Annotated in this window: 53 protein-coding genes, 1 tRNA gene, 1 other RNA gene and 4 pseudogenes (2 of these 59 cut by a window edge); 17 read left to right on the top strand and 42 right to left on the bottom strand. The window is 59.5% G+C overall.

The annotated features are described in order from the left end of the window. Positions 1–1,335: the 5' portion of an EAL domain-containing protein gene (locus tag E4P82_RS01450; RefSeq protein ID WP_169247231.1), read on the bottom strand. It extends 936 nt beyond the left edge of the window; 1,335 of the gene's 2,271 nt are visible here — the first part of the coding sequence; it begins with the start codon at positions 1,333–1,335; its stop codon lies off the left edge, out of view. A gap of 251 nt (positions 1,336–1,586) precedes the next feature. On the opposite strand from E4P82_RS01450, the gene E4P82_RS01445 reads away from it, so the two are divergent. Next, complete coding sequence (locus E4P82_RS01445) at positions 1,587–2,777, top strand: hypothetical protein (RefSeq protein WP_169247230.1); 1,191 nt, start codon at positions 1,587–1,589, stop codon at positions 2,775–2,777. Beyond that, on the top strand, positions 2,746–2,901 hold the full coding sequence (locus tag E4P82_RS01440; protein WP_169247229.1) for a hypothetical protein: 156 nt from the start codon (positions 2,746–2,748) through the stop codon (positions 2,899–2,901). The genes E4P82_RS01445 and E4P82_RS01440 overlap by 32 nt, the downstream gene beginning before the upstream one ends. Before the next feature lie 51 nt (positions 2,902–2,952). Here E4P82_RS01440 and E4P82_RS01435 read toward each other — a convergent pair whose 3' ends face one another. From E4P82_RS01435 to E4P82_RS01365, 15 genes are all read right to left on the bottom strand, one after another. Then, positions 2,953–3,426, bottom strand: a complete 474-nt coding sequence (locus E4P82_RS01435; protein ID WP_169247228.1) for a hypothetical protein — start codon at positions 3,424–3,426, stop codon at positions 2,953–2,955. Next, on the bottom strand, positions 3,416–3,895 hold the full coding sequence (locus E4P82_RS01430; RefSeq protein WP_169247227.1) for a chemotaxis protein CheW: 480 nt from the start codon (positions 3,893–3,895) through the stop codon (positions 3,416–3,418). Before E4P82_RS01430 ends, E4P82_RS01435 begins: the two co-directional genes overlap by 11 nt. Further along, the gene (locus E4P82_RS01425; RefSeq protein WP_169247226.1) at positions 3,892–7,890 is read right to left on the bottom strand and encodes a hybrid sensor histidine kinase/response regulator; all 3,999 of its coding nucleotides are present in this window, start codon (positions 7,888–7,890) and stop codon (positions 3,892–3,894) included. The genes E4P82_RS01430 and E4P82_RS01425 overlap by 4 nt, the downstream gene beginning before the upstream one ends. 74 nt (positions 7,891–7,964) lie before the next feature. Beyond that, on the bottom strand, positions 7,965–9,758 hold the full coding sequence (locus E4P82_RS01420; RefSeq protein WP_169247225.1) for a methyl-accepting chemotaxis protein: 1,794 nt from the start codon (positions 9,756–9,758) through the stop codon (positions 7,965–7,967). A gap of 140 nt (positions 9,759–9,898) precedes the next feature. After that, a complete protein-coding gene (locus E4P82_RS01415; protein WP_169247224.1) occupies positions 9,899–11,170 on the bottom strand; it encodes an ABC transporter substrate-binding protein in 1,272 nt (423 codons plus the stop codon). A gap of 84 nt (positions 11,171–11,254) precedes the next feature. Then, on the bottom strand, positions 11,255–11,800 hold the full coding sequence (locus E4P82_RS01410) for a chemotaxis protein CheW (protein WP_312913778.1): 546 nt from the start codon (positions 11,798–11,800) through the stop codon (positions 11,255–11,257). 26 nt (positions 11,801–11,826) lie between these two features. After that, positions 11,827–12,171, bottom strand: a complete 345-nt coding sequence (locus E4P82_RS01405; protein WP_312913775.1) for a response regulator — start codon at positions 12,169–12,171, stop codon at positions 11,827–11,829. Between the two features lie 231 nt (positions 12,172–12,402). Then, positions 12,403–13,062 carry a response regulator transcription factor gene (locus E4P82_RS21655; RefSeq protein ID WP_246327288.1) on the bottom strand — a complete coding sequence of 220 codons (660 nt, stop codon included), beginning with the start codon at positions 13,060–13,062 and terminating at the stop codon, positions 12,403–12,405. Positions 13,063–13,809: 747 nt separating this feature from the next. After that, positions 13,810–14,610: an ABC transporter permease gene (locus E4P82_RS01395; RefSeq protein ID WP_312913772.1), complete on the bottom strand. Its 801-nt coding sequence runs from the start codon at positions 14,608–14,610 to the stop codon at positions 13,810–13,812. Continuing rightward, positions 14,607–15,359 (bottom strand): ABC transporter ATP-binding protein, encoded by a 753-nt coding sequence (locus E4P82_RS01390; protein WP_169247222.1) that lies wholly within the window; start codon positions 15,357–15,359, stop codon positions 14,607–14,609. Before E4P82_RS01390 ends, E4P82_RS01395 begins: the two co-directional genes overlap by 4 nt. Continuing rightward, entirely contained in the window at positions 15,352–15,708 is a 357-nt protein-coding gene (locus E4P82_RS01385; protein WP_169247221.1) for a Rieske (2Fe-2S) protein, read from the bottom strand. Before E4P82_RS01385 ends, E4P82_RS01390 begins: the two co-directional genes overlap by 8 nt. A 6-nt stretch (positions 15,709–15,714) precedes the next feature. Then, a complete protein-coding gene (locus E4P82_RS01380) occupies positions 15,715–16,935 on the bottom strand; it encodes a UbiH/UbiF/VisC/COQ6 family ubiquinone biosynthesis hydroxylase (RefSeq protein WP_169247220.1) in 1,221 nt (406 codons plus the stop codon). Further along, positions 16,932–18,188 (bottom strand): 2-octaprenyl-6-methoxyphenyl hydroxylase, encoded by a 1,257-nt coding sequence (gene ubiH, locus E4P82_RS01375; RefSeq protein ID WP_169247219.1) that lies wholly within the window; start codon positions 18,186–18,188, stop codon positions 16,932–16,934. Before ubiH ends, E4P82_RS01380 begins: the two co-directional genes overlap by 4 nt. Beyond that, positions 18,185–19,579 carry a Xaa-Pro aminopeptidase gene (gene pepP / locus E4P82_RS01370; protein WP_420887050.1) on the bottom strand — a complete coding sequence of 465 codons (1,395 nt, stop codon included), beginning with the start codon at positions 19,577–19,579 and terminating at the stop codon, positions 18,185–18,187. The genes ubiH and pepP overlap by 4 nt, the downstream gene beginning before the upstream one ends. Beyond that, positions 19,576–20,121, bottom strand: a complete 546-nt coding sequence (locus E4P82_RS01365) for a UPF0149 family protein (protein WP_169247217.1) — start codon at positions 20,119–20,121, stop codon at positions 19,576–19,578. The genes pepP and E4P82_RS01365 overlap by 4 nt, the downstream gene beginning before the upstream one ends. A 119-nt stretch (positions 20,122–20,240) precedes the next feature. Here E4P82_RS01365 and E4P82_RS01360 point away from each other — a divergent pair, with 119 nt between their 5' ends. The 5 genes and pseudogenes from E4P82_RS01360 to E4P82_RS01340 form a co-directional block, all read left to right on the top strand. After that, positions 20,241–20,519, top strand: coding sequence for a TIGR02449 family protein (locus E4P82_RS01360; protein WP_169247216.1), 279 nt, complete (start codon positions 20,241–20,243; stop codon positions 20,517–20,519). Beyond that, positions 20,516–20,833 (top strand): cell division protein ZapA, encoded by a 318-nt coding sequence (locus tag E4P82_RS01355; RefSeq protein WP_246327287.1) that lies wholly within the window; start codon positions 20,516–20,518, stop codon positions 20,831–20,833. The genes E4P82_RS01360 and E4P82_RS01355 overlap by 4 nt, the downstream gene beginning before the upstream one ends. A gap of 32 nt (positions 20,834–20,865) precedes the next feature. Beyond that, positions 20,866–21,055: non-coding RNA, 6S RNA (gene ssrS / locus E4P82_RS01350), on the top strand. A gap of 22 nt (positions 21,056–21,077) precedes the next feature. After that, positions 21,078–21,722 carry a 5-formyltetrahydrofolate cyclo-ligase gene (locus E4P82_RS01345; RefSeq protein ID WP_246327286.1) on the top strand — a complete coding sequence of 215 codons (645 nt, stop codon included), beginning with the start codon at positions 21,078–21,080 and terminating at the stop codon, positions 21,720–21,722. Further along, positions 21,719–22,112, top strand: a pseudogene (locus tag E4P82_RS01340) (EVE domain-containing protein); the annotation flags it as partial. The gene E4P82_RS01345 and the pseudogene E4P82_RS01340, both read left to right, overlap by 4 nt. 80 nt (positions 22,113–22,192) lie before the next feature. On the opposite strand, the gene ilvA reads toward E4P82_RS01340, so the two are convergent. Further along, positions 22,193–23,734, bottom strand: coding sequence for a threonine ammonia-lyase, biosynthetic (gene ilvA / locus E4P82_RS01335; RefSeq protein ID WP_169247237.1), 1,542 nt, complete (start codon positions 23,732–23,734; stop codon positions 22,193–22,195). Positions 23,735–23,748: 14 nt separating this feature from the next. On the opposite strand from ilvA, the gene rpiA reads away from it, so the two are divergent. After that, positions 23,749–24,408 (top strand): ribose-5-phosphate isomerase RpiA, encoded by a 660-nt coding sequence (gene rpiA / locus E4P82_RS01330; protein ID WP_169247215.1) that lies wholly within the window; start codon positions 23,749–23,751, stop codon positions 24,406–24,408. Positions 24,409–24,491: 83 nt separating this feature from the next. Here the strand turns inward: rpiA and E4P82_RS01325 are convergent, their stop codons facing one another. From E4P82_RS01325 to E4P82_RS01300, 6 genes and pseudogenes are all read right to left on the bottom strand, one after another. Then, positions 24,492–25,586 carry a porin gene (locus tag E4P82_RS01325; protein ID WP_169247214.1) on the bottom strand — a complete coding sequence of 365 codons (1,095 nt, stop codon included), beginning with the start codon at positions 25,584–25,586 and terminating at the stop codon, positions 24,492–24,494. Positions 25,587–25,882: 296 nt separating this feature from the next. Next, positions 25,883–27,037 (bottom strand): porin, encoded by a 1,155-nt coding sequence (locus E4P82_RS01320; protein WP_211202989.1) that lies wholly within the window; start codon positions 27,035–27,037, stop codon positions 25,883–25,885. Between the two features lie 235 nt (positions 27,038–27,272). Beyond that, positions 27,273–27,346 (bottom strand) — tRNA-Gln (locus E4P82_RS01315). 9 nt (positions 27,347–27,355) lie between these two features. Next, positions 27,356–27,748 (bottom strand): 30S ribosomal protein S9, encoded by a 393-nt coding sequence (gene rpsI / locus E4P82_RS01310; protein ID WP_169247213.1) that lies wholly within the window; start codon positions 27,746–27,748, stop codon positions 27,356–27,358. A 36-nt stretch (positions 27,749–27,784) separates the two neighbouring features. Next, positions 27,785–28,219, bottom strand: coding sequence for a 50S ribosomal protein L13 (gene rplM, locus E4P82_RS01305; RefSeq protein ID WP_169247212.1), 435 nt, complete (start codon positions 28,217–28,219; stop codon positions 27,785–27,787). Positions 28,220–28,336: 117 nt separating this feature from the next. Next, positions 28,337–28,646 (bottom strand): annotated as a pseudogene (locus E4P82_RS01300) ((2Fe-2S) ferredoxin domain-containing protein). A gap of 38 nt (positions 28,647–28,684) precedes the next feature. On the opposite strand from E4P82_RS01300, the gene coq7 reads away from it, so the two are divergent. Then, on the top strand, positions 28,685–29,329 hold the full coding sequence (gene coq7 / locus E4P82_RS01295) for a 2-polyprenyl-3-methyl-6-methoxy-1,4-benzoquinone monooxygenase (protein WP_169247211.1): 645 nt from the start codon (positions 28,685–28,687) through the stop codon (positions 29,327–29,329). A gap of 20 nt (positions 29,330–29,349) precedes the next feature. On the opposite strand, the pseudogene speD reads toward coq7, so the two are convergent. The 5 genes and pseudogenes from speD to E4P82_RS01270 form a co-directional block, all read right to left on the bottom strand. Continuing rightward, positions 29,350–30,167, bottom strand: a pseudogene (gene speD, locus E4P82_RS01290) (adenosylmethionine decarboxylase). Between the two features lie 127 nt (positions 30,168–30,294). Further along, positions 30,295–30,711 (bottom strand): OsmC family protein, encoded by a 417-nt coding sequence (locus E4P82_RS01285; protein ID WP_169247210.1) that lies wholly within the window; start codon positions 30,709–30,711, stop codon positions 30,295–30,297. Positions 30,712–31,017: 306 nt separating this feature from the next. Further along, on the bottom strand, positions 31,018–31,305 hold the full coding sequence (locus E4P82_RS01280; protein WP_169247209.1) for a hypothetical protein: 288 nt from the start codon (positions 31,303–31,305) through the stop codon (positions 31,018–31,020). Next, positions 31,299–31,964, bottom strand: a complete 666-nt coding sequence (locus tag E4P82_RS01275; protein WP_169247208.1) for a hypothetical protein — start codon at positions 31,962–31,964, stop codon at positions 31,299–31,301. The genes E4P82_RS01280 and E4P82_RS01275 overlap by 7 nt, the downstream gene beginning before the upstream one ends. A 335-nt stretch (positions 31,965–32,299) precedes the next feature. Then, entirely contained in the window at positions 32,300–34,426 is a 2,127-nt protein-coding gene (locus E4P82_RS01270) for a polysaccharide deacetylase family protein (RefSeq protein WP_169247207.1), read from the bottom strand. Between the two features lie 209 nt (positions 34,427–34,635). On the opposite strand from E4P82_RS01270, the gene pyk reads away from it, so the two are divergent. After that, on the top strand, positions 34,636–35,451 hold the full coding sequence (gene pyk / locus E4P82_RS21650; protein WP_246327284.1) for a pyruvate kinase: 816 nt from the start codon (positions 34,636–34,638) through the stop codon (positions 35,449–35,451). Positions 35,452–35,473: 22 nt separating this feature from the next. Beyond that, positions 35,474–36,109, top strand: coding sequence for a pyruvate kinase (locus tag E4P82_RS21645; RefSeq protein ID WP_312913754.1), 636 nt, complete (start codon positions 35,474–35,476; stop codon positions 36,107–36,109). 12 nt (positions 36,110–36,121) lie between these two features. Here E4P82_RS21645 and hypE read toward each other — a convergent pair whose 3' ends face one another. The 3 genes from hypE to E4P82_RS01250 are packed head-to-tail and all read right to left on the bottom strand — an operon-like array spanning position 36,122 to position 38,542. Beyond that, a complete protein-coding gene (gene hypE, locus E4P82_RS01260) occupies positions 36,122–37,171 on the bottom strand; it encodes a hydrogenase expression/formation protein HypE (RefSeq protein ID WP_169247206.1) in 1,050 nt (349 codons plus the stop codon). Beyond that, on the bottom strand, positions 37,168–38,319 hold the full coding sequence (gene hypD, locus E4P82_RS01255) for a hydrogenase formation protein HypD (protein ID WP_169247205.1): 1,152 nt from the start codon (positions 38,317–38,319) through the stop codon (positions 37,168–37,170). Before hypD ends, hypE begins: the two co-directional genes overlap by 4 nt. Next, entirely contained in the window at positions 38,303–38,542 is a 240-nt protein-coding gene (locus E4P82_RS01250) for a HypC/HybG/HupF family hydrogenase formation chaperone (protein WP_169247204.1), read from the bottom strand. The genes hypD and E4P82_RS01250 overlap by 17 nt, the downstream gene beginning before the upstream one ends. A 203-nt stretch (positions 38,543–38,745) precedes the next feature. Between E4P82_RS01250 and E4P82_RS01245 the strand changes: the two genes are divergently transcribed. Both E4P82_RS01245 and E4P82_RS01240 read left to right on the top strand, forming a co-directional pair. After that, positions 38,746–39,789: a cytochrome-c peroxidase gene (locus tag E4P82_RS01245; protein ID WP_169247203.1), complete on the top strand. Its 1,044-nt coding sequence runs from the start codon at positions 38,746–38,748 to the stop codon at positions 39,787–39,789. 448 nt (positions 39,790–40,237) lie between these two features. Continuing rightward, complete coding sequence (locus E4P82_RS01240) at positions 40,238–41,119, top strand: bestrophin-like domain (RefSeq protein ID WP_169247202.1); 882 nt, start codon at positions 40,238–40,240, stop codon at positions 41,117–41,119. Positions 41,120–41,187: 68 nt separating this feature from the next. Here the strand turns inward: E4P82_RS01240 and E4P82_RS01235 are convergent, their stop codons facing one another. From E4P82_RS01235 to E4P82_RS01185, 11 genes and pseudogenes are all read right to left on the bottom strand, one after another. Then, positions 41,188–43,323 carry an AGE family epimerase/isomerase gene (locus tag E4P82_RS01235; RefSeq protein ID WP_169247201.1) on the bottom strand — a complete coding sequence of 712 codons (2,136 nt, stop codon included), beginning with the start codon at positions 43,321–43,323 and terminating at the stop codon, positions 41,188–41,190. Positions 43,324–43,395: 72 nt separating this feature from the next. Then, entirely contained in the window at positions 43,396–44,028 is a 633-nt protein-coding gene (locus E4P82_RS01230; protein WP_169247200.1) for a DJ-1/PfpI family protein, read from the bottom strand. 40 nt (positions 44,029–44,068) lie between these two features. Further along, positions 44,069–44,262, bottom strand: a pseudogene (locus tag E4P82_RS22680) (GMC oxidoreductase); the annotation flags it as partial. Between the two features lie 730 nt (positions 44,263–44,992). Then, positions 44,993–45,616, bottom strand: coding sequence for an NAD(P)-binding protein (locus tag E4P82_RS22675; RefSeq protein WP_169247198.1), 624 nt, complete (start codon positions 45,614–45,616; stop codon positions 44,993–44,995). A gap of 112 nt (positions 45,617–45,728) precedes the next feature. After that, entirely contained in the window at positions 45,729–46,292 is a 564-nt protein-coding gene (locus tag E4P82_RS01215) for a hypothetical protein (protein ID WP_169247197.1), read from the bottom strand. 70 nt (positions 46,293–46,362) lie between these two features. Further along, positions 46,363–48,459, bottom strand: coding sequence for a glycogen debranching protein GlgX (gene glgX / locus E4P82_RS01210; protein ID WP_169247196.1), 2,097 nt, complete (start codon positions 48,457–48,459; stop codon positions 46,363–46,365). A gap of 520 nt (positions 48,460–48,979) precedes the next feature. Next, a complete protein-coding gene (gene hypF / locus E4P82_RS01205; protein ID WP_169247195.1) occupies positions 48,980–51,265 on the bottom strand; it encodes a carbamoyltransferase HypF in 2,286 nt (761 codons plus the stop codon). Between the two features lie 49 nt (positions 51,266–51,314). After that, positions 51,315–52,148, bottom strand: a complete 834-nt coding sequence (hypB, locus tag E4P82_RS01200) for a hydrogenase nickel incorporation protein HypB (protein WP_169247194.1) — start codon at positions 52,146–52,148, stop codon at positions 51,315–51,317. Then, positions 52,149–52,490, bottom strand: coding sequence for a hydrogenase maturation nickel metallochaperone HypA (hypA, locus tag E4P82_RS01195; RefSeq protein WP_169247193.1), 342 nt, complete (start codon positions 52,488–52,490; stop codon positions 52,149–52,151). It lies immediately after the preceding gene. A 67-nt stretch (positions 52,491–52,557) separates the two neighbouring features. Then, positions 52,558–53,145 (bottom strand): HupE/UreJ family protein, encoded by a 588-nt coding sequence (locus E4P82_RS01190; protein ID WP_169247192.1) that lies wholly within the window; start codon positions 53,143–53,145, stop codon positions 52,558–52,560. 153 nt (positions 53,146–53,298) lie between these two features. Next, on the bottom strand, positions 53,299–53,748 hold the full coding sequence (locus E4P82_RS01185; RefSeq protein WP_169247191.1) for a c-type cytochrome: 450 nt from the start codon (positions 53,746–53,748) through the stop codon (positions 53,299–53,301). Positions 53,749–53,959: 211 nt separating this feature from the next. Here E4P82_RS01185 and E4P82_RS01180 point away from each other — a divergent pair, with 211 nt between their 5' ends. From E4P82_RS01180 to nrfD, 4 genes are all read left to right on the top strand, one after another. After that, positions 53,960–54,613 (top strand): Crp/Fnr family transcriptional regulator, encoded by a 654-nt coding sequence (locus tag E4P82_RS01180; RefSeq protein ID WP_169247190.1) that lies wholly within the window; start codon positions 53,960–53,962, stop codon positions 54,611–54,613. Positions 54,614–54,723: 110 nt separating this feature from the next. Further along, a complete protein-coding gene (locus tag E4P82_RS01175) occupies positions 54,724–55,890 on the top strand; it encodes a hydrogenase small subunit (RefSeq protein ID WP_169247189.1) in 1,167 nt (388 codons plus the stop codon). 11 nt (positions 55,891–55,901) lie between these two features. Continuing rightward, a complete protein-coding gene (gene hybA, locus E4P82_RS01170; protein ID WP_169247188.1) occupies positions 55,902–56,918 on the top strand; it encodes a hydrogenase 2 operon protein HybA in 1,017 nt (338 codons plus the stop codon). 132 nt (positions 56,919–57,050) lie between these two features. Next, a protein-coding gene (gene nrfD / locus E4P82_RS01165) for an NrfD/PsrC family molybdoenzyme membrane anchor subunit (RefSeq protein ID WP_246327283.1) crosses the window boundary here: on the top strand, positions 57,051–57,671 show its 5' portion. 414 nt of this gene lie beyond the right edge of the window; the window shows 621 of its 1,035 coding nt (coding positions 1–621); the start codon lies at positions 57,051–57,053; its stop codon lies beyond the right edge, outside the window.

Below are 57,671 nucleotides of genomic sequence, written 5' to 3'. Positions count from 1 at the left end.
CCTGAATTCGTGTCCCATGATCGGCAGTGGCCGTGCCAGTGCCTGCTGGATCAGGTTGGCGACCCGCACGGCATCCCGGCCGTGCCGGGCATCGGGCAGCACGACCAGAAACTCGTCGCCGCCCAGCCGGCCGATGGTGTCCTCCTGCCGTACCACCGCGCTCAACAGGCGAGCGACCTGCCGCAGGCAGACATCGCCCGCCGCATGTCCCAGGGAGTCGTTGATTCGCTTGAAATGGTCGAGGTCGACGAAAAGCACGATGACCTTGTGGCCGGCGCGATTCGCCACTGCCAGCGCCTGGTCGAGGCGGTCCAGCAGCAGTCTGCGGTTGGGCAGACCGGTCAGCGTATCGTAGTACGCCAGTTGGCGGATTTGCGCCTCGGCTTGTTTTTGCGCGGTGATGTCGGCATAAGCGCCCAGTACGCCGATAATGTGCCCCTTGGCATCGATCAGCGGGGCTTTACTGGTGTGAAACCAAGCCTCCGAATCGTCGGCATGGCGGCCCAACTCTTCGAAATCGAGTTTGGCCTGGCCCGATTCCATCACCGTCCGGTCGTCGGCGTGATAGCGTGCGGCGGTAATGGGATCGAGCGGCAGGTCGAAGTCGGTTTTGCCGCATAGGTCGTCAAGATGAGCGAGACGGGTGTCTTGCAGAAAAAGCCGGTTGGCGCCCAGATAGCGCGACTCGCGATCCTTCCAGAAGATGCGGACTGGCACGTTGTCGAGGATGGTTTGCAGCATTTGCTGCGATTGCCGCAGCTCCGCTTCGGTTCGATGGAGTTCGAGCAGCAGCCGGGCGGTGCCGATCACTTGATCGATCAGATTCAGTTCGGCTTCGGTTGGTTCGCGCTTTTCGTGGTAGTAGACGGCGAAGGTGCCCAGTACCGACTGATCGTCGCTCAAGATCGGCGTGGACCAGCAGGCGGCTAGCCCGAAGCAGCGGGCGATGTCCCGGGCATTCCGCCAGTACGGGTGGGTGTCGATGTCGCTGACGATGATTTGTCGTTTTTGCCAGGCCGCCGCGCCGCATGAACCGGCCTCGGGTCCGATCTCCAGGCCATCCACCTGACGGATGTATTCGGCGGGTAGTCGAACGCTGCCGCTGTGGCGCAACCAGCGTCCTTCTTCGAGCAGCAGAATCGAGCAGTAGGCGTCGGGCATCCAACGTTCGATCAGCCTGCAAAGTTCGTCCAGCGCCTCGCGCAGGGAACGGCCGGTGCCGACCAGGCTAAAGACCTGGGCGATTTCTTCCAGGCGCACTTTCAGGTCGCGAGACCCGTGGGGGTGGGCGATCAAGGGTGAGAGCGGAAACGACGGTTGCAGTGGGTGCAGCACGATACCTTCTGGTCTCATTTCGGGTGGGGGCGGCTGCTTTAGGTGAAAAAAGCAGATAGTGGCTATTCAAAGCAAGCACATGGTGCAATTTGCGACATTATTCTTACAAACTTTCGTTGCGGGTTTCTACCCGATAATTTGATGGGATATCGGTAAAATTATGCTAGTCCTTCATGGTGCGTTTTACCAAGAGTGCTCGTCTTTTTTTGGGCGAGTCGATTCCATCCGGGAGATCGAAGCGAGTTTTGACGATGAACGAGTTGGTTTGCGGGATTTTTCGGTGGTTGCCGTGGATGGTGGGATTGGCCGCCATCTTCGGTTCCATGGCGGTCGCCAGCGACACGCCGTCCACCGAACGGGGTTCGGTTTGCCAGGATCGGCCGGAGTGCCGGATCGTCGAGACGCTGGATGCTGGCAAGGCCGCCGACGGCACGGCTTTGGCCGTGTTGCATGTCGCACTGGGTGCGGAAAATCAGCCCGCCGATGCCGAAGGGCGGCAATGCCGACCCTATCCCGAGGATTACTGGCTCAAGCAGGTCGGCCGGGATGGCAAGGCCGTTTACCGGCGCTTGTTCGCCTTTTGCAACGATGGCTATGGCGCTTCCGGGATTGGGGAAGATGTCGTCACGGTCGCTCCGAACCGCATCACGCTCGACCGGGTCGGCGGCAGTGCCTGGCGCTGGGAGATCGGTGCGAGCTATCAATTGATGCCGGAACAGCCGCTACTGCGTCGGGAGGCCAGCTATCACACGTTGGGCGGTGGTTGCCTGGAAACCGAAACCAATTTTCGGGCGCTGCGACAGCGCGGCTGGCTCAATCCATCGCCGGCCGAGGAGACGCTGGATGAAGATGCGACGGTCGGTTGCGACCGGGAAAGTGCCACCGGTCGGTTTATCGCGATTCCTCAGCTTGAGCGCGGTGGCGACGAGCTGGCGGCGCTGGAACGACAATCCGCCGGTTTGGGCAGTTGCGCGCTGACGCTGAGAGCCACGGGCAACGAGGAAGATGGCTTTGTCGTGTACGGTAGCCTGGACCCACAAGCACGGACCGAAATCAAGCTGCTGTTGTTGTCGGCGACCACGCTGTTGGCGCAGGTGCGCGATGCGGGACGGACTCCGGCGATGTCTGAAAACTGGATCAACGACGACCGCCTGGAGCTATGGCTGGGGCCGGCGCTATATGGAGGTTGGCCATCCGCCGATCGGAAAAAGCAACTTTATCAGTTTGGCATCCGCTTGGCCGACGGCGCGGTATTCGCGGGTTACGGCAAGTCGAAACGCTTGCCGACGATACGGCGCTGGCAGCGGGACGACGCGCGTTTGCTGTTGGTGGATTGGGGGGGATGCGGGATTGGAGCCGAATTCGATGGCGGTGGTATACGGTCAGGGCGACGGTCGCCGGCAGGGGCGGATGCTTGCCACCAGTCATCTCAAGTACGGTAACCCCGACACGCTCGGCCAATTCTGGAGCTTTCCGGCAACCTGCGAGTTGCGGGACGGACTGTTGCAAGCCGGTGCCTTGCGGCCGGAGACGACCGCGATGGAGCAGGATGATACGGTCGATTGAGGATGGGATGGCCAGTCGGACGCGGGCGGCTTGCGGGCGCGGGAAGCGGCGTTACCGCGCCGTCAGCAGCCCGCCGCTGAAAATAAAGGGAAGATCCAGGATGGGTACCGGGGTTTCGGCGTCGAGGAAGCAGGAGATGGCCAGATCGCGCCAGCCAGTCGGTTGTTCGGGCAGCTTGCAAGCTTGGGTGTCGGAGACACGCGTGCGCGCTGGAATATCGCTCAGCAGCAGTACACCGTACTCGGCCGCGCCCATCTGCGGCTGGTAGGCGACCACGCCGGCTAGTTTCCGCGTCGGTTGCGCCGGTTGTTCCCGCCCCCATAGCCAGGCCGCCAAATCCATCGCCGGTAACAGGAGGTCGTTCCACAGGATCGCCCGCCGGCAGTAGTGCGGGCTCAGCGGCACGTCCAGCAGCGTGGGCGCTTCGATCAGGTGGATCAGCTCGTGCTCGCCCACGGCGGCGCGCAGTCGATCGTCCAGCGCCAGCATCCAGGCCATACTTTCCATCGGGTTTTCAGTGGCCATCGGCACCCTCCGCGAGCGTGGCGAGCAATGCCGCCAGATGCTCGGTGTCGGTCACGCAACCCAGCCCCTCGTCGAGCGGTGCCAGCGCTTGAATGGGAGAATCCGGCAACCCCATGCAGGCCGGCAGCGCCAGCAGGCGCGGGGTTTCGGCGAGCGTTTCGATCTGGTCGCAAAGCAAGCCGAAGCGATCGGCGCCATTATCCAGTAATGCACAGATCCCTCGACTGTCCGGTGGTTGCGGCAATAGCCGCAAGTCGCCGGACAGGCAGTACACCGGCCACCACTCGCCGCCGAGCGCGATGGCGCCGATACCTTGCGGTGCTCGCACCTCCCGGTCGATATCCAGGGGCGATTCCAGGGACCTGATCTCCGTTTGCGGCAGTAGCCATGGATATCCGCCCAGGGTCAGCTTGGCCAACGCCCGAATTTCCCGCAGTTCGGCTAATGTGTTTCGAACGGGCTGGCTCATGCGCGCAATAGCCTGTGCATCTGTTCGAGTAGGTCGTCTTCCATGAACGGTTTGGTCAGGTAAGTATCGACGCCAGCGGCCTCGGCTTCATGCCGGTGCTTGGCGGTGGAGCGCGAGGTGATCATGATGACCGGTAAATCGTGGGTGGTCTGGTTGGCCCGCAGATGCGCGGTTAACTCCAGGCCGTTCATGCGCGGCATTTCCAAGTCGGCCAGCACCAGGTCCGGGCGCTTGTTGTTGATGATTTCGATCGCCTCTAGGCCATCGCGCGCAGTGCGCACTTCGAAGCCCGCATCTTGCACGAACTGCGCTAGCGAGCGGCGAGCGCTCAGCGAATCGTCCACCGCCAGCACGATTTGTCGGTGGGGGGTGGCGGTGATGGATTGCGCTGATTGGACAGCAGTCGTCGGCAACCGCTGACCGGCGGCGCGGGCGCGCAACAGTTCGGGCAGATCCAGTACCGGCGCCACGCTGCCGTCGCCGAGGATGGTGGCGCCCACGATGCCGGGGAGCGTGGGGATGTACTGGCCCATGTTTTTGACCACCAAGTCGCGGCTGTCCAACACTTCCTGCACCAGCACGGCTCGGAGGCCGCCGGTTTCTTCCCGCACCAGCAGCATCGGGGACATGCCGCGGTCGTGCTCGCGCCGGTCTTGCGGCAGATTGAGCAGGTTTTCCAGCGATGTCAGTTCGTGAATGTCGTTGCCCAATCGGTAGGTGGTGACTTTGCCCAGCGTCTGTATCTTGCCGGCCCCGGAGTACAGGATCTGTTCGATGCCGCGATCGGAGAGGGCGTAAATCTGGTCCCGCACGCGCAACAGCAGCGCGTGGGTGGAAATCAGGGTGACCGGCAGTCGCAATTCCATCAGGCAACCCTTGCCGGCTTCGGTCTGGATACGCAGCGAGCCTTTCATGTCCAGCAGCCGGCTGTAGACCATGTCCATGCCGATGCCGCGCCCCGAGGTTTGAGTGGCCGAGCCACGGGTGGAGAATCCCGGCAGCAGGATCAACCGGGCCAGCTCGTCCGGTTCCAGCGGTTTGTCGGGGGCGAGCAGGCCATGTTCTTCCGCCGTCCGACGGATCGCCGCCAGATCCAGTCCGGCGCCATCATCCCGGCAGTGGATGGCGATGTTGTTGCCCTCGCGCATGAAATGCAGCTCGATCCGTCCCGCTGGGGGTTTGCCCAGACGCTGGCGCTGGTGGGGCGGCTCGATGCCGTGATCGACCGCGTTGCGCAGGATGTGCATCAACGGATCGACCATGTTATTGAGTACGTTGCTGTCCATGGGGGTGTCGGCGCCGCGTACCACCAGTTCCGCTTCCTTATCCACCAGCCGGCAGGTTTGGCGTACGCTGCGCTGCAGCCGGGGCACCACGGTTTGAATGGGCACCATGCGGGTACGCAGCACCGCTTCCTGGCTGTCCCGGTGCAGACGGCCCTGGTCCACCAGCAGCGAATCCAGCAGTACCAGGTTGTCCTCCACGGTACGGTTCATCTCGCGGGCGTCGATGGCGGTTTCCACCAACCGGTGAGTGACGGTGTTGAGTTCGTTGTACTGTTCCAGTTCCAGGGGGTCGAAATCGCCGCGCTGTATCGACTTGGAGAGCGGCGAGGATACGTTGCGGACATCGACCAGTTGTTCCAGCTCGGCGGTCAGGCTCTGGAACAGCCGATTCTGTGCCGCCACCGCTCGGGTTTGATCGATGGTTTTACGAATCCGCTCCTGCACTTGGCCGGTGAGGATGATGCTTTCACCCACCAGTCGCAGCAGGTTGTCCACTAGATGAGCGGAAACCCGCAAGGCCGGTTCGGTGGTCGAAACGGTGGGTTGCCGCGATTCGAGCGCGGTTTCTGGCGGTTGCGTGGTGGGAGCTGGAGGTTCCTCCGCTTGGGCGGTCGTCGGGGGCGGGATTTCGTCACTGGCGGGCACTCCCGCCCGGTCGATGCGGTTGGCCCAGTCCAGCACGGTTTGCAGCACGGTCTGCGCCTGCGGCGGCGGTGCGCTCATGCCCAGCAGCGCCTCGCTCATGGTTTCCAGGCAGTCGGCGGCGTTGAGCAGGGTATCGGCCAGCGGCCGGTTGGGCAGCACACCATGCTTGGAGAGTGCTTGCAGGATATCTTCCATGTGGTGGGTCAGAGTGGCGATGCCACGCACTCCGACGGTGTTGCCGGCGCCCTTCAGGGTATGGGCGATGCGTCGCGCCACTTCCACGTCGGCGAGTTGGCCATCGCCGGCGGCCAGCCGTTGAATGGCGGTGGAAAAGTCGGCGGCCTGTTGGGGTAGCTCCTGCAGCAAACCGTCCAGCAAGTCCTGATTGACATCGGCCGGCAGTTCCAGCGATACATCGCTGGGTTGTGCCTGTTGCGGCCGAGCTTCCACCTCGGCTTCCTCGGTGACCAGCTTTGGCGCAAGCAGCAGATCGCTCAGCGCGGTCGCGTCGGCGGCCGCCAGCGGTTGCGGCCAGTGAGTCTCTTGCAGATGCCGGGTCAGTGCTTCGCATGTCGAGCGGTCGTCGGGCGCTTGTAGGTAGCTGAGCGCCAGCGCGGGCCAAGCCTCCACCACGCGTTGTTGCTCTGGATGCAGCGGGCTACCCTGAGCAGCCAGTTCGAGCAGGTTGGTGTACAGATAGGCACAGGCTTGTTGCAGGCCTGTCAAATTGATGGAGGCCGAAGCCTCACCCAATCGTTCCAGGTATTCGGTATAGCCAGACCAAGCTTCGGCGCGGGCTTCGGGAACGCTGTCGGCGGCCGAGACCACAGCCAAGGCTTCGGTGGTGGCTTCGGCGATTTGCGCGATTTCCTCGCAAAGGATTTCCAACAATTCCTGCTGAGCGGCGTCTGGCGCGAACGATGTCGCCGGACTTCCTGGTTCTTCCAGCTCTTCCGGTTCTTCCAGCTCTTCCGTTTCCGCTGTTTCTTCCGGTTCTTCCAGCTCTTTCATTTCTACTGCGAAACTTGTTTCTTCCCTGATGGTAGTCAATTGTGTGTCGCTGACGGTTTCGACAGAAAACTCCAATGCTTGCTCGATGATCCCAGTCTCAAGTTCAGGCGATTCCAATGGGGTTGCTACAGGGGTTTCTTGAGGGATTTCTTGTGCAAGTTCTATGACTGCGGCGGGTGCCGTTTCCTCGACGGCCGCAGTGGCGAAAGTTTCCGGCGCGGCTTCGATAGCCGGTTGCGTTTCCATCGCTGGAGAGGTGGCTGAGGCATGACCGGTATCGATGGGGAAGGGCTCGACCATGGTCGGAATCGCTAGCTCGCTGACCAGTGTCGGTGGTGGCGCGGTGAGGGAATCGGGTGGTTCCGCTGAGAATGTTTCGGGCGTCGATCCTTCGAATTTCCGATCTCCGTTCTCCCCGAACAATGGGGAAGGAATCCATGGGGAGCGGTCGGTTAGCGGTTCTTCCTCCTTTTCTGGAGAGAGCGTCGAGAGAGGAGGGCGAACGCAAATTTCCGCCTGAAGCAGTTCCGCCACCGTTTCTTCCGTTATAACGGTGACAGGTTCGGTGGGTTCGGCCGGGGTTTCCGGCGTTTCGCCCGATTCTTCCTGACTCGATCCCAATTCGGCTGGTATCAGCAGATCGCGCAGTACATGGGCTTCCGTTGCTGGCAGCGGCGCACTCCAAACTGGGTTTTGCAAGTGATCAAGTAGTGCATCGCTGGCCTGCGAGTCGTCTGGAGACATCAGATAGCCAATGACCAGTATCGGCCATTCTTCCAGTCGTTCCCGTTCGGTGTCGCTAAGCCCCAGGCCTCGGACGTTCAAAGCCGTCAGGTTTTCCTGAAATAACAGACAGGTGTCCCGCAGCCCCGAAAAACCGGCTTCGCCAGCCGCTGAACCGATACGTTCCACCTGCTCGGCATAACGGCGGATCACTGCGGCGATCTCGTCTTGATCGGCTCCATCGTTTTCTGCGGGCAATCCCTCCAGAATGCCGAGCGCTTCGGCGACCTCGGCTTCCAACACCGCAACGCTTTCTTCCGATACCAGCATCAGCGCTAAACTCCTCTCGCAAGCAGCAGCAACCCGGTGGCGGCCATTTTGGCGGCGGGCATGGGGTCGCGCCCTTAGGCCGGCAACCGGAACACACGCACGGAGTTCAACAGGTTTTTGGCGTATTCCACCAGATTGGTGGTTTGCACGGTCTGTTCCAGCAACTGTTGGCTGGTTTGGTGGGTGCTGGCTTGAATCTGTTCGGCGCGGCCCAATAGTTCATTGCTGACCCGTGCCTGCTCCTGCGAGCGCGAGGCGATTTGTTGCACGGCGGTCACCAGATCGGTGGTGGTTGCCTGGGTGCGCTGCATTTGTTCGCCAGCCTGTTCCGCTAGCCGGCTACCGTCCACCACCTGGCTGATGGCGGTGTTCATCGCGTTTACCGTATCCGCCGTTTCGATCTGGATATTGCTGACCAGCGTGGCGATTTGCGAAGTCGCTTCACGGGCGTTTTGCGCCAGCCGTTGTACTTCGTCGGCCACGACCGCGAAGCCTCGGCCCGCCTCGCCGGCCGAGGCCGCATGCATGCTGGCGTTCAGCGCCAGGATATGAGTACGTTCGGCGATGGTGTTGATCAGGTTGACCACGCCGCTAATTTCCTGGGAGCGTTCACCCAGTCGCTTGATACGCTTTTCCGTTTCGCGGATGGTGTCGCGGGTGCTGTTGATACCGCTGACGGTACTGGTCACCGCCTGCAGCGCCGCTTGGGTGGTCTTGATGGTGGTTTCCGCCGTGGCATTGCACTCCTGTGCCAGTTGGGCGATCTGTTTCATGGTTTCGGACGCGGCGGCCAGGTCGGTGGCGGTTTGTTCCACGGCATGACGCTCGTTTTCGGCCACGGCGATCACCGCGTCGGACTGTGTTTTCACTTTATCGGACGCGGTCGCCACTTCTTCGGAGATGCGGGTCACGCCTTGCAACACCGTGGCGGTTTCGCTGGTGAGCAGGTTCAAGGCGTCCGCCACCGGCCCGGTCACGTCCTCGGTAACCGGCACATGGACGGTCAGGTCTCTTTGGCTGAGCAGGGACACCGCTTGCAGCAGATTGATGATGGAGTCGTTGAGCTGTTCGTTTTCGTGTTCCGCTTCCACCAGTGCGGTGACCCGTTCGTTCAACACTTGATCGAAAGCTTGGCCCAGTTCGGACAGCTCGTCGGAGCCGGTCAGCCCCGTACGAGCGGTGTAGTTTCCCTGGCCTACCTGCTGTACGGTTTCCATCATCTGGTTCAGGGGATTGGTGATGGCACGGTAGGTGGAGGTACCCATGAAGAAGGAGAATCCGATACCGATCAGCCCAAGCACCGCGATCAACCAGGTGAAGGTATTACCGGTGCTCCGCGCCGTTTGCAGGTCTTGCGAGGAGCGCTCCTGGGTTCGATCCAGACTGGCCAGGAGGTTGTTGAAAAAGGGGTTGATCAGCGCATCGAGGTCGTTGCTGACGAACAGGTTCAACTGGCCACGGTCGCGATTGCCGAACAATTGCTCCAGTTCGGCGAAGATTTCATTGAGGCTGTCCAAGCTGGCTTTGTACTGATTTTGCACCTGTTCCCTGTCGGCGGGGTTCAAGGCGTCGAAGTAGGTTTTCAACCCTTCTTCGAACTTGGCCTTGGCGACCGGTAGCTTGGCGTTCGCTTGTTCCCAGGTGCTGGTGCCGCGGGCCACGCTATTGGCCGTCGTCAATAGTTCGGTGCGCAAGGTCTCGCCCAGTCGACCCAGGCTTACCTGCTCGTTCACGGACTGGTTGATCTGACCCACGGCGTTGCCGATACGATTCATGCCGAAGTAGGCGATGAGTCCGATCAATACCAGGATCACGAGTTGCGCGATGATTGTAACAGTCAAACGCGAGTTGATTTTCTGACCGCCCATGACAATTTTTCCTCAGTTCGGTGATCAAACCCCGTCAGATCCGACCGGTTGCTTGGGTGTCCCCGGCGCATGGCTGGCGGCTTCGTAAATTTTTGTTTGGACTCCATTCGCGCCGTGCCCCGCCAGCGCGACGGAAGCCCCTACTTGAACAGTGCCGCCAGTTCTTGCGGCGTGATAACCGCGAATTGGCCGTCCCGCAGATAGGTGATCATGACGAAATCGGAGCCTTGATTGTCGGTGGTGAAATCCACCCGGATACCGCCGATGTCGTAGGGTTGGTGGCGTGCGGCCTTGAGAAAATTTTCTCGGGTCAGCGGCCCGTCAATGGCTCGCAGAATCGTCAGGAACAGCTTGCCGACGATGTAGCTTTCCAACGACTCGTAATTCAGATCCTCGCCCAATGCCTTGCGCGCTTCCGCGACCACCGGCAGCGATGAATCGAGCGCCGGCACGATCTGGGTACCGATCACCTGGTCCCGAATACCGTATTCCTTGAGCAGCGTGACCAGCCGTGTACCTCCAGCCGGCGATGGTGTGCTGAATATCCAGGGTTCATCCTTAAGGCGAGCGTATCCCATGAACGTGGCGGCCGGATCATAAACCGCGGTGGTGACGACCAGCCGGCAGCGGTTGCCGGTGTCGGCTTCCCATTTCTTCAAGGACAGATAGCCGGGTCGCGCGCTCACGGTGTCGCGAGGGTAAACGCCAACCGGGCCGATGCCATTGCGTTCCGGGTTGTCCCCCGGCATGTTCAGGATCTGGTCCACTTTGGCGACAATGGATTCCGTGCCGGGCTGTTTGGCCAGCGCCGCGCGGAATCCCTGAACGCCGGCCATGCCGTAGGCGTCGTTCTGGGCGTAGGCGCATACTTCGGTGGGTTTGATGCCCGCCGCCATCGCCGCATCCGCCACGGATTCCACCTCCTTGGCGTAGCTGGCGCGGAAGTTCAATACATCGCCTGGCCCGGTGAAGGCCGCACCCGTGTAAAAGCCGATCGCGGGTACTTTATTTTCGGCCAGTAGCGGCAGCACCGCCTTGGTGGTCGGCGAGCCGAAGCTGTTGACCATTGCAAAAATACCCTTTTCGATAAGCTGCGTAGCCGCTTTAACTGCTTCGGTGGGATTATAGAAATCGTTGATCGCGACGAACTCGACGCGACGTTTCTGCACCGTTTGGTCGGCCAGCGCCGCATCCATCCCGCGTTTCATCGACAGGCCGTACACTTTGAAATCCCCTTCCAGGGGGAGGGTGGCGCCGATGCGGATGTTATTACTGGTGACGCCCGGATCTTCGGCCCAACTCCAAGGCGCGGCCGTGCACAGGCTGAGCAGTAGTCCCAGCGTCATGCCGCCCTTCATCCGGCGTCGGCCTGCCGCGCGGGTGCTGGCGGTGGAGTCATTTTGTATGTGCATGCGAGGACCTCCCTTTGGTTTATTCGATTGTTCTAGCGATATATTTTTTTAGATCGCGCTGCTCCAAGCCTATTTTGACCGGAATCAGGATATTCCAGCGACTTGTCCACCCAAAACTCGGAAAAAGCTTCGATGCTCGAAGCCCAGCCAGGTTTGGTCGTCCTGGGTGTAGCCTCCGGCGATATGGGCTCGCAAGACAGCCGGCAGTGGGGGTAAGCGGGGAAGGGCTTGGTGGGTGCTCACGGGCTGAGGCAGGCCATCGATAAAAAATCCCACCGTACCCTCGCCCTGGTCCAGGATCAGCAGCCAGCGTTTTTCCCGGGTGCCTTCTTCCAGTTGCAGGAACTGTTTTACGTCGAATATCGGCACCAGATTGCCGCGCAGGTTGATCAGCCCGAGAAACCAGGCAGGTACGTTAGGCAGCGGGTAAATCACCCATCGTTCCAGTACTTCGCTGGTGGTGTCCTGATCGATCAGCAAACCTAAGTCGCCGATCCAGAAACCGTACCGTGCGCGCCGACGTTCGGTGGCGGCTAGCCCGCCCATGATGCCAGGAGGCGGTTTGAAGCGGTTGAGCGCCGTACTGGGTTCCAGCCAGCGTCGGGGAGTCCGGTCAGCCTTGTCGTTCATCGGGGTTCCCATCGGACCAGGGCGGTTTACAGAAATGCTTTCAGTTGATCGGTGATGGCGTCCGCCGTGTAGGGTTTGGTGATAAAGCCCTTGCCACCCTGCATCTGTGCCCACAATCGGTCGGCTTTCTGGCTTTTGCTGGTCACGAAGATCACCGGAATACTCTTGGTTTCCGCTTGGTTGCCGAGCGAACGGCAAGCGGCATAGCCGTCCATGTCGGGCATGATGATGTCCATGAAAATCAGATCCGGCTTTTCCGCGCTGGCTTTCTCAATGGCTTCCTTGCCGTTGGTGGCGGTAACGATGACACAGCCCGCCTCTCCGAGAATGCCTTTGATATTTGCCAGATCCGTTGGGGAGTCGTCGACCACAAGAATTTTTTCGTATCGGCATGAAAATCTCCTTAATTTATTCTCTAACATCATGATTGATCCGATATGGACCCGTTTCTGCAATGGTCCGTAAATAGAACGTCGGTTTGCTTTAAGTTTTCAGGTATTTTTTTGACCACTTTCTGAAAAGCATTTTGTTTGGCGGGTTTGGTTAGATAAGTATCGCAGCCGGCCAATGCGCCTCTGACTCGGTCGAAGGGTGACGACTTGCTAGTCAGCATGATGACCGGCGTTTTTTTTCTTGGTTTTGTTTTTCTTGATCGTCTTGCAGATTTGATAGCCGTCGACCCCAGGTAATATGACGTCCAGAAAAATGATGTCGTAATCATTTAGGGAAAGCAGTTCAAAAGCCTGTTCGCCGGATTCGGCGGTATCGGTTCGAATCCCAAGTAGCTTTAATTCCAATTCGACCTGCGTTCTGATCGTGCTGCTATCATCTACCACCAATGCCTTGAAAACTTGCTCCGAGGTTCCGCCAACTGTCGAGGGCTCGCTAATGGTACGTTCTTCGGTGGGGATGGTTGATATTTGATTGGCGACCCGATCCAATACGCTAAGTACGCGAGTCGCGATAAAGGGTCGGTGCAGGGTATAGGGAAACTCATCGGCCAGTTGATCTTTGGCGATCATTACGCTGATTAGGGAAGAAGACGAGCTTTCATTGGGTGTGGCAGGCTTATAGGAACGCCATTCCGCCATTGCGCTTGGATTTTCCGCGTCGACCATCAAGATTTGGATCGGTTCGCCAGCGGCGGCAAAGGAGTAGGCGTTAGGACGGTAAAGGGAAAGTTTGAAGATATTTCTCAGAACGTTGCGCTCGTTTTCGGGAATCCCGATTAAAGCGACTTTAAAGGATTTCTTATCGCTCATAAGATCCCTGCCCCTCCTCCTTCCGTACTTCTATTGTTCGTTATCCAGGGCGACTTTGTCGGAGCCCGGATTATCACTAATATGGGTAATAACCATAAGCCAAGAGCGGCATGCATCATGGATTTTCCATGGTTGCGCGAAAAAGACTCATTAATGATACAAATGCATATTAATTTTAGCTAATGGAAATTTTAATTCAAGATAGGAAGGAAAAAAAATAAAGCTCAATCCAGATTCCAGTCGGCGCGGTGGGCGGCTGGTTTTAAAGATTCGGAAAAAACCTTGTTGCTCCAGCGACTTCCATACCACCGGAACAATTTGGCCGCCTGAGCCAGAGTGATGACCGGCCGATTCTCAATAAGCAAGCGCCGGTCTGGTGGAATACTGGTTCTGGGCTGCGGCTCCAGGCGTTCCGCTGCCTGCGCCAACCGCCGGTTTGGCCGAGCATTTCTCAGGTTCACCCCGTTCAGCTCCGCTCACTGTCCATCTGACCATCGCCGTGTCCGCCATCCTCTGCCTCCCCATTGTTTGTGCCTGCTTCATCGGATGGGGGTAGCGATCCCTCTCGATCAAGATACGTAGAGTCGGCGGTCTTGGAATTCTTCCCCGCAACTGTATCCTTGAAATGTTTTGGTCAGTTGTCAGGTTCCACGATTGATGGAGGAACACAAAGATTGACGGCCTGATTTTCGCCCTTATAGCGTGAATAGCCGATACAGGAGGCAATCCGTGTTGGAGTGACGAGGCTTATTCGCCCGACTGTAACAGCGAGCCGTACTCACGCGCATGGCGGACGGCGGCTAAAAACACACTGATCGCCAGACCAAGGTAGCCGGTGTTCAGCAGCAGGGCATACAGGAAATAGTCCAGCCGGAACGTGTGATCCAGCAATACCGCCCGCATTCCCTCGAACACATGACTGGCGGGTAAGATCCAGGCCAGCGGTTGCAGCCAGCCGGGCAGGGTGGCGATGGGGTAGTAGATCCCGCACAACGGCGCCAGGGCGAAGATCGCCGCCCAGGCGATGCTTTCCGCGCCCATGCCGTGGCGCAGCACCAGGGCGGCGACCAGCAGGCCGATGGCCCAGCCCATCAACAGCAGGTTGAGAAAAAAACCGGCCAGCGGCGGCCCCAGCGCAAACAGATTGAAGCCGTAGAACGGCAGCGCCAATGCCACCGCGACACCGACGCCGACCAGAGTGCGAATCAGGCTGATCGACATCAACGCCAGAATCAGTTCGATCGGCCGCAGCGGGCTGACGAACAATTGCGCCAGATTGCGGGCGTGCAGTTCCTCAAAGAACACCACCGAAACGCCCAACTGGCTGCGAAACAGAATATCCCACAGCAGTACGCCCGATAGCAGCAGCCCCGCCGCCTGTCCGAGCACGTCGCTGTGCCCGGACAGATAGCGGGTGATGAAGCCCCACAGGATCATCTGCACGGTGGGCCAGTAGGCTAGCTCGACGATACGGATCCAGGAACGGCGCAGCAGGTAGAGGTAGCGCAGCGCCAACGCGCCAATGCGCTGCGGAGACAGGCCATTCACTCGATCACCTCGCCGCTTTGAATGCCGCGGGCGATGTCGAGAAACACCTCTTCCATGTCCTTGCGGCCGTAGCGGCGAATCAGTTCGCGCGGCGCGCCGCTGGCAACGATGCATCCGGTTCGCAGCATGATGACCTGATCGCAGAGCCGTTCCACCTCGCTCATGTTATGGGAGGCCAGTAGCAGGGTCGCGCCGCCGCGCCGCTGGTAGTCGGTCAGGATGCCGCGCATCCGGTCAGCGGTGTCGGGGTCGAGCGAGGCGGTCGGCTCGTCGAGCAACAGGATTTCCGGTTCGTTCAACAGCGCCTTGGCCAGCGCCACCCGGGTTTTTTGACCGGCGGACAAGCTGCCGTAGGGTCGTTGGAAAAAAGCGTCGATATCCAGATCTCGCCCCAAAGCCGCCAGTCGCTCGCGCACGCGAGGCACACCATACAAGCGGGCGTAAACGGTCAGATTTTCCGCCACGGTCAAGCGTTGCGGCAGATCGACATAGGGCGAGGAGAAGTTCATGCGCGGCAGCACGCGATGGTGGTGGCGTGGCACCTCTTCGCCGAGGATATGAATCCGGCCGCTGCTCGGCAGTAGCAGCCCCAGCAACATGGCGATGGTGGTGGTCTTGCCGGCACCGTTGCCGCCGAGCAGGGCGCAGGTGGTGCCGCGGGCGATGTCGAAGCTGATGCCGTCCACGGCCCGCACCGAACCATAATACTTGCGTAGATTCTCGACCTGGATGACGGGCGGTTCAGCCACCGGTGTGCTCCAGGGGATCGAGCGCGATCAGCCAGCCGTCTCGCTCGATCAGTTCAACCCGTTGTAGCGATTGCCGGACACAGGGGCCGGAAACGCAATAACCGTCTTCGATGCGAAACAGCGCTCCGTGGATGCCGCATTGAATGACCGTGCCGGTGCAATCCAGAAACTGGTCGGGCTCCCATTCCATCGGCGCCCCGGTATGCGGGCAGCGGTTGCGGTAGGCGTAAATACCCTTCCGCGTGCGCACCAACACGATGTCGGCATACCGGGAAGCCGGGTTGACGACGATGCCCTTGCTGTGATCTTCGGCCAAGTCGTCCAGGTGGCAAAGGATGTGTTCGGGCATCGGCATTCAACTCGCCGCCCGCGCCAGTTTCGGCAGATCGCCTTCCAAGCCCATGGCTCGCCGGGCCATGGCGTTTTTCAGCGGCCCGGCGGCGTCGATCAGATTGAGGCCGAGATTGCGCAGTAGCCGCACAGGCGGCAATGAATTGCCGAACAAGCGTTTGAAACCATCCATGATACCCAGCATTGGCAGGTTATCGCTCTTGCGCCAGCGTTCGTAGCGCCGCAGTACCCGGAGTGCGCCCACCTCGTGACCGGCGGCGAGACCGTCCAGCAGTACCTCGGCGAGTGTCGCCGCGTCCAGCAGTCCCAGATTGACGCCCTGCCCAGCCAGCGGGTGGACCACATGGGCGGCATCGCCGATCAGGGCCAGGCCGGGTTTGACGTAGGCGCGGGCGTGCTGCAAGCGCAGGGGAAAAGCGCCGCGTGGCCCGACCTGTACGATCTCGCCCAGTCGCCGTTCGAACACTTCCGTCAGCGCCTGGGCGAAGTTGTATTCATCCAGCGCCAGCAATTGGTCGGCCTGCTCCGGTGTGGTGGACCAGACGATGGAACAGCGTCCGTCGTGCAGCGGCAGAAATGCCAGCGGCCCGGTGGGCAGAAAACGCTGCCAAGCGGTTTCCTGGTGCGGTTCGGCGGTGCGCACGTTGGCGACCAGCGCTTTCTGGTGGTAGCTCCAGCCGCGCGTATCGATTTCCGCCAATTCCCGCACCTTGGATTGCGCGCCGTCCGCGCCGACCAGCAGCCGTGTCGTGAATTCGCGTCCGTCGGTCAAGCGTACCCGCCAGCCGCCCGCGTCTTCGGGCCAGGCGGTTTCCAGCGCCGCCGGACACAGCAGCTCCACCGCCGGCAATTGCCGCACCCGCTCCAGCAGGGCATATTGAATGACTCGATTTTCGATGATCCAGCCCAGCAGCGGCTCGCCGAGAGTGGCGCTGTCGAAATGGATCTGACCAAAGCCGCCGGCATCCCACACCCGCATGTCGCGGAATGGACTGACCCGCCAGGCGGTCATGTCGTTCCAGGCATCCACCGCCGCGAAAATGCGCTGCGAAGCGCGATTGACGGCGGAGACCCGCAGGTCGGTTTCCTCACCCGGACGGATACGCTCCAGTGGCGCGCTTTCCAGCAGGGCGATCTTGAGATCGGCGTCGCGCAGCGCGCAGGCCAGCGTCGAGCCGACCATGCCACCGCCGGCGATGACGAGATCGTAATCGGCATTTGTCATTGGGTTGTCGCTCCTGATGGCGATGCCGTCAGCGCCAGCCCCCGCGCCAGTTTCGGCACTCGCCCGTCCAGTCCCATGGTTTGTCGGGCGAACCAATGCTTGACCGGTGGCAACAAGTCGAACGCCAGCAGTCCTAGATTGCGAGCGGCCCGTACCGGCGGCAGCGGGTTGGCGAACAGCCGATTCAGCGCGTCGGTGAAGGCGATCGTCCGCCGCTGGTCCCAGCGCCGCCAGTCGGCGTAGCGGTTGAGCACCCTCAGATCGCCGATGTCCTCATCGCGCCGACAGGCGTCCGCGACCACTTCCGCCAGCGCCGCCACGTCGCGGATACCCAGGTTGAAACCCTGGCCGGCGATGGGATGCAGAGTATGAGCGGCATTGCCGATGATCGCCACGCGCTGGCGGGCGTGTTCGCGCGCTTTCAGCAGGAACAGCGGATAGGCCTGTCGACGACCGATGCGAAGAAACGGTCCCAGGCGGTCGCCGAATCGTTGTTGCAACAGGGCGATGAAGCCGGCGTCGTCGAGATCCAGGACCGCCGACGCCTCGGCGTCGCTGACCGTGCAGACCACCGCGCAGCGGTTGTCGCTCATGGGCAGCAGCGCCACCGGCCCGTCCGAGGTGAAGCGCTCGTAGGCGACGTGGCGATGGGGCAGGGTGGGGGTGACGTTGGCGATCACCGCCTGTTGGCCATACTCCCAGCGCAAGGCGGCGATGCCGAGCTGTTCGCGCACCGGCGAGCGAGCCCCGTCGGCGGCCACCAACAAGCGAGTCCGTAGTTCCACCGTCCGTTCGTCGGCAAAACGGACGTCGATGCAGGCGGCGTCCGGTTCGATGCGCACGGTTTCCAGACGGGCCGGGCAGAGCAGTTCCACGTTGCGCAAGGTTGGCAATTTCGCCAGCAGCGCCGCGCCGATCAACCGTGCCTCGGCGACGTAACCCAGTGCCTCCATGTCCTCGTCACGGCAGTCGAGGTGGGCAAAGCCGGGGCTACCGCGCTCGGAAATATGGATTTGGCGGATCGGGGTGGCGGTGGCGGCCAGCGTTTCCCACAGGTTCAGGGTCTGGAAGATGCGTCGGGTCCCCTGCGCCAGGGCCAGGGTGCGGTCGTCATAGCCGGGGTGTGCGCTGACGCTCAGCGGCGCGGCCTCGATCAGGCCGATCCGCAAATCCTGACCGTCCAGCGCACAGGCCAGGCTGGCGCCGACCATGCCGCCGCCAACGATCAGCAGATCGTAGTCCACATTGTTCATCCGCCCTCCCGCATCCATGCTTCGATGTCGTCGATTTCCTTGGGCGCGGCCTCGGTCAGCACTTCGGGTTCGTCGGCGGTGACCAGCACGTCGTCTTCGATGCGGATGCCGATTCGCCACCAGCGCTCGTCCACATCGGTTTCCAGTTGAACGCCCAGCCGCGCCCAACTTTCCTCCATGCGCTTGCTGTTGGCGGGGATATACAATCCGGGTTCGATGGTGGTGACCATGCCCGGTTCGAAAGTCCGCCAGTCGTCGCCGGTCTTGTAGTCGCCGACATCGTGAACGTCCATGCCCAGCCAGTGGCCGGTGCGATGCATGTAGAATCCCTTGTGCTGTTCCGTCTTGATCAGTTCGTCCACCTCGCCGTGCAGCAGTCCAAGCGCCACCAATCCCTCGGTCAGGACGCGGACCGCCGCGTCGTGCGGTTCGTTGAAGCGGCGGCCGGGGCGGACCTGGTCGATGGCGGCTTGCTGCGCGGCCAGCACCAGTTGGTAAATAGCGCGCTGCTCGCCGGAAAAGCGGCCGTTGACCGGAAAGGTACGGGTGATGTCAGACGCGTAGCCGTCCACCTCGGCGCCGGCATCGATCAGCAGCAGGTCGCCGTCACGCAGTTCGGCGTTGTTTTCGATGTAATGCAGGATGCAACTATTGTCGCCGCCGCCGACGATGGCTGGATAGGACCAGCCGGCGCCATTGCCGAGAAAGGTGTGGAAGATTTCCGCTTCGATCTGATATTCCATCATCCCCGGTCGACAGGCTCGCATGGCTCGGCGGTGCGCCTCGCAGGCGATGCGGGCGGATTCGCGCATCACCGCGATTTCCTCGGGTTCCTTGTACAGCCGCATGGCGTGCAGCAGGTGTTCCAAGGCAATGAAGGTGACCGGCGCTCGTACTCCGGTGCGGGCTTGGCCACGGACTCGGTTGATCCAATCCATGACCCGTCGGTCGAAATCCGGGTTGTAGCCGATGGCATAGAATACCCGCTCACGGTTTTCCAGCAGCGGCGGTAGCAACTGGTCCAATTGGGCGATGGGATGGGCGTTGTCGGCGCCGTAGCGCTCCACCGCGCCTCGCGGCCCGGCGCGGCGGCCGTGCCAGATTTCCATTTGCGGGTCGCGCTCGCGACAGAACAGCAGGAACTCCTGCTCGCCACCGGGGGCCAGCACGGCGATCGCTTCCGGCTCGGGAAAACCGGTCAGATAATAAAAGTCGCTATCCTGACGGTAGGGATAATGGATATCGCGGTTGCGTGGGGCCGACGGGGCGGCCGGCAGCACGGCGACCGAACCGGGACCCATGCGTTCCATCAGCGTGCGACGGCGGCGGGCGAAGACGCTGGGCGGTATGGTGCGGGCGAACATCGGCGGCGGGGCTCCGGGTGGGTTCAGTGCAGGCGGGCGAAGGAGCGGCTCAGGTCCTGCTGGACGATCAGCAATCCGACCCGCAGGTATTCGACCACTTCGGCGTAGGCGGTTTCATCGGCTTCGGTGGCCTCTTCGGTTTCGAAGCCGACCCGGGCGATTTCGGCCGCGTCGTGCAGAAATTCCCGGCTTTCCTCGGAGAGCGCGTGGTGTCGGTCGGCTTGCCCCAGGCCCAAGCCGAACAGCAAACCCTGACACCAGGCGCCGAGCGCGTCGGTGCGTTGTCGTAGAGGGGCCTCGTCTTCGGGCAACAACGGGGTTGCAGCGCAGTCGCTGTCGCTCAACTGGGCGGCGCCGTATTCGAACAGCTTCCGTAGCAGATCGTCGGCGGATTCGGAGCTCTCGCCCGTTTCGGCCAGTTCTTCGTGGACGCAGCTTAGCCACCGATCGCAGTTCAGGCTCGGGTCGGCGCACAGCAGACCGCACAGCAATCCGTGCAACTCGGCGGGGTTGAGAGGATCGAGCAATCGGGTCAGGCGTTCGAATACGGGCGAATGACTGGCAAGCATCGGGAGAACTCCTGCGCCTTGAAGCGACGTGTCGGCGGGCAATCCTAACATTCCTCGCTTTGACCTCGAAAGCGGGCGGAAAATTGACCCGATCGGAAAGAGCGATTTATAGTGTTTATATGGAAACCGACGAACTGTACGAAACTGCGGCGCCCGCCGAGGTGGGCGAACTGGAAAACATCCCTGAAACCGCCGCGACCGGTCTTGCCATCCTTGCCGAACGGCTGGAGCGGTTGGCTGCGTTGTGCGAGCGTTTGCAGGAAGATAACCGCTTCTTGCGCGAGCAGAATCAGGCATTACAGGCGGAAGGTAGCGCCCTGCGCGAGCAGAACGAACAGTCACGTTCTCGTATCGAGGCCATGATCGTGCGCCTGAAAGGTTTGGAGCAAACCTCTTGAGCCAGGAAACCGTGAGTGTCGCCGTGCATCTGATGGGTTGTGAGTATCGCTTTGCTTGCCGGCCCGCCGAGCGCGACGATTTGTTGGAAGCGGCCCGCTATCTCGACGAACAGATGCGGGAAGTGCGCGATCACACCAGCAAGCTGCTGAGCTTGGAAGCGGTTGCGGTGATGGCTGCGCTCAATGTCAGCAACGAGTTGCTGCGGCAGCGGCGTTTGTCGGCCGAAGCGAATACGCTGGTCGACCGTCAGGTGGGCGATTTATTACATAAAGTTGACGCTGTGCTTAGCAAAGCTGAGTCAGAAGAGTTATAATCCCGACCAAGGAAACTCTATTTCAGTTCGGGCGTTCTCTGCGGTGTTCGAGTAGTGGGCCGGGTAACCCCTTGATCCTAGATATTTTTACCCAGGGAGCACGGTCGTCGGTGTGGTGTGCATGTCCGCCGTGTCGCGGAAAGCCTGATATGCCGCTCTGTTCCCCCACTTGAGCCGCATGGTTCAAGGGCAAAGGCCCGAGACGGCACAGGCGGAGAACGCCCCCTCCTCAGCCCAGCGACGCATGACGCGTCGTTTTTTTTATGTCTCGCAATCCGTGATGATCGACTCGCAATCGCTACGTCGACAACTTCGCGCCTTGCGGCGCGGTTTGTCCCTCGCCACGCGCCAACAGGCCGCGCTGGCCGTCGCTCGTCATCTGGAGTTCTGGCCGTTGGCCGGCGCTGTTCGGATTGCCGGTTACTGGGCTTGCGACGGCGAGTTGGACCCAAGGCCAGTGTTGGAACGGGCCTGGACCGAAGGCCGACAGGTTTTTCTGCCGGTGCTGGTCGGTGAACCGCCGCGCTCGCTCCGGTTCGCGCCCTACCAGGCTGGTGCGCCGCTGCGCCGCAACCGATTCGATATCCCCGAACCCGAAGTTGCTTCGATGGAATGCTTGCAAGCCGAGGATCTGGATCTGGTCCTGGTGCCGCTGGTGGCGTTCGATTCGACCGGTACCCGCCTCGGCATGGGTGGTGGTTTCTACGACCGCAGCTTCGCTTTTCCGCGCGGCGCGAACGAAATGGGCCGGAGGCCCTACCTGTTGGGGTTGGGCTATGAGTTCCAAGCGGTTGCCGAACTGATCCGGCAGCCGTGGGATGTGCCGCTGGATGCCGTGGTGACCGAGCGGGCGCTTTACCAGTTTTCCAATGCTGAAGGACAGGCATGAGCTATTGGCTGTTGAAGTCCGAGCCGCGAGCGTTCGGTATCACCGATCTGGAAAATGCACCGAACCAAATGACCCCTTGGGAAGGGGTGCGTAACTATCAGGCGCGTAATTTCCTGCGGGATGGTTTGCATTTGGGTGATCAGGCGTTTTTTTTATCATTCCGGCACGACAAATCCCGCCATCGTCGGGATCGTCGAAGTAGTACGGGCAGGCTATCCGGATGAAACCGCCTTCGATCCCGCTAGCCCCTACCACGATTCCGCCAGTACACCGGACCGTCCTCGCTGGTATCGGGTGGATGTGCGGCTGGTCCGCCGCTTGCGCCGTGCGATTGCGTTGGCCGAGCTAAAACGCCATCGAGAGGTTCTTGGCGATTTTCCCCTGCTACGCCGAGGTAATCGCCTGTCGGTGCTACCGGTGACTGCGGTGCAGTGGGCGTTCGTTCTGACCCTGGAAACCCAGCCGTCGACCTAAGCATGCCCGTCCAGAAACAGCCGGTAGGCGGGATTGTCGGTTTCCTCGTGAAAGGGGTAGCCGAGCTCGCGGATAAAGGTTTGGAACTTGGGCCGATCGGCTTCCGGGACCTGGATGCCAACCAGCACCCGGCCGTGGTCGGAACCATGGTTGCGGTAGTGGAACAGGCTGATATTCCAGCCGTGTGCCATGCCGGTCAGAAACTTCAGCAGCGCGCCCGGTCGCTCGGGAAACTGGAAGCGGTAGAGCAATTCGTCGCGGATACCCGGCGCGTGGCCACCGACCATGTAGCGCACATGCAACTTGGCCATCTCGTTATCGCTCATGTCGGTGACCGGATAACCCTGCTCGCTCAGGGCATCGATGATCCGCTGCTTCTCGTCCTGGCCCTCGGTGAGTTGCACGCCGGCAAATACTCGCGCCTGCCGGTCGTCGGCGTAGCGGTAGTTGAATTCGGTGATGGAACGCTTGCCGATGACTTGGCAGAACTTACGAAAGCTGCCGGGTTGTTCCGGGATGGTGACCGCCAGCAGCGCCTCGCGTCGCTCACCCAATTCGGCCCGCTCGGCGACATGGCGCAGTCGGTCGAAGTTGATGTTGGCGCCGCAGTTGATGGCGATGAGGTTGGCCCCGGCGATGCCGGTGCGTGCCACGTATTTCTTGAGCCCAGCCGTGCCCAGCGCGCCGGCCGGCTCGGCGATGGAGCGGGTGTCGTCGAAGATATCCTTGGTAGCGGCGCAGATTTCGTCGGTGGAAACGACGATGGTATCGTCCACCAGCTCCTGAGCTAGGCGGAAGGTTTCCTCGCCCACCTGCCGTACCGCCACGCCGTCGGCGAAAATCCCAACCTGGTCGAGCAGGACCCGTTTGCCTTGCTTGAGCGCTTCGTGCATCGAAGCGGCATCGTCCGGTTCCACGCCGATGATTTTGATCTCGGGCCGTAGAAACTTGACGTAGGTGGCCACGCCGGTGATGAGGCCTCCGCCACCGACCGCGATGAAGATCGCGTCGATCGGATCAGGGTGCTGGCGCAGGATTTCCATGCCGATGGTGCCCTGGCCGGCAATCACGTCCGGGTCGTCGTAGGGATGGATGAAGGCTAAACCCTTGTCCGTTTCCAATTGACGGGCATGTTGATAGGCTTCGTCGTAGGTATCACCGAACAGTACGGTTTTGCCGCCGCGATCGCGTACCGCTTGCACTTTAATGGCGGGTGTGGTGCGAGGCATGACCACAGTGGCCTTGACCCCGAGCCGCTGGGCGGCCAGGGCCACTCCTTGAGCGTGGTTGCCGGCCGAGGCGCAGATGATGCCTTTGTCCAGGACTTCGCGCGGCAGGTTGACGATCTTGTTGTAAGCACCGCGCAGTTTGAAGGAAAACACCGGTTGCAGATCTTCGCGCTTCAGCAGCACCCGGTTATTCAATCGCTGCGATAAGCGACTCATGACATCGAGTGGTGATTCGATGGCGACGTCGTAGACGCGGGCGGCGAGGATTTTTTTTGATGTAGTCGTGCATGATGGTGTGAGATGACGGATAGGGGAAAAATCGCATGTCTGGCGACGAGATGAAAAAACGTGCCGCCGAAGCGGCGTTGGAGTACGTCGAGGACGATACGGTCGTGGGTGTCGGCACCGGTTCGACGGTCAACTATTTTATTGAGGCCTTGGCACGCATCAAGCACCGCATCGAAGGTGCGGTGTCGAGTTCCGAGGCGACTACGCAAAGGCTGAAGGCCTGCAAGATCCCAGTGTTGGATCTGAACGCCGCCGGACCCTTGCCGTTGTATGTGGACGGCGCCGACGAAGCCAACCGCCAATTGCAGCTTATCAAAGGTGGCGGCGGGGCGCTGACCCGCGAGAAGATTGTGGCAGCCGCCAGCGAGCGATTCGTGTGCATCGCCGATCAGTCCAAGCTGGTGGACGTGCTGGGAGCATTTCCGTTGCCGGTCGAGGTGATTCCGATGGCGCGCAGCCATGTCGGGCGCGCCCTGTTGAATCGGGGCGGACAACCGGTGTTGCGGGAGAACTTCGTCACCGACAACGGTAATCTGATCCTCGACGTTTATAACTTGCAAATCCTGGAACCGGCCAAGCTGGAGGCGGAACTGAACAATATCGCGGGTATCGTCGCGGTGGGCTTGTTCGCGCTTCGACCGGCTGATGTGTTGCTGCTGGGTACGGTGGACGGAGTGCGAACGATGCGGCTTTGAACAAGATTTGTGGGGAATAAAAACGGGCGCTACCTTTCGGCAGAGCGCCCGCCGCCCTTACGCCTGTTTTCCCAGGCTATGTATTAGAAGTCCACCCGGGTGCCGATCGAGACGGCATTCTGGTCACCCATGAACAACCCTGTCGAGGAATCGCCCGGTACGTTGTAAAGGCTGGCGCTGCGACCGATGTATTCAGCCCAGACCGAGGTCCGTTTGCTGAAGTTGTACTGGTAGCCCACCACGTAATTGTCAATTTTGTCGTCGCCGTCGACACCGGTGTCCAATTGGCCGTAGGCGGCGCGCACGGTGTTGTTACCGAAGACATACTGACCGGTCAAATACCAGTTGGTGGCGTCGTCACCGGGAAAGAATTGAGTTCCCGCTGCATTTTTAATCCCGGTGAATAGGTTGAGGGAGTAAAGACTGCCCTGCTCGTAGATGAAGCCCACGCTGAACGGCCCCGAGTTGTAGCCCAAGCCCAGAACCCAGTTGGACAGGTCAAGATCGAAGGTAACACCAGGAAGGGTGTCGGGATTGAGAGGGACATTGCTCTTGCCTTCCAACTTGATGTAGCTAACACCGGCGAAGAACGGCCCGTTGCTGTATTTGGCGGCTAGGTTCCAGATATCGACATTATTCGATATGTTTGAGCTGGGGCCATCCATGACTAGCATTGCTTCACCGCTGAAGCCATTGAAATCAGGCGTGGAATAATAGACGCTGTTCGACAGCCGAACCAGATCGCCATCCGCTTGGCTACGATTGCCGCTGAGCGAGAATCCGCCCCCGAGCCACTGCGGATAGAGGAAGGTTTTGCCGCTATTGAAAATATCGGTAATGCCAGCGACGTTGTAATAGGGAGTGTCCTGGGTACCGAGAGTCAGGGTACCGAAACCGCCCTTGAGCCCGACATATTTGGGCCGGTTGCTTTCCCAGTTGCCGCCTTCGGTTACGTCGACGCCGAATTCGTAGCGATAAACGGCGCTCAGACCGCCACCCAAATCTTCGGAGCCCACCACGCCGAGGCGCGAGGAGTTGTTGACAACATCCCAGGTGCCATCGATGTCCACGGAATCTAGGGTCTCGTCGTTGTAATCCACCGACACCCGTGCCGAGCCGTACAGGATGGTATCGGCCTGTGCCGCAACCGGAATGGTAAGAGCGCTAGCAACAGCCAAGGCAAGAATGGATTTTTTTCATGGCGTGATTCCCTGATTATCAAAAATTGATCTAAGTTTTAAAATTTGCTTTCCAATCAAGGTAATAGATTGATTGGAAAGCAATCTTAAAGCCGCTTTTCGGGTTATTTATATAATGATTGCGGTAAAAACGCAACTCATTTTTTATAAAAAAATACAACTTATTGGTGTCGGCGCAACGAAAATTCAACAGGGATTGGATTTATTCAGAACCGGAAAATGAAAACGGACGCCCGAGAGCGTCCGTTTTGCGTAGACTCAACCAGCAGTGCGGATCAGAAATCCACCCGGGTGCCGATGGAGAGCGATTGCTGGGAGCCGATCAGGTCGCTATCGGCGTCGCTATTGATGTATTCAGCCCACACGCGGGTCCGCTTGCTGAAGTTATACTGGTAGCCCAACACAAAGGTGTTGATGGTGTCCTGCGTGTAGGTGCCGGTCCGGACACCGTCCGTGTAGTACGCAACCTCACCCTTGTCAGGGTCGGTATAACCATAGGCACCTCGGATGATATTGTTACCGAAGGTATAGGCACCGGTCACATAGACGTTTGTGCCACCGCCATAATAAAGGGTATTGAGGTCGCCGTCTTCGTAGTTCAGAGTGACCGCGAAGGGACCGGAATTATAGCCGAAGGCCAAACCCCATTGATCACCATCCCAGTTGGGGGCGGTGTACTTGAAACCGGTAAAGAGGGGGTCATTGTAGTAGCTGTCAAAGCTGCGACCATCCACCGCCATGTAAGCCGCGCCCGCGAAGAACGGACCGTTCTTGTAGGTGGCGTTGAGCTGGTACATGTCGACGCTGCTGGACAGGTTGCAGGGCAACTTATTATCGGCGTTGCATTTTTGCAATTCAGAGGGAGTGGTCGGATCGGTGGCACCGACATCGCCGTTCATGACCAGCATGGCCTGGAAGCCAAAGCCGCTCCAGTTGGGCGAACTGTACACCAGGCTGTTGTCCATGCGGGTGCCGTAGACGTAGCCCAGGTAACCGGTTTTTTCCTTGAAGGTTCCAAAGGGAGTGCTTGAGTCGTTAAAGACATCAGCGACACCAAGCACGTTATAGTAAGGGGTCCACTGGGTGCCCAGGGTGACCGAACCCCAACTGTCGCCTTTCAAACCCACCCACTTCGGCCGGTTGCTTTCCCAGTTGCCGCCTTCGGTCACATCGACCCCGAATTCATACTGATAGATGGCGCTCAGGCCGCCACCGAGGTCTTCCTCGCCGCGCACGCCCAACCGGGAAGAATTATTGACCACATCCCACGCGTCGTAGCCTTTGATCAACGGGATCAAGGAACCGTCGGCGGCTCTTGCGTCGAGGTAGACGGTGTCCAGATCGTTATATTCGACGGATACCCGGGCGGAACCGTACAAGGTGGTGTCGGCGAAGGCAGAGGAGCCAACCAGTGCAGCGGCAACGGCCAGCGCGATAGCAGACTTTTTTCATGACTAAACTCCTAGGTTTGTGTTGTATGTACACAACAAAGAGGTGCTCTCAAATCATTGAGGAAATTTATACGCATTCTGAAGCAGAAATGCAACTGATATTTTTCAAAAAAAAACACAAAACTTAGTTTTTTGTTTTATTTCAGCAACAAATTGTTGTTTTTTTGTTTAGGCGATAAAAAAACCCACCTGAAATGCTCGGGTGGGTGGATGATGGCTGGGGGACTAGGATTCGAACCTAGGTTGACGGAGTCAGAGTCCGTAGTCCTGCCGCTAGACGATCCCCCAAGAAGATGCTTAACGCTTGGAGTATTGAGTGGCGCGGCGGGCCTTGCGCAGGCCGACCTTCTTGCGCTCCACCTCGCGGGCGTCGCGGGTGACGAAGCCGGCTTTGCGCAGTGAAGTACGCAGGCTCTCATCATATTCGATCAATGCCCGGGTGATGCCGTGACGGATCGCGCCAGCCTGTCCGGTGATACCGCCGCCCTTGACGGTCACGTAGACATCGAATTTATCCTTCAGATCGGCGACTTCCAACGCCTGATACGCCACCATGCAGGAGGTCTCGCGCCCGAAATACTGATTCAGGGGGCGCTGGTTGACCACGATGTTGCCGCTGCCGGGCCGCAGGAAAACCCGCGCCGTGGCGGTCTTGCGCCGGCCGGTGCCGTAGTGCTGATTTTCGCTCATTCTTGCCTTTCCATTAGTGAATGCGCCAGCTGAAGGTTACCCAACCAGTTCCAGGGGTTTGGGTTGCTGGGCGGTGTGCTGGTGTTCGGCGCCCGCGTACACCTTTAATTTGCGGAACATCGCTCGCCCCAGCGGGTTTTTGGGCAACATCCCCTTGACGGCGATTTCGATGACGCGCTCCGGGGTTTTCTGCAACAGTTTGTCCATGGAGATGGATTTGATGTTGCCGACGTAACCGGTGGTCCGATAATAGATCTTATCGGTTCGCTTCCGGCCGGTCGTCCGCACTTTTTCGGCATTGACCACGATAATGTAGTCGCCGGTATCGACATGCGGGGTAAACTCGGGCTTATGCTTGCCGCGCAAGCGGCGGGCGATTTCGGTCGACAACCGGCCCAGAACCTTGTCCGTGGCGTCGATCACGTACCAGTCGCGCTTGACCTCGGCCGGTTTGGCGCTGAAAGTTTTCATTGTGACGTGCTCCGAAAAATCCGTGTTCGCTTGGAAAGTCGCACATTGTATGCAAGCGGTATTCGTCCTACAACCCCCGCTGCTATATGGAGACGACAAAAAAATGCCAAGCAATCGCTAGATGCGCAATCGTTCCACCACCCGGCCGTTGATCAGATGCTGCTCGATGATCTCATCGAGATCGGCGCGATCCACATAGCTGTACCAGGTTGCCTCCGGGTAAACGACCAGAACCGGCCCTTCGGTGCAGCGGTCCAGGCAGCCGGCGCTGTTGATGCGGACCTTGTCGGGAATGGCCGAGCCAAGCTGCTTGACGCGCTGCTTGACGTAGTCGCGGGCTTCCTGGGCGCCGCACTGCTGGCAGCACTGCGATCCGTCCGGTCGCAGGTTGGTGCAAAAAAAAGACATGGTAGCGATAATACGACACTTCAATTCCTCTTCAGATCCGAACCTGAGCTTAAAACCATGACGACTCGTTACTATACCCCCGTTGATGCCTTGCTCGTCACTCTGGATCAGGCGCTCCGCACCGTGGTTGGCCAGCCGGCCACAACCGGTCGCGCCAACCCGGCCGTCGCCGTGCCACCCGCCGAGCTGCCGCCCGAGGCGCGCAAGCGGGCCGGACGGCTGATGCGGGTCAACCATACCGGCGAGGTTTGTGCTCAGGCGCTCTATCAGGGACAGGCGCTGACCGCGCGGCTGGAGGCGGTGCGTGATCGCATGGAGCAGGCCTCCGCCGAGGAAAACGACCATCTGGCCTGGTGCGAGGCGCGGTTGAAGGAATTGGGCAGCCACCCCAGCGTGCTCAACTCATTATTCTACGCCGGTGCCTTTACCATCGGGGCGCTGGCCGGCAAGGCCGGAGATCGCTGGAGTCTGGGGTTCGTCGCCGAGACCGAGCAGCAGGTGGTCCAGCATTTGAATGCGCATCTGGAGCGCCTGCCGACCGAGGATCGGCCCAGCCAGGCCATTCTGGAGCAGATGCGGGAAGACGAGGCCCGCCACGCCGCCGATGCCCTGGCGGCTGGCGGCGCCCGCTTGCCGCTGCCCGTGCGTGCGCTGATGCGAGGCATGTCCAAGGTGATGACCCAAACCACTTATTGGGTCTAGGCACGCCGCGAAGAGTCTCGCTAAATCCGCAAGCCCTTGCGCAAGTTTTCGCCGTAGAAGATTTCCGCCATTTCCCGCCGCAGGCGCCGCTCGATTTCCGCCTGCTCGCGCGGGGGCACATCCTGTTTGTCCACGCTGAACAGGTAATTATTCAACTCGAAGTCTTTCAGGATCATCTTGGTGTGGAAGATATGTTCCTGATAGACGTTCACGTCGATCATCTGATACCGCTCCCGGGTGTCCTTGGAGAGGTAGTTCTGAATCGAGTTGATCTGATGGTCGATGAAATGTTTCTTGCCGGCCACATCGCGAGTAAAGCCCCGTACCCGATAGTCGATGGTGACGATGTCGGACTCGAAACTGTGGATCAGATAGTTCAGGGCCTTGAGCGGGGAGATGCGGCCGCAGGTCGATACGTCGATATCGGCCCGGAAGGTGCTGATGCCGTTGTCGGGGTGACTTTCCGGATAGGTGTGGACCGTGATGTGGCTCTTATCCAGATGGCAGACCACCGCTTCCGGCAGTGGGCCAGGCGATTCGGTATTGGATAGTTGGTCGGATTCGATCGGCTCCTCGGAAATCAGCATGGTCACGCTGGCGCCTTCGGGTCGTAATCCTGTCGGGCGATGTTCAGAATGTTGGCGCCGATGATCCTGGATACATCGCATAGAATCTGGGTCAGACGCTCAGCGTTGTACGCTTCGTCGATGTAGGCGATGTAGCGTTCCTGCTGTTCCGGCGTCGAGGTGTGGCAGACATCGTATATATTGAAGCTGAGCGTCTTGGTGAGGTTGTTGAACCCCTGCAATTGCAGTCTGGGCACTGGCTTCGGAGTCATCGCAATTCCTCTCCCCAAAAGCGGAAAAGCCAAACCCGCCGACTCGCGCGCCGGCGCGCTCCACGGAAGAAAGCGCGCGAGTATAACAAGCTTCGATGACAGGATTAGGGATTTGCGGCGAGCGTGTTCAGGCTTCGCGGATTTCGAAGGTGTGGGTCATTCGGGCGGTTTTGCCCAGCATGATCGAGGCCGAGCAGTATTTTTCCGCTGACAGGTGAATGGCGCGTTCGATGTGTTTGGTGCTGAGGTTGATGCCAGTCAGGATGAAGTGAACGTGAATCTGGGTGAATACCTTGGGGTCCTCGGTGGCTCGTTCGGCTTCGATCTGCACCTCGCAGCCGCGCAGATCCTGTCGGGCCTTGCGCAGGATGTTGACCGCGTCGATCGCGGTGCATCCACCCATGCCCATCAGCAGCATTTCCATCGGGCGCGGTCCGAGGTTATGACCACCCAGTTCCGGGGGGCCGTCCAGCACCACGGCGTGGCCGCTGGGCGATTGGGCCACGTAAGTCATGTCTTCCAGCCAGGTAACGCGGGTTTTCATGGTCGTTTTACTCCCGAAAGCGGACACTTTTCCCTCGCATGTTCGTCGTCAAAGGGAGTCTGGCGGACAGGATCACGCCGGTGACCCCCAGGATGTCGTGGCTGGCATGGTAGCACGATACCCACTCCGGGAATGCGCGGGTACGTCGAGCCGAAAACCGTCTGGGTTCTGGATGTCAGGCTGGAGTGGCTGGCAGCGGTACGCTAGCCAGCCACTTGGCGTTGCAATCACCGAGAGCCGCTCGAATGCGGCAGGGCGATCAGCTCGCGTGGGTGTTGCGGACCTTTGACTTGGCGGCGCGCGGCCTCAGATTTCGAGACAGCCGCAGCGACCCCACTTCGCCGGTTCCCAAGGGGTGTTCGGATTGGCGAATAGATAGCGAAAATTACCTTTGTGGGAAAAACCCAGGCCAAATTTTTTGTTCTTACCTTGTTCCAGCTTGACCGTGGTCGGCGCTTTGATGTGTTTGTCGACGTTGCCGCCCTCGCCCCATTCGACGATGGTCCAGGTGACGCGATCCGTGCCGAGAGCCGTAATCCCTTCCACCAGGGCGATGTGTTTGTGAGGGTTGTCGGGAGTGGCGGTGATCAGCACGTCGCCATCGCAAATCTCGGCGAGGGACCGCCGGGGTTCGAGCGGTACGTAGGGCGTCGTCGCCAATTCGGCCTGACCCCAACCCGTCCCGAGCTGTCTCTTCGTGCTCCACGACAGCAGCTTGCCGGGTTCGCCCGAGCCCCACACCTCGATGGATATCCCCGGCGAGACGCGTGGTAGTTGCCGACCAGCCCGTTGCAGTCCAAGCCTAGAAACTGTTTGGCGTACTGGTCGATGGTCGAAAAAGCCTTGCCCTTGCCGATGCGCCCGCACCGCCACGCCAGACGAATCACATCGGCGATCTCGCTGGGCGAGCCTTTGCCTTGGTAGGCACGCTTGATGCCCACTTTATAAAAGGGTTTCGTGGAGTCGATGACATCGTCTTGGGGAAAGCGGAAGGTCGAATGCAAATGCTTGGCCCCGAGGATTTTGGTCACGGCGGAGATGAGGCTGTTTCGCTCGGTTTCGCACTCGGCGCGGGTCCCGTTTTGGTAGCGCGTGATGTTGACCGATGTGGCCAGCTTTTGTTGCGGGTCGTTGATCAGCAGGCTGTGATAGTTCAACACGTATTGGCTGGGGCTGATTTTGCTCGACTGCACCCGAGGTTTGGGGTGGCTGATGGCGTGCGGAGTTTGGGTTGCGACGGTGCGTGGTAACATGCAAAACCCCCCGAAAAAAAGATTGGTTGATTGTCCGAAGCAATATCGATCCGCGTCCGATCGCATGGCAAAGGCTGGGCGGAGAGCGAGCCCCGGACACGGGCGGTTATCGGGTTCGAGCCAGCACGCGGCAGAGTTCTACGATGTCGTTAGCGGCGTGCGATCAGAAGCGGATATCATAAAATAGCTTAGCGATTTCCTCGGAAATATTCACCCGGCGCGATGGGTTTGGCGGGACGGAACAATGCCTTCGTGGTCGATTCATGCCGATGGAATGGAGCTCCTTGAGTTTTGCCACCGGAACCCGGTTTCCCGGGTTCCGGCCTCTCACGAAATCAAGCCAAATACACTCGCTCTAGCGCCCCGCGCGAAACGTTGCCCTTGCCGTCCTCGGCCTCGATGTAATAGCGCACGTCACCAGCGCCGACCGGTAACTTGGCGGTGTAGTAATTGGCGACGATGACCGCGCCGGTTTGCGACGGATATGGGCCGTTGTCGGTCATCGCTAGGCGGGTTTCGCCCGTGGCGGCGCGCAGCACCAGCGTCACCCGTTTCAGACCGGCGATGTCGTGGACAAAGGTATGCACCGTTCCCTCGCGCGGCGCGTCCAGCAGGCAACCCTGCCCCCAGCGCTTGCCGCCCGGATTTTCCGGGGTCACCCACGGCGCGAAGATAGTGGGGCCGGTGCGGTCCTTACCGGCGGACAGCAGCGCATCCACCTCGCTCTTGACCATGGCGTAACCGGCGTTGGTGGCGTTGGTGACCTGCTGATCCCAGACGTGTTGCCCGGTCCAGTACCAGTAGCAACTGGTCTCGGCGGTCAGCATCAGCCGGCTGATGTCATCCAGCCACGGCTTGCCGGGAACGGCGTCCTCCAGCGCATGAACCACATTCTGGAACGCGGTCAGCACCGCCCAGGAATTCAGGTCGGGCGAATAGGGCTGGTCGTAGCGGCTGAACCACTTCATGAATTGCGGATCGCCGTTGTCGGCACCGGCCCAGGAACCCGGTTCGATATGCACCGCCTGAGCTGGATCGGGCGGGAAACGGTCGAGATAATCGTGCGTCGTGGTCAGCTCGAAACGCGGATCGCCCTGTAACCACCGCACCATTTCTCCGGTGTTGTGGTTGTAATAGCTGTCGGCGCCGCCGCCGTGGTTGTCGCCGTCGGAGTGCAGCAGGAAAAACGGCGGATGCTTCGGATCGAAGGAGCCGGTCTCGACGATCTGGTTGTAGACCTGCCCGAGTACGTCGGGGTATTGCAACGCCCCGAAACCGCCGCGGGCATCCTCGTTGCCGATGTAGCGCTCGGCCGGCACCGCGATGATCTTGTGAACCTGACCTTCCGGGTCTTCGTATTGCACATACTCCGGCTTGAGCAGGCTCGGGGAAATTTTCGATCCCGCCCAGATGTTCCGTAATTGCAGCCAGTCGTTGACCGGCGGATTGACCTGCTCGGCGGGGTTGGGCGGCAACATGCCTTCGTTGATCCCGGCGTAGGGATAGTCCCGGCAGGCCCGGAAACGGTGGATGGAATCGTAAATCACCGCTCTGATGCCAGCCTGGTTCAGTGCCGGAATCATCCGTACATGGAAAGCGGTTTCCGGCGGAAACATCACGCTGGACGCTTCGATGCCGAACGCGGAACGGATAATGTTGCGGTGCCATTCGACCTGCTTGACGATATTACGGGCCGGAGTCAGCGCCATCAGCGGATGAAAGAAGCCAAATGCCGAGAAATCCACGCGCGGGTGACCCAGCTCGGTCTGTTCCTGAGCCACGGCGCGCAATTCGTTGTTCCAGCCGCCGAACCGCCCGCCGCACAGGCCATCGGCGGCGCAGCGGTCCAATTGCTCGATCAGCGAGCCGCTCCAACTGGTGGACAGCCCGGCATGAGGCAGCCCGCCGCCGACGTACTGGCGCACGGCGTTCGGGATGAAATGGGTGTAGGGACCGCCGCGCGCCCCGAAGATCGAGTCCTTTTCGCCATCCCAGTACATGCGGTCGGTGGCGTTGTAATAGGGTTGATGCATATGCTTGTGAATGCCGAAGTACAGCTTGACCGGCGCATCGCCCGGTCCGGTCGCCACCCGGATGACCGGCTTGGCCTTGGCGTTCGGCGCGATCCGCAACTGGCGGAACTCCTTGATCCAATCGCCGCCGCCGGCCTGCTGGATGTCGGCCTTGCGACAACCTTCCGCCTGTACGGTGAAAGTGTTGGGCCATAGCAATCCGGCGGGGATACTGGCGGCATACTGGTAATCGCCTTCGATCACCGTTTCTTCCAGCGCCTTGCCCGCGATCAGACGTTGTCCCTCGGGCGTATGCAGAATAATCTGCGGGAAGGGGACCGGACCATCGGCAACGAAAGCGATGGAAAACGCCGGATTCTTCCCGGATTCATCGCATTGCAGCGAGTCGGGCAGTTCGATGCGCAGGATACGAGTGAAGACCTCAACCATTGCTTAACCTCATGTGGGTTCCATAGGGATGGAGTGAGTGTAGACCGCCGGACGCAACTTGCCGCCTATACCCCGAAACGGCTGGTCGACCGCGCAAACCGCTTTGAGCGGCCGGTGGCCTCCTTTACACTTCGCGAACCCGACCAGAAAAATAACCAGTTGATTGTTTTTTGTTTTTATCCACTCTTTCAGCAAGGGGCGCGGCGAGTATGTCGAAGATCATGAAATTCACCAAGATTGTGGCGACGCTGGGACCGAATTCCCGCGATCCGGAAACGATCGAGCAACTGCTGCGGGAAGGCGCGGATGTGATTCGGCTGAATTTCTCGCACGGTTCGCTGGAAGATCATGAGACGGCCGTGCGGCGGGTGCGGGAGGCCGCGCAAAAACTGAACCGGCACGTCGCCATCTTTCAGGATCTGCAAGGTCCCAAGATTCGTCTCGGTCAACTGGACGGAGAATTCCTCGAAGTGGGCGCCGGAGAGACGCTGGTGCTGAGCACCGATGAGCTGATCGGCGGTGTGCACGACGGCGTCAAGAAGGTGGCCATCGATCACCGCAGCCTGCACGAGGAGGTCAGCGCCGGTGATCGGATTCTGATCGACGACGGCTTGTTCGAGTTCGTGGTCGAGCGGATCGAGGGGCGCGAGATTTTCACCCATGTGATCAACGGTGGTCGCCTCAAGCCGCGCAAGGGCGTCAATCTGCCCAACATCAAGCTGAAGATTTCCGCGATCACGGAAAAGGATCGACGCGATTTGCAGTTCGCCTACGACCATGGCCTGGATTATGTGGCGTTGTCCTTCGTGCGCGAGGCCGCCGACGTCAAGGAGCTGATCGATCTGATGTTGACCGTGCATGGCCGCAAATTGCCGATCATCGCCAAGATCGAGAAACCGGAGGCATTCCGGCACATCGACGGCATCATCGCGGTGGCCGACGCGATCATGGTGGCGCGCGGCGATCTGGGGGTGGAAACCTCGCCGCAGGACGTGCCGATCATGCAAAAAGACCCTCATTCATAAATGCAACCTGGCCGGCAAGCCGGTGATCACCGCCACCCAGATGCTGGAATCGATGATCGGCAACCCGCGTCCAACTCGGGCCGAGGCGAACGACGTGGCCAACGCCATCCTCGATGGAACCGACGCAGTGATGCTGTCGGCGGAAACCGCCGCCGGCCAGTATCCGGTCGAAGCGGTGCGAATGATGAAGAACATCGCGCTGACCGTCGAGACCAGCGAAGTGTTCAAGACGCTGGTGCGCAAGAATGTGGTGGCCCAGGAATCGCTGCTGTCCGATGCCTGCCCGCCGGTCGAGGATGCCGTTCACTTCGCCACCATCGATCTGGCCGACAAAGTTCGCGCCCACTATCTGGTGAGTTTCACCAACAGCGGGGCGAGCGTGTTGGGCCTGACCAAGTTTCGGCCGTTGATGCCGTTGATCGCCTTCAGCCCGAAGCCGGCGACCTTGCGCAAGTTGGCGCTGGTATGGGGGGTGGAACCGTTGCAACTGGGCGCCGTGCAGTCGGTGGATGATTTGTTGAGTTCCGCCACCGAGTTTTTGCTCAACAAGGGCATGGTGCGGGAAGGCGAGACGGTGGTGTTTACCGCCGGGGTGCCGGTCGGGGTGTCCGGCGGCACCAACATGATCAAGGTGGTGAAGGTGGAGAAGGCGGATTAGCGCGGCGCGATCTCAACAAATCCTCGGCAACTGTTCCCCGCTCAACCAATCCACCAGCCGGTGTCCGCCAAACACCGTCTCCATTTCCACGAAGCCGTGCGGGTCCGCCACCACCTCGCCGATCAGAGCCGCTTCCCGGCCCAGCGGATGGGCGCGCATCGCCGCCAGCAAGGTCTCCGCCACTTCCACCGGGCAGATCGCCAGCAGCTTGCCCTCGTTGGCGACGTAAAGCGGGTCTAGCCCCAGAAACTCGCACAGTGCTCGCACCGGTTCCTTGACCGGAATCGCCGCCTCGCGTAGCCGCATGCCGACTGCGGACTGGCGGGCGATTTCGTTCAGGGCGCTGCTCAGGCCGCCGCGAGTGGGATCGCGCAGGCAGTGAATGTCCGGCACCGCCGCCACCATCGCCGCCACCAATCCGTGCAAGGCGGCGGTATCGGACTCGATGGATGTGTCGAAGCTCAGGTTTTCCCGTTGCGCCAGCACCGCCATGCCGTGCTCGCCCAAGGAGCCGCTGAGCAGCACCGCGTCGCCCGGTTGCGCCCGGTTGGCGGAGATGTCCACGCCTGCCGGAATCACGCCGACGCCGGTGGTGGTGATGAATACCCCATCGCCCTTGCCGCGCTCCACCACCTTGGTATCACCGGTGACGATGGGGACCTCCGCTGCCTGCGCCGCTCGCGCCATCGATGTCACGATGCGTTGCAGATCGGCCAGTGGGAAGCCTTCCTCCAGGATGAAGCCAGCGGCCAGATACAGCGGCCGCGCGCCGGCCATTGCCACGTCGTTGAGCGTGCCATGCACCGAGAGGCAACCGATATCGCCGCCAGGGAAGAATAGCGGCGATACCACATGGCTGTCGGTGGCCATCACCAGCCGACCGGTCGGCACGGTCAAGCGGGCGCAGTCATCCTGGGCGCGCAGCCAATCGTTGTCGAAGGCGGCCAGGAACAGTTCCTCGATCAACTGGGCCATCGTCCGGCCGCCGCCGCCGTGACCGATTTCGACACAACCCCGCGTAAGATCGAGCTTGCGGGCGTAGGTTTCTCGCCGGGGGCTCACGCGGTCACCGCCTGCCGGAATCGCCCATAGTGATAATGCGCCGCACAGGCGCCTTCGGCCGAGACCATGCAGGAACCCAGTGGATGATCGGGGGTGCAGGCGCTGGCGAATACTTTGCACTCTTCCGGGCGTTTGATGCCACGCAACACCTCACCACAGGCGCAGGCCTTGTGATCGCTGGCCTTAATCGTGGGCACGGCGAAGCGGCGCTCGGCATCCCAGTCGGCGAACGCCGGCCGGATGGCCAGGGCGCTGTTCGGTAGTTCGCCCAAGCCGCGCCATTCGAAGCTCGGGTGGACCTCGAACACTTCATCCATCCATTGTTGCGCCTTGCGGTTACCTTCGGGGCCGACCGCGCGGGTGTATTCGTTTTCCACCCGAGCCTCGCCGGCGTTGATCTGGCGCACCAGCATCAGAATCGATTGCAACACGTCCAGCGGTTCAAAGCCGGCGATGACCAGCGGCCGGCGGTATTCAGTGGCGACGAACTCATAGGCGCGCGTGCCGATGATGGTGCTGACGTGGGCGGGGCCGATGAAGCCGTCAACCAATCCGGTGCCGCGAGTCGCCGCTGCTTGAAAAGGTGGAGGAAGGTCGGTTGCCAGCAGCGCCCGCAGCGCAGGCGGGGTGAGAACGTGATTGCAATACACGCTGAAGTTGCCCAACTTCTCACGCCGGGCTTGCCGGAGGACGACAGCAGTGGGTGGCGTGGTGGTCTCGAAGCCGATGGCGAAGAACACCACCGGTCGGTCGGGATGGGCGCGGGCGATCTCCAGCGCATCGCTGACCGAGTACACCATCCGCACATCCGCGCCGCGCGCCTTGGCCTTGAGCAGGGTGTCGCCCTGGGCGCCGGGAACGCGCAGCAGGTCGCCGTAGCTGCATAGAATCACTCGCTCGCGTTCCACTAGATCGATTGCGGCCTGTAATCGTCCGCTTGGCAGCACGCACACCGGACAGCCGGGACCGTGAATCAGTCGCACTTCGGCCGGCAACAGGTCCTCGATGCCATGGCGGCAGATAGCGTGAGTGTGGCCGCCGCAGAATTCCATCAGCGCATACCGTCGGTCGGGCTCGATCTCCCGCTGGATGCGGGCGGCCAGACCTTGCGCCAGCCGGCCGTCGCGAAACTCATCCAGATATTTCATGGCCGGCCACCTCCGAGAATTCGGCGATCAGCCGCAGGGTTTCCGCCGCTTCTTCCGGGTCCAGGCGGTTGAGGGCATAGCCGACGTGGACGATGACGTAATCGCCGATTTGCAGGTCGTCCACCAGCGCGGTGGAAATCGTCTTGCGCACGCCGCCCATGTCCACCATGGCGTGCTCGATGTCGACCAACTCAATGACCTGCGCGGGAATGGCGAGACACATGCCAGGGGACCTCCAAAGGGCACAACATGAAGACGGGACGGACGACACGACGAGCTCTCTACATCTTAGACCACCCACCGAACCCGCGAGGCATTCCCACCGATGACCAACCAGCGACGAGTTGGGCACAGCGGTATTAATCATCGTTTAAGGTTGGCGTGCTAGGATCCGAATCCCACAAAATAATAGAGGTAAATTGAATCATGAAGAAACGGTTTGTTTTCGGATTACTTGGCATGACAGCGCTGGCTGGCGTGGTATTCGCCGTCGAAGGTCAATGGCAGGCCCTGCCGGAAAAAGCGCCTGAGCCCGCCGACAATCCGACCACCGAAGCCAAGGTGGCGCTTGGCAAGATGCTTTATTTTGACACGCGTTTTTCGTCGACCGGCACGGTATCCTGTTTTTCCTGTCACAATGTGATGGAGGGTGGCGACGACCACCGCCCCACGTCGATCGGTGTCCACGGCCAAGTGGGTGGACGCAACGCGCCAACGGTGTGGAACTCGGCGTTCCTTTCCGCGCAGTTCTGGGACGGTCGCGCGCCTTCGCTTGAAGAACAGGCCAAGGGACCGCCGACCAACCCCATAGAAATGGGCATGGCGAATCTGGACGCCACCATTGCCCGCATCCAGGCGATTCCGGGGTACAAGCCGTACTTTACGGCGGCGTTCGGCCAGGGCGATACCGTGACCATGGACAACGCCGCCAAGGCCATCGCCGCCTACGAGCGTACCCTGATCACGCCGGATAGCGCCTATGATCGCTACGTCAAGGGTGACAAAAAGGCCATGACCGAACAGCAAGTGCGGGGCATGGACACCTTCGCTAAAACCGGTTGCACTGCCTGCCATTCCGGTCCTACCTTTAATGGTTCGGCCAACTTGCCGATGGGGCAAGGCTTTTTCATGAAATTTCCGATTTTTCCCGGTAGCGTCTACGAGACCCAATATAAGCTGACCGAGGATTTGGGACGCCACACCGTTACTCAGCAGGATGCCGACAAGCACCTGTGGCGGGTGCCGACGCTGCGGAACCTGACCTACACCGCGCCCTACTTCCACAACGGTGCGGTGCAGAGTCTGGATGAAGCGATACGAGTGATGGCCAAGACCCAGCTCAACAAGGAGCTGACTAAGAACGAAGTGCAGGACATCGTTGCGTTCTTGGGGGCGCTGGATGGTCCCTTCCCGCAGCAGACCATGCCACGGTTACCGCCGACGCCCGGCGACCTGCTGACGGCAAACTGAACGGAGTTGCCGTTTTGCGCGGCGCAAGCTGACCGACCCATGATCGGATGGCGGTTAGCTGACCGGGCTGGTCTGTTTTTCAAAGTCGATCGCCTCTCGGGGTGAAGCTCAGCCCGGTTTGATCAGCATCGCCCAACTCTTGATTCAAGTTGAGGCCATCGTCGTTGATCGGTGTCCATCAACCGCCACGGCTTGCGGTTACCTCCGGCGTCGACCGCGAGGGTGCATTCGTTGCCCGCCCGAATCTCATCCATGTTGAGTTGGCACGCATGCTGAGCGATTCTCCAGAAACACGACATGTATGAGGCGGAGTGGGGAGCACGGGATAGCGAAAAATATCCGATGCTCGATCATGTGCCTAAATTGATGTCTCAATGCTATCAAAATATCCCGTGGTATCAGCTAAACTCGAATCGATCGTGGTTGCCTTGTTCAATCGATACCGAGTATGAACCGCTTTGAGCGGTTTACGGATCGTAAGCCTCCGGATTTAAAGGAGGGTAACAATTCAAATTCGTTTTTTGCTGGAGATACCATGTCGCTTTCCGCTCAACTGCTCATGTTACCCCAATGGATGGCCGTCTCGTTATTGGTGGTCATTGCGGTGTCCTTTTCTATTGTGGGGTTTCTCACGGTTCACCACTTCATACCAGTTAAAATCAGACAAATTCATAATGATGTGGCAGGTTTTGTTTTTGCGACCTTAGGCGTCACTTATGGCGTACTGTTGGCGTTTGTGGTTATCGTCGTGTGGGAGCAATTTAATGATGCCAAGGCAAATGTCGAAAATGAGAGTAGTAGCGTCATACTCCTGTATAAGAATGTCGCAACCTATCCAGACAAAATAGCATCTGATGCAATGAGGAATGGACTGTTAAAGTACGCCAGTCAGGCTGTTGAAGAGCAAGATCCAGCGCGTTCCGAACAATTGCCTGGCGACTCATTATCAGCCATGAATCAGTTGCTTGGTCTGATCGACGGTATTATTCCCGACAGCAGACACGAGGAGATCCTCTATGCCCAGATTCTTATAAATCTGAATGAGTTGTCAAAATATCGCAATCTCCGCTATCAGGCCATGCATGAAGAATTACCGAGTGCCATCTGGATCGGAGTGGTGGTTGGAGCCATCATTACCACCAGTTTCACCTTCCTGTTCGGAACCGAGAACGTCTGGGCGCACATCATCATGATGTCTCTGCTGGCAGCTCTGATTGCGGTCGTGGTCTACGTGGTCATCGAGATGGATCATCCCGCGATGGGAGAGGTCAACATCGGTTTTCCGCAGGGATACTCAAAAATCCTCGAAATCGCGAAAGCCCAGCAATAAGTACACGCCGGTTAGCATGCATGGTAGGGCGGGCACATTCCTTGAGCCCGCCTTGAGTAAGACCGGCTTTAAAGCCAGCTCACTTCATCATTGAGTTCGCTGGATTCGATGGCACTTTTCACCGCTGGATTGGCACCAGTCACGGAGAGCTTGAAAGACGATCCAAAGGTTTGCTTACTGAATACGATATAGCGCAGCGCTTCGCTGCTGATGGAATCCAACTGCGTCATATCGAACACGATACCGCCGATATTTTCCGCCCGCGCTGCTTCGACTTGTTCCTCCAGATATCTGATGCCTCGCGGCCCAAGATCGCCTTGTAAGACAATCTTGGCCATGCCACCGGTCACATCGAGCAGATCGGCGCTGAAATGGACCGCATTTGGCGCGATACGTACGCGCACGGTGATTTCGCCATGCCCCTCGGGCAGTTTCACCGTCAAGGCGTCGGCATCAAAATCGTCGTAGGTGTGGCCATTGACCCACACTTCGCTGATGCGGATGCTGCCCTTGGGCAGAATGTCCGGTTGCACCCGCAGCACGTTGTCAGCGAATCCGCCGGGCTCGGGCTTGAAATAGAAATCCATCGGTTCCTGGGCGATCAACAGGTTGGTGTAAGTCGCCGCCAGATAGGCCAGTTCGAAGGAGTGATAGCCGGCCATCGAATGGCTGCCCTTGCCGCGCTCGGTGCCCAGCAAATAGGGTTGGCCGTTGGCCAGCACGTTGAAATAGACGCCGCCGCTGTCGTTATCCAGAAACCAGGCGTTGTAGAACGCCGAGGATTCGCGGGCGATGCGCAGGTGCTCGGGATCCTTGAGCACGCCATGCAAAATGAGATAGGCCAGGATGCCCTGTTCCTGTTGCCACCAAGCCTTGCGGTCGTGCCAGCCAAAGCGGTGGAATTTTTCACCCGAACCCAGGACGCGCTCGACCACGTCGTACCAACCGCCGCGCTGTGGATCGCCGCCCGCCTTGGGCATGAGCTTCGCTATCTTGGTGGCCAAGGCGACATACTCGTCCTTGCTTTTCAAGCTGTGCATGCGCATCAGATTCCAGGCGATCTTGAGGTTATGGCCAACCACCGCCCGGTTCTGCTGCCAACCCCAGGTCTGATCCTTGGACCAGTCGTCGTGGAATTTCTCCTGCACGAAATCGCTTTCCTCGTAATCGGGGAAGCGCTTGGCAATGGTATCGAAGGTGTACTCCAGGAAATCCGCATATTCCGGCGCTTCAGTTGCTAGCCACAAATTGATCAAATAAGCGGGTGCGTGATCGCCGACCGAATTCCAGTTTTTTCGTGCCCGGTTGTGTCCCAGTGTTTCGCTGTAAGGACTCAGGGTAATGGGATCGATGTGCGAGTAATAACCGCCTTTCTCGCTTTTGTCCTTATAGAAACGGTTGAATAAATTAATGGTGGATTTGATATCGTCCATGATCAGCCGGTCGCCGGTGGCCCGGTAAGTCTGCGTGGGTCCGGCCAAGGCGTAGATCTGCTCGTAACAAGGAAGGGCGTGATAATCGTCGCCGAACTCGGAGGCGAAAATCTTCTGTTCGGTGCCGTCGTCGTTGAGATCGACGGCGTGATACCAATAGCAGATATCCTCGCTGTTGTCCTTGAAGCGGAAATGGTCGCGTAGATATTTGGTGCCTTTTTGCGCGGCTTCCAGATAGCGTTCATCCCCAGTCAGCAAGAATGCTGATGAGAAGCCATACACCAGCCGGGAAATGGTATCGGTTTCCTGTCGGCCACTCCGCAGTTTCTCGCCGGTCAGCGCCAGATTGGTACGATACGCGGAATAATCGATTTCTCCATCGCCGAACTCCGCATTGAGATAGAAATCGGCCAACTGGCGAATCTGTTGAATCCACCAGTTCTGTTTTTCGAAGAGATATTCATTCTCAGTTCGGCCAACAAAAACAATATGTTTAACGTCGAATCGACAATCGCCATCAGCGCCGTCTGGATAGAAAATGCCGTAGGCGAACAGAAACCGGTCAGGCGTCAGCATTTCCCGCATGGGTCCGCTGGCATCGTGAAATGCTTCGCCCAGATTGCGGACCAGTTCCGCATAACAATTGACGGCAATATGCACCGTGTATTCACGGCCATCCGAAGTTTTCAAGCCGAAACTGTCGCTGGCTTGGTCATAGCTCGTGACATAGCCGGCGATCAGATCCGAGAAGGTGAAATCGATTTTATTCATACGGTGGGCTCTCCAGCATAGGGGGCTGCGATATCTTAGGAACTGTGATATTCGGCGAGTCAACGCCTGGCGTTAAGCGGCTTTCTCAATTTCGATCAGGAAAGTTTCCATGAAGCGATCGGTGACAGCCGGATGCTTACCGGAAATCAAGTTACCGTCGATCACTAGATCGGCCGTTTGGTCACCGTCGAAAATCACATCACCCCCGGCGTTTGCCACATCGCAAATGATGTTGTGGGCACAGGTCACCTTGCGGCCTTTGAGCAGTGAGGAATCCGCGCAGAATAGCCACAAACTGTGACAAATGGTGCCTATCTTCAGATTTGGCGTGGCGACTGCCTTGCGCAGAAACACCACGGCTGGTGACATGTTAGGTTGGCCCTTGCGGGGATTGGTTTCATAACGCAGACGATCGGTGGCATAGGCGCCGATCAGAATGATGCCTTTGAAATCGGCCGGTTGCACATCGTTGAGTTCGGTGCCGACGATGACATGTTCTTCCACATAGCCTTCGTCGGGATTCGAGCCGAACGTCAATTCGGGATTGCCCCACAAATGAGAGAGATAGACAACCTGATAACCCCGCTCGGGGAAAAAGGTATTGAATTTGCGAAATTCGGTCTGATCGAAATGATCTTCGATCAATACCCCGATCTTGCCTTTGACGGGCTCGCCGAGAATACCTCGGACCGGATCTTTAGCCATGATCACCTTCCTCGACAGTGGATACGGAAACAATTTCAATTCAGCCGAAATCCTTGGCCACGATTTGTTCCATGCAACGTTCGGCAAGGGCGGCAATGGTCAAGGCGGGATTTGTGGCTGCGGTGCATCCCGGTATGAGCGCGGCATCGACCACATAAAGCCCTGGATAGCCCTGTACTCGCCCGTACATGTCGCACGCTTTGCCCAATACACTCCACCGCAGGGATGCGCCGTAACTCCAGCGCCGGCTTGGGTTTTATCGTGAACGACGCTTTGATTGCTCGGTTCCGGGAAGCCATTGATCGGGCAGAAGTAATGGCCGCTGAAATTCAGACTGCCCTTGATCGGCATTTCATAGGGATTGTTGTCATCCAGCAAGGCGTAGGTCAGATTGACCGCTTCCAGCATTTTTTGATTGCCGGGCGAATCCAGACGGAAGGTCAGGCGTACCCGATCGGTGTCGGGGTCATAGCGGAAAGCGCCCAGATCGGCGGGTAGCGTCATACCCAGGGTCGTCAATGTACCCTCGGGTGCATCCCATTCCGGAAACACGATGATCGCCTGCGGCAGAATCGGATTATCGTGATGCTCGATGATGATCGAGGCGGGTCCCCCCTGTCCTCCGTTGGTGCGCGCGGATACTTTGCGAGTGGCGAAGGTGTCGCCGTTATTGCCCCAGAATTGACCCACGTAGTCGTTTAAGGCCGGCAGTTTGCCGGTGGTCTTGGCGCGTACCAGCATCTTCGAAGTACCCATGGACCCGGCCGCCAGGAACAGCTTGCTCGTCACGAAAGTTTTGGTTTCTTGTACTTCGCCCTGCTCGTTGATGTGATCGCAAGTGATCCGATACTGATTTTTACCCGCCTCGGCGATCTCGGTCACCTGATGCAGGGCAAGAATCTCGACACAGCCCGTTTCCTGGGCCAGGGATAGATAATTGTGATCCAGGCTGCGTTTGACGCCGCTATTGATGCCGTACCAAATTTCGCCAGCGATGGCCGCCGGTTTTTTTTTCGCCTTGCAGTTCCTGACGAACCACGTCCCAGTCCGAACCCAGGTCGGCGCGGCGGACCTTCATGCCGGCCAAGGATGCTTGTTCCGTCATGATTCGGGTCGACAAATAATAGTCGGATTCCAGCACATCGCCTGGAATGGGCGAGGGTTTGATCACGCTGCGTACCCGAGGATAATAAACGGCATCCATTTCATCGTAAGGGATTTCCGGCGGGAAAACCCGATTCCAGTTGGCGCGACTCGGTTGGTAGAGCACCGTGTTGTAGACCAGCGAGCCACCACCGACACCCGCCGCGCACCATACGGTAATGCCGTCCTCGATATGCCGCTCCAGAAGACCAACGTATTTGTTGATCGGTTTGGGCTCGAACATCACCGTTTCATCGCTCAGCCAGGCGGCCCGTCCATCCGGTTCCCGGTAAGTGCAAAACGTATCCTGTCGATCGGTAATTGGCCACCATTTACCGCGTTCCAGGACTAGCGTTTTTATCCCTTTTTCGGCAAGTCGGTAAGCCGCAATCGAACCACCGAATCCGCTGCCGATTACAATCGCATCGTAGTGTTCTTCAGCCATGGGTTATTTTCCTCACCTTGGTGTTTTTTGGCGGTGTGATGGGGTTAAGCCGCTCTTTTCCCAGTTGTGGTTTCGGACTGGAATAAAGCAAGGCAATTCCACCCACGCATTTCTAGGTTTTGATCAGTTTCAGAAGTTCTGGGCTGGCGAAAACATCGCGATAGAATGTGAGCTGTTCGCTCTTGAAATGACAGCCACCACGATGTCCACGTCGTACCCAGCAAACACTGCCTTTCGCAATCGTCTCATGGGTGGTGTCGTCCATGCAGGCCCACTCGAAATGCACGAATTCACTGTGGAACATCGCGATCGGCCAAGTCATGGTAACACCTGGCTGAGCAATCAATGCCCACCAGTGTTTTTCTCGTACTTTCTGTTCACTGACTCCATAATAAGGACCATCCTGGCAGAAATACACGAGATCGTCACGATACTCGGCAACCAGAATGTCACCACGCCCTTGGCGCAGTGCTTCGCAATGCGTCGGCCACCAAGCTTTATTTTCCTGCTCGATCTGCTCGGCTGGGTAATGAGCATCTATCGCCGGCAATGTCGCTTCCTTCATTGCGGCAAAACGCAATCCATCATCGATCAACTGAGATCGAAGTGGCTCGGAGACGGGGTCCGGCTTGGAATAGTCCGCACTCAGTCCTTCATAATAATTTCGTCTTGCCATGCTCGGTCCTCCTCTATATGAGTTGAGATCGGTCTCCGCTGAAACGCAGAGCAGAAGGAATCAGGATAGCTTACTTGGATATCAGCACCACGACGCTACGCCCATTGACCGAATATCGGTCAGCGTCAATCTCGGATTCCTGACCTAGTGACATGATGTCGTCCGGGGATTCCAAACTGGTATCGATCACCCGATACCATTTACGCCCTGAAACGGGCGGGATGGCAAAACTCAACGGTTCCCAGTACATATTCATCATGAGATGAATATCCGCTTCGTCACCCATCCCACCGGAAGTAGCCGTCAGGGCACGGGCATTGGGATCGTCCCAATTCGGTTCGTTCAGTTCGCAGCCATGCCAAGTGATATCGGCAAGTCCACGCTCGTTGACGACTCCGGTGAAATAACGGGAACGGTGCGCCGTATCATGGCGCAGCCTAAAGGCGATCAGTTCCTTCCAGAATCGAAACAGGTTTTTGTGCTTATCAGTCAGATTCCAGTCGAACCAACTGATCTCGTTATCCTGGCAATAGGCGTTGTTGTTGCCTTTCTGGGTACGTCGTACTTCGTCGCCCATGACCATCATCGGGACACCCTGAGACAACATCAGCAGGGTTGCGAAGTTCTTGACTTGCCGGTTGCGCAGAGCCTCGACGCCGGCATCGTCCGTCTCGCCCTCCACCCCGCAATTCCAACTCAGATTCTCATTGATGCCGTCGTTGTTATGTTCACCATTTGCCCAGTTGTGCTTGTCGTTGTAGGCGACAAGATCATTCAGGGTAAAGCCATCGTGAGCGACCAAAAAATTGACGCTATTAACCGGCAAGTGACCACGCCATTGATACAAGTCGGCACTGCCTGACAGCCGTGAAGCGACGGTGCCGATGATACCAGGATCGCCCTTGACGAAGCGGCGAATGTCGTCGCGGTAACGGCCATTCCATTCTCCCCAGCGGTAGCCGGGAAAATGACCGATCTGATATAATCCGGCGGCATCCCAAGCCTCGGCAATGACTTTGGCATCAATCAGATCTTCATCCAATTCGATCTGCCACAATACGGGTGGATATTGCATTGGTGCTCCATCCTCGCCGCGAGACAGCACTGAAGCTTCGTCGAAACGAAAACCGTCCACATGCATTTCATTGACCCAATACTTCAGGCATTCGACAATGAATTTTTCCCCTATGGGATGATTGCAGTTGAAGGTATTACCACAACCGGTATAGTCGTAGTAGTAACGTCGATCCAGCGGTGACAGATAGTAATAATTGCTGTTGTCGATGCCCTTGAAGGAAAACACTGGCCCTTGATGATTACCTTCGTCAGTGTGATTGAATACGACATCGAGAATGACTTCGATGCCAGCCTTGTGGAGCGCCTTGACCATATCACGGAATTCTCGTACATGGTTACCGGCTTCCGGGCTGATGCAATAACTCGGGTGTGGGGCAAAATAGCTCATGGTGCTATAGCCCCAATAATTGTTGAGCGATTGACCTTCGAACTCCCTGGTTTCGGTATCGTCGAATTCGAAAACCGGCAACAGTTCGACCGCTGTGACGCCAAGTTCCTTTAGATAGGGAATTTTCTCGATAATGGCGGCAAAAGTGCCCGGATGCTTGACTCCAGCAGTGGCCGAGCGAGTAAAACCACCAACGTGCAACTCATAAATGACTGTCTGATTCAGTGGACGTTTGAGTGGTTGATCGCCTTCCCAGTCGTAATCCTTGGTGTCGATGACTACGCTACGCAACGAGGTGGTCAGATTATCGCCCGGCAAGCAAGCGTCGCCGCGTTTCCATAGTGATTTATTATTCCCTTTTGAGTACGGATCGATCAGTACTTTTTCCCGATCGAAACGATGTCCGGCACCTGGATCGTTCGGGCCATCGACGCGCAAGGCGTAATGAATACCCGCCTTGGCATTCTTGATGAACACATGCCAGAAATGAAAGGTTTTGTTGACGATCGGATCGAATACCACGGTTTGAAAGGGCTTGATATCGTCATGATTCTCGAACAGCAGTAGTTCAACCCCAGTTGCATGTTCTGAGAACAAGGAGAAATTGATGCCATTCTCTACAAGGGTTGTTCCCAAGGGATGAGGCGATCCTGGCTCGATCGTAAAGGATTTTGCGCTAGGCTTGCTGACTGGTTTGGGCATTTGGGTATACTCCCCTAAAATTTGTGGATAAATTCTCGGCACCCAGTCATTTGGATAGAACTCCAACGCTGTTCTCAATCACCATCCGAACCGAGACACGGTGTTGGCCCAAAAGGGTGGTATCCAGAAAAACCAGGATCGTTCTCATGGATTATCCAATTTAAAACAATATGGGTTTTAGTCAGCTCGATGCATGATGCGATCGCCTGCTTTCGTCTGGATGAACTGGTTTGAAGTATCTGGACTCCATGAAGCTGTATTGAGCCTAGTGCCTAAAATCATGACGTCAAGGGTGGCTGAAAAACCATGCCTCGCGTGGCACGCATGGGACATGAATGGTTTCATCGAAACTGGTCACACATGCCTTCCATGTCACTTTCATCTTCTTCAATGATGCTGTCCGATTCGCCATCTAATCAGTAGGGTTTGAAGTGTCCATGCTTTCACCATGATTATTTAATGACGCACTGAAGGTTTGGCTCGCTTATCGTCGTAAACCACCGCGTTTTTGAAAGAGCGATCAAGCGGGTTTGGTCAGCATCGCCACCCACGCCTGACCGAGGCTCAGGCCGCCATCGTTAGGTGGTGCCTGCCGGGCGGTCCATACCTGCCAGCCGGCCGTTTCCAGCCGGGTTTGAAGTTGCGCGCTCAGTAAACGGTTGAGGAAACAGCCGCCGCCCAAAGCTACTCGTTTCAAACCGGTTCGGTCGCTTGCCCAGCGCAGCCATTCGCCCAGTGCCAGTGCCAAGGTGGCATGGAAGCGGGCCGCGCCCTGACCCGGTTCCATGTCTCCGGCCAGAGCGGCCAGCAGCGGCAGCAGATCCAGTACCCCGTCGTCATGCAGGATGAATCCTGCCGCTAGCGGTCGCGCCGGGCCGTGGCGGTGCGCCAGTGCCTCCAACTCCATCGCCGTCTGTCCCTCGTAGTCGTTGGTTTCCCGCACGCCCAGCACGGCGGCGGCGGCATCGAACAGGCGGCCGGCGCTGCTGGTTTCGGGGGTGTTGATGCGCCGTTCCAGCATGTGTTGGATGACCGTTGCCCTGGCACCGAAGCGGCGGTCGATCTCCGCATTCCGACCGAGCAGATGCAGCACCGCCACCGCCAGTCGCCACGGTTCGCGGGCGGCCCGGTCACCGCCGGGCAGGGGTAGCGGTCGCAAGTGGCCGAGCCGCTCGCAATGTGCCCCATCCACCCGTAGCAATTCGCCACCCCAGATACCGCCGTCCGTACCCAGGCCCACGCCGTCCAGCGCCAGCCCTAGTACCGGTTCCCGCAGGCCATGTTCGGCCGCGACCGCCGCGATGTGGGCGTGATGGTGCTGCACGGCGATACAGGGTAGATCCCGTTCCGCAGCATAAGTCGCCGCCAGCCGACTACTGGGGAAATCTGGATGCAGGTCATGGGCGACCCGCTCCGGGGTGATTCGCAGAATGTCTTGCAAGTGGGCCATGGCTTCTTCCAGAGCCCGGCAGGTGGCGGCGTTGTCGAGGCTGCCGATATGAGGGGAGAGGTAAGCACGGTCGTCGCGGGTCAGGCACAGGGTATTCTTGAGGTAACCGCCCAGCGCCAACGTTGGAGGACCGGCCTGAGGCAGACGGATGGCTTGGGGGGTGTGGCCGCGAGCGCGACGAATGAAGATATGGCCAGTCACCACGCTGTCTTCGCAGCGGGCCAGAATCGCCCGGTTATGGGTGACGAAACCGTCGGCGATGCCTTGCAGCCGCCGCGTGGCCTCCTCGTCGTCGATCACCAAGGGTTCGCCGCCGGGATTGGCGCTGGTCATGAGCAGCAGCAGCGGTTGCGGTTGCGTCAACCAGCGTGTTCCGGCGGGACGGCCGGCTGCTTCGTGGAACAACAGATAATGCAGTGGTGTGTAGGGCAGCATGACGCCCAGATGCGCCAAACCCGGCGCGATGCCGGGCAAGCGTCGGTCGCTATCCAGATCGTGGCGCAGCAGCATGATGGGTCGTTGCGGCGATGCCAGCCGTTGCCGGTCCGCTTCATCGCCTTCCACCCAGCGCGCCAGCGAGGCAAGGTTGGCGGCCATGACCGCAAACGGCTTGGCGTCGCGTTGCTTGCGCCGGCGCAGGCGGGCCACGGTGGCGGTGTTTTGGGCGTCGCAGACCAGATGAAAACCACCCAATCCCTTGATAGCCAAAATTTCGCCGGCAAGCAGACGTTCCAACGCGGCGGCGATGACATCGTCCACGTCGATTGACGCGCCGGTGGCGTCGCGCAAGCTCAGGCGAGGACCGCAGACCGGGCAGGCATTGGGCTGGGCATGAAAGCGGCGATCATCGGGATCATGGTATTCCCGCGCGCAGGCCGAGCAGAGGACGAAACCGGCCATGCTGGTGTTGTGGCGGTCGTAGGGTAGGGCGGCGGTGATGGTGTAGCGGGGACCGCAGTTGGTGCAGTTGACGAAGGGATAGCGGTAACGGCGGTCGCCGGGATCGAACAGTTCCGCCAGACAGTCTTCGCAAACCGCCGTGTCCGGCGTGATATCGGCGCTGATCGTGCCGGCACCGCTGGCGGCGATAACGAACGCTGGTTCCATCTGATGCGGAGTCAGTTCGCTGATATCGAGCGCATCAATGCGGGCCAACGGCGGCGGTTGACGCAGGGCGCGGAGAAAGTCGTTCAGCGCGGCGGGGGTGCCCTGAATCTCGATGGTCACGCCCGCGCCGTCATTACGGACAAAGCCGCTCAGCCGGCGCGCTACCGCCAAGCGGTATACAAATGGGCGGAATCCCACGCCCTGCACTTGACCGCTGATCTGGATGGCGCGGCGTTGCGGTGTGGTCATGCGTCACCTCCGCCGGCGGGTGACGAACGATGGTTCTTCGGGATTCGGGTCAGGCGGCACTTGCGGTCAGGCGTGCCCGTGCCGCGGCAAGATCCACTTCCAAGCGGCTGATTTGCCGCGCCAGCGCCGCCTGTTGGCCTTGTCGCAGCCAGTCCAGCCAAGCCTCCATGCCTTCGCCGGTGCGGGCGGACAGTTGCAGAATTCGAATGTCGGGGTTGACCCGCCGTGCATGGTCCAGGCAGCGGGCCACGTCGAAATCCAGATGGGGTAGCAGGTCGGTCTTGTTGAGCAGCATCAAGCCGGAGGCGGCGAACATGTTCGGGTATTTCAACGGCTTGTCCTCGCCCTCGGTCACCGATAGCACCACAACCTTGCAGGCTTCGCCCAGATCGAAATCCGCCGGGCAGACCAGGTTGCCGACGTTTTCGATGAACAACAGGCCCTGTTCTGGCAGCGGCAGCCGTTCCAGGGCGTGACCGATACCGTGCGCGTCCAGGTGGCAACCCTTGCCAGTGTTGATCTGCACCGCCGGCACGCCAGCGGCGCGGATGCGCTCGGCATCGTTGGCGGTCTGTTGGTCGCCGCCGATCACCGCGACCGGAAATTCGGCGCGCAGGGTCTGAACCGTTCGAGCCAGCAGCGTGGTCTTGCCGGAACCAGGGCTGGAGACCAGGTTCAAGACCAAGATGCCCCGTTCCGTGAACAGCCGCCGGTTACCAGCGGCGAATTCGGCGTTCTTCGCCAGAATGTCCTGTTCCAGGGTAAGCCGCCGGGCTTCGGGCGCATGATCGTGAACGTGGGGATGCTCGTGCGCGTGGTCGTGCGCGTGGTCATGCGCGTGGATGGTCAATTCGTTTTCGCCGCAACCACAGGTGCTGCACATTTACTCGACCTCCAATTCCTTGATCCGCATTTCGTTGCCGCCCGTCAGCCGCCACTGAAAGCCGCCGCAGCATGGGCATGGATCGTAATACTGATGGACCGCGATCACTTGCGCGCAGTCCAGGCAATAGGCTTGACCCGGTAGGGTGACGATGTCCAACTCCGCCGTGTCCGCTACCGTATCCCGGCGGGCGATTTCGAAGGCGAAGCGCAAGGCATCCTGTTCGACATTGGCCAGCGCGCCGATTTCCAGCCACACCCGCCGCACCCGGCTATACCCCTGCCGGTGCGTTTGGGTGGTGAGGGTTTCGATGATGCTTTCGCACAGCGAAAGTTCATGCATGGCCGACGTACCGGGTTATCCCGGTCCACCTCCGCGCGGCGCGGGATAGACCGGGGGAGAAAGCGGCTTAAGCCGCCAACAACAGCATGCCGCTGGCCGCGATCGCCGCGCCGCCGACCCGCACCAAGCGCGCCGGAACGCCTCGACCCGCCGCCAACGCCATGCCGATACCGAGGGCATGCAGCGTCGCGGTGGCGAGCATGAAGCCCAAGCCATACCACAATGCGCTGGATTCCGCCGCCATTTCCGCGCCGTGGGCGTAGCCGTGGAACAGGGCGAACAACCCGACCAGCGCCATGCTGACCGCGAGAGGTAGTCGCGAGGCCAGCGCCACTAGTACGCCGAGCACCACCACGGAGCCGGCGATCCCCAGTTCCACCATGGGTAGCGGTACGCCCAGCAAACCGAGCGCTCCGCCCACCGCCATGGTCAGCACGAAGGTCAGTGGGACCAGCCACAGGGCGCGACCGCCCAATTGCGCCGCCCACAATCCGACCGCCACCATCGCTAGAATGTGATCCAGCCCGCTGAACGGGTGTTCCACCCCGGTGAAGAGATCCATGTGCGGCAATCCCGTTGTATGGGCATGGACGGCGCCGCTCGCCACTAGCAACGACAACGCCACCCATCCACGTTTATTCGACAGTATTTGCATGCGCGCTCCCCTAACGATGATGAATCGTGAAATAGCCAATAACCGTTTAAGTGTAACAAGCCTCCCTGAGGCAAAGATTTACGAGGCTATCGGTCCGGTGGTTGATGCGGGACAGCCCGCCGACACGATAGCGGGTCGGGCGATTCGGATGGCTCAGTCCTTCAGCGTTACCAGAAAAGCGATGATTTTGGCGCGCTCCTGGGGCTCCAGACCGGCGATCGTTTTGTTGGTGCCGGGCAGAAATTGATTGGGGTTGGCGAGATATCGATCTAGATCCTGCTTGGTCCATGTCCCACCCGCCGTCGCCAGTGCGTGGGAATAGCCAAAACCCTTGGAGCCCCCTTTCGGCGCGTCGACGATGCCCCAGAGGTTGGGGCCGATCCGATAGGAGTCACCTTTTTCCAGGTTGTGACAGACCACGCATTGCCCGGCGGGTCCGTTCCAACCCATCGGCTTGTTGGCGTACTGGTAGCTTTCTTTGGCCGATGCCCCCGGAAACAAGGAGAAGAGGCCGTCGCTGGGGTCGATCACCCATAGCGATCCGCCTAGAACCAGGAGGGCGAAGGTAATCGCCAACAGGGGTTGTTTCGGGAGTCTTGACATCTCTGCTCTCCTTCTGGCCATTCCTGAACTATAGTTCAAGCTGATTATAGTCATGAGTTTCAGCGACATCCCTGAATGCTGGGCTGAATGAAGCCGTGGCGCGTCATTACAAATATAGTGGAAGGAGGGTGAGGATGTGGAACGACGCAAGATCATGCCTGGCGTCAATTGTTTTGAGTGCCTGCCACGCGAGCACAACGAGTGGAGCGTTTTGAGCGATGAAGAGCTCAATCTGCTGACACAAGCAAAGAAGTGCCGAAAATATCATGCCGGCGAGTCGATCTTTGCGATCGGTGAGCCTAGCCATGGTGTTTATTGCATCGTCTCGGGTGGGGCCGCCGTTCGCAAGATCGACGCGGCGGGCAACTCGATTCTGCTCCACCTTGTTTACCCTGGCGGTACCCTGGGCTATCGCGGCGTGTTGCTCGACGAGGAACGTCGTTCCAGCGCCGAAGCGCTGGGACCGAGCAAAATTTGTTTCATCGACAGGCACACCGTCCAGACTTTGTTGGAAAGAAACCCGACCTTGGGCCAGCAGTTCCTCCGCCGGGTGGTGACCGATGTGGACGACGCGCACGACAAGCTGGTACGGAACGCGACGCTTTCCAACCGCACCAAGTTTGTCCACCTGCTGCTGGCGTTGATGAACCGCCACGGCCGGACCGCCACCGACGGCAGCCGGGTGATGGAGTTACCGTTGTCGCGGCGCGACCTCGCCTCCATGATCGGCGCACGGCATGAAACCTTGTCTCGAATCATCGGCCGGCTGGAGGAGGACGGCGTAGCCCGCTTTTCGGGACGCACCGTTTGCGTGAGCCATCCCACCTCGCTCCTGCATGAAATCAGGCCTTCCTTACTGGATTAGGACTGCCGGGGACGGCCAAAAAAAATCCATAAAAATTGATGATCGTCAACCCGTCGTATTGGCTCCCCGCTAACTTTACAAATGGCCAAATTTGTGGGGGAAAACGGGTGATGAATGTCGTCAGCGAGACCGATCTTGACCATGCCGTCCACGATCCAGACGGTTACGAGGGCACGCTCGGCGGGCTGACCCGTCGTCAGTTCCTGACCTATTGCACCGGTGTCGCCGCGACCTTGGGGCTATCGTCGCTGATGGGGCCGCGCATCGCCGCCGCCGTCACCGCCGCAGCCCGGCCGCCGGTCATCTGGCTGTCGGCGCAGGAGTGCACCGGCTGCACCGAGTCACTGTTGCGCGCCTACCATCCGACCGTCGAAACCCTGATCCTCGACATGATCTCGCTGGATTATCACGAGGCCCTGTGCGCGGGCGCCGGCCATCAGGCCGAGGCGTACCGGGCCAAGTCGATGAAGGAGAACTGGGGCAAGTTCGTGTTGGTGGTGGACGGGTCGATTCCGACCAAGGATGGCGGCGTCTACTGCATGGTCGCCGGCAAGCCGATCCTGGAGACAGTCCGAGAAACGGCCGAAGGTGCGGCGGCGATTATCGCCATCGGTTCCTGCGCCTCCTGGGGCGGTGTGCCCTCCAGCGACCCCAACCCGACCCAGGCCAAGCCGGTGCATGAAGTGCTGCCCGGAAAAACCGTGATCAACATTCCTGGCTGCCCACCCAATCCCTACAACTTTTTGTCCACCGTCCTCTATCTGCTGACCTTCGGCAAGCCACCGGGACTGGATGTCAAGAACCGGCCGAAATTCGCCTACGGGCGGCTGATCCACGAAAACTGCGAGCGGCGCCCGCATTTCGACGCTGGCCGCTTTGCCCTGGAATACGGCGATTTCGGTCATCGCCAAGGTTGGTGCCTGTATAAGCTGGGCTGCAAGGGGCCGGAGACCCATGCCAATTGTCCGGCCATCGGCTTCGGCGATGTCGGCGAAGGCAACTGGCCGGTGGGTATCGGCCATCCCTGCTTCGGCTGCACCGAGGAAGGCGTGGGGTTCACCAAGCCGCTCCATGCCCTGGCGAAGGTCAAGACCTTCACGCCGCCGACCGCCTTTCCGGTGGTGAACGCGCCCAAGGGCCAGGGTGTCACGCCAGCAGCAGCGGCGGTCGTGGCCGGCGTCGCTGGGCTAGCGGTGGGCGCGGGCGCGATGGCCCTGCGCGGCATGGACCAGAAGGACGAATCCGCCGCCTCCGAGCACGATACCTCGCAACGATAGGAGGGTGCGTCATGGGGATCAATCGTCGCCAGTTCCTGCGGGGCGCCGTCGGTGCCGCCGCCACCGCCGCCGCCGCGCCAATCGCCGATGCCGCGCCATTCGATCGGCGTGAGCCAAAGACCTTGCCGCCCAAGGCGGTGGGGATGCTGTACGACTCGACTCAGTGCATCGGTTGCAAAGCCTGCGTCGCCGCTTGCAAGGAAGCCAATGGCATGCCGGTCGAACAACCGCAACGCCTGGCCGATTGGAACGAAGGAACCTGGGATACTGCGGAAGACATTTCCGGCAAGACGCTGAACGTGATCCGGGTTTACCAGAACGGCGCCATGACTCAGAAGGACCGTGAGGTCGATGGCTACGCCTTCGTCAAGCGCCACTGCCTGCATTGCGTCGATCCGTCCTGTATTTCGGTGTGCCCGGTCAGCGCCATGCGCAAGGACCCAATCACCGGCATCGTTACTCACAACCCGGATGCCTGCATCGGTTGCCGCTATTGCGTCTACGGTTGTCCGTTCAACGTGCCGCAGTATCAGTTCGATCAGCCGTTCGGTCGGATCGCCAAGTGCCAGTTCTGCAACCACTTGCAGAAACAGGGCAAGCTCCCGGCCTGCTGCGACGTATGCCCGACCGGCGCCTCGCTGTTCGGGTTGGTCGAGGACTTGCAGAAAGAGGCGGAGCGGCGCATGGCCCTCAAGCCCGGCGAACTGTACGAGTTCCCGCGCGGCAAGCTGAGCGGCGATCGGTCCGGCCAGGTAGCGCCGGTCGGCGAGTATCAGCCGCACATCTACGGCGAGACCGAATCCGGCGGTACCCAGGTGCGCTATCTGACCGGTGTGCCCCATGAAAAGCTGGGTCTGCCCAAGCTACCCGATCACTCCTTCGCCGCCGTTTCCGAAGGAATGCAGCATACGCTCTACAAGGGCATGATCGCGCCGCTGGCCTTGCTCGGCGGTCTAGTGGTCTTGGCCCGGCGCAATGTCAAGAGTGACGAAGAACGGCACAAAGACGATGAGGAGCGGCCATCATGACGGCAGTCGTTCATCGGCCGCTTGGCGGCAAGGTGGTCACCAAACCGTTTCTGATCCTCGGTCTCTTCCTGCTGATCGCGGCGTATTTCATTTTGCGGCGCTTTTTTGTTCGGGATGGGCGATGTTTCGCATATGAGCAACGGTTATCCCATCGGGACCTGGGTGGTGCTGGATGTGGTGATCGGCACGGCTTTCGGCTGCGGTGGCTTCGCCATGGCGCTGCTGGTCTACATCTTCAACCGCAACGTTTATCACCCGCTGATGCGGCCGGCCTTGCTCGGTGGGGTGTTCGGCTACACGTTGGCGGGTCTGGCGGTGATGATCGACCTCGGCCGCTACTGGAACGCCTTCAATCTGTTGCTGCCCTGGTACGCTCAGCCGAATTCGGTGATTCTGGAAGTGGGGCTGTGCGTCATGGCCTACATCACGGTGCTGTGGCTGGAGTTCTGGCCGGCGTTTCTGGAGCGGATGCCGGGAAGCTTCAAGCAACGGTATGGCCTGGACAAGCTCCAGGCTTTCCTGAAGAAGTATATGTACGTGCTGATTGCGATCGGGGTGCTGCTGCCGACCATGCACCAGTCCTCGCTGGGCTCGGTATTGCTGATCATGGGCTCCAAGCTCTCTCCTCTGTGGTACACAATCTGGCTGCCGCTGTTGTTTTTGATTTCAGCACTGGCCATGGGCTACGGCGTGGTGATGCTGGAAGCCACCCTGGTCAATCGGGCCTTCAAGACACCGTCCGAGGCGAGGTTG

This window comes from Candidatus Competibacter phosphatis (genome assembly GCF_012939995.1).
Classification (GTDB): domain Bacteria; phylum Pseudomonadota; class Gammaproteobacteria; order Competibacterales; family Competibacteraceae; genus Competibacter; species Competibacter phosphatis.
This window is presented reverse-complemented; position numbering and strand designations above follow the sequence as displayed.

Coding starts and splice junctions, on each gene's coding strand:
- E4P82_RS01445 (WP_169247230.1), top strand. CDS start 1,587: ATGAACGAGTTGGTTTGCGGGATTTTTCGGTGGTTGCCGTGGATGGTG.
- E4P82_RS01440 (WP_169247229.1), top strand. CDS start 2,746: ATGCTTGCCACCAGTCATCTCAAGTACGGTAACCCCGACACGCTCGGC.
- E4P82_RS01435 (WP_169247228.1), bottom strand. CDS start 3,426: ATGGCCACTGAAAACCCGATGGAAAGTATGGCCTGGATGCTGGCGCTG.
- E4P82_RS01430 (WP_169247227.1), bottom strand. CDS start 3,895: ATGAGCCAGCCCGTTCGAAACACATTAGCCGAACTGCGGGAAATTCGG.
- E4P82_RS01425 (WP_169247226.1), bottom strand. CDS start 7,890: ATGCTGGTATCGGAAGAAAGCGTTGCGGTGTTGGAAGCCGAGGTCGCC.
- E4P82_RS01420 (WP_169247225.1), bottom strand. CDS start 9,758: ATGGGCGGTCAGAAAATCAACTCGCGTTTGACTGTTACAATCATCGCG.
- E4P82_RS01415 (WP_169247224.1), bottom strand. CDS start 11,170: ATGCACATACAAAATGACTCCACCGCCAGCACCCGCGCGGCAGGCCGA.
- E4P82_RS01410 (WP_312913778.1), bottom strand. CDS start 11,800: ATGAACGACAAGGCTGACCGGACTCCCCGACGCTGGCTGGAACCCAGT.
- E4P82_RS21655 (WP_246327288.1), bottom strand. CDS start 13,062: ATGAGCGATAAGAAATCCTTTAAAGTCGCTTTAATCGGGATTCCCGAA.
- E4P82_RS01385 (WP_169247221.1), bottom strand. CDS start 15,708: ATGCCCGAACACATCCTTTGCCACCTGGACGACTTGGCCGAAGATCAC.
- E4P82_RS01380 (WP_169247220.1), bottom strand. CDS start 16,935: ATGACAAATGCCGATTACGATCTCGTCATCGCCGGCGGTGGCATGGTC.
- ubiH (WP_169247219.1), bottom strand. CDS start 18,188: ATGAACAATGTGGACTACGATCTGCTGATCGTTGGCGGCGGCATGGTC.
- E4P82_RS01365 (WP_169247217.1), bottom strand. CDS start 20,121: ATGCTTGCCAGTCATTCGCCCGTATTCGAACGCCTGACCCGATTGCTC.
- E4P82_RS01360 (WP_169247216.1), top strand. CDS start 20,241: ATGGAAACCGACGAACTGTACGAAACTGCGGCGCCCGCCGAGGTGGGC.
- E4P82_RS01345 (WP_246327286.1), top strand. CDS start 21,078: ATGACGCGTCGTTTTTTTTATGTCTCGCAATCCGTGATGATCGACTCG.
- rpiA (WP_169247215.1), top strand. CDS start 23,749: ATGTCTGGCGACGAGATGAAAAAACGTGCCGCCGAAGCGGCGTTGGAG.
- rpsI (WP_169247213.1), bottom strand. CDS start 27,748: ATGAGCGAAAATCAGCACTACGGCACCGGCCGGCGCAAGACCGCCACG.
- rplM (WP_169247212.1), bottom strand. CDS start 28,219: ATGAAAACTTTCAGCGCCAAACCGGCCGAGGTCAAGCGCGACTGGTAC.
- coq7 (WP_169247211.1), top strand. CDS start 28,685: ATGACGACTCGTTACTATACCCCCGTTGATGCCTTGCTCGTCACTCTG.
- E4P82_RS01285 (WP_169247210.1), bottom strand. CDS start 30,711: ATGAAAACCCGCGTTACCTGGCTGGAAGACATGACTTACGTGGCCCAA.
- E4P82_RS01275 (WP_169247208.1), bottom strand. CDS start 31,964: ATGTTACCACGCACCGTCGCAACCCAAACTCCGCACGCCATCAGCCAC.
- E4P82_RS01270 (WP_169247207.1), bottom strand. CDS start 34,426: ATGGTTGAGGTCTTCACTCGTATCCTGCGCATCGAACTGCCCGACTCG.
- pyk (WP_246327284.1), top strand. CDS start 34,636: ATGTCGAAGATCATGAAATTCACCAAGATTGTGGCGACGCTGGGACCG.
- hypD (WP_169247205.1), bottom strand. CDS start 38,319: ATGAAATATCTGGATGAGTTTCGCGACGGCCGGCTGGCGCAAGGTCTG.
- E4P82_RS01250 (WP_169247204.1), bottom strand. CDS start 38,542: ATGTGTCTCGCCATTCCCGCGCAGGTCATTGAGTTGGTCGACATCGAG.
- E4P82_RS01245 (WP_169247203.1), top strand. CDS start 38,746: ATGAAGAAACGGTTTGTTTTCGGATTACTTGGCATGACAGCGCTGGCT.
- E4P82_RS01240 (WP_169247202.1), top strand. CDS start 40,238: ATGAACCGCTTTGAGCGGTTTACGGATCGTAAGCCTCCGGATTTAAAG.
- E4P82_RS01235 (WP_169247201.1), bottom strand. CDS start 43,323: ATGAATAAAATCGATTTCACCTTCTCGGATCTGATCGCCGGCTATGTC.
- E4P82_RS01230 (WP_169247200.1), bottom strand. CDS start 44,028: ATGGCTAAAGATCCGGTCCGAGGTATTCTCGGCGAGCCCGTCAAAGGC.
- E4P82_RS22675 (WP_169247198.1), bottom strand. CDS start 45,616: ATGGCTGAAGAACACTACGATGCGATTGTAATCGGCAGCGGATTCGGT.
- E4P82_RS01215 (WP_169247197.1), bottom strand. CDS start 46,292: ATGGCAAGACGAAATTATTATGAAGGACTGAGTGCGGACTATTCCAAG.
- glgX (WP_169247196.1), bottom strand. CDS start 48,459: ATGCCCAAACCAGTCAGCAAGCCTAGCGCAAAATCCTTTACGATCGAG.
- hypF (WP_169247195.1), bottom strand. CDS start 51,265: ATGACCACACCGCAACGCCGCGCCATCCAGATCAGCGGTCAAGTGCAG.
- hypB (WP_169247194.1), bottom strand. CDS start 52,148: ATGTGCAGCACCTGTGGTTGCGGCGAAAACGAATTGACCATCCACGCG.
- hypA (WP_169247193.1), bottom strand. CDS start 52,490: ATGCATGAACTTTCGCTGTGCGAAAGCATCATCGAAACCCTCACCACC.
- E4P82_RS01190 (WP_169247192.1), bottom strand. CDS start 53,145: ATGCAAATACTGTCGAATAAACGTGGATGGGTGGCGTTGTCGTTGCTA.
- E4P82_RS01185 (WP_169247191.1), bottom strand. CDS start 53,748: ATGTCAAGACTCCCGAAACAACCCCTGTTGGCGATTACCTTCGCCCTC.
- E4P82_RS01175 (WP_169247189.1), top strand. CDS start 54,724: ATGAATGTCGTCAGCGAGACCGATCTTGACCATGCCGTCCACGATCCA.
- hybA (WP_169247188.1), top strand. CDS start 55,902: ATGGGGATCAATCGTCGCCAGTTCCTGCGGGGCGCCGTCGGTGCCGCC.